This window comes from Streptomyces sp. NPDC030245, assembly GCF_055572995.1.
In genome coordinates this window covers 109,416-164,700 of sequence record NZ_JBVICF010000018.1, presented here as the reverse complement: position 1 = coordinate 164,700, position 55,285 = coordinate 109,416, and the positions used below count along the sequence as shown (strand labels likewise).

Below are 55,285 nucleotides of genomic sequence, written 5' to 3'. Positions count from 1 at the left end.
CACGTCACGTGATCCAGGTCACGGGCGGGCGGGTGCAGCTCGCGCGTGTGGGCGGGCGGAGACTTCGGCGCTACTCAGTGATACCGTGTAGCAGTACTCGGTACTACGCAGTACCGTTGAGGCCGAGGCCGAGGAGGACTCGCTTTGGACGACCTGACGGAGATGCTGAAGGGCACCCTCGAAGGATGCGTGCTCGAAATCATCGGCAGCGAGGAAACCTACGGGTACGCCATCACCCGCCGGCTGAACGAGCTCGGCTTCGCCGACGTCGTCGAAGGGACGGTTTACACCATCCTGCTGCGGCTGGAGAGGAACAAGCTCGTCCGGGTGACGAAACGACCTTCCGGGGTCGGTCCGCCGCGCAAGTTCTACGCACTCAACGACGCCGGCCGCGAGGAACTCGCGAAGTTCTGGAAGAAGTGGCAGTACGTGTCCACACGTATCAACAAGCTCAGGGAGGGCGGGAGATGAAGTTCTGGGAGACCGTCACAGGCAGCGATCTCACCAGGGACTGGAAGGCGTTCGAGGCCCGGGCCGCGGCCCTGCCGGACGACCACCGGGCCGCGTGGGAGCAGATCAAGGCCCACCTCTTTCCGCACGGTGACTTCAGCGGCCGCAACCTGATGCCGATTCTCGACGCCGCCCTCGGGCTGCTCGAAGAGGCAGCGGCGGACGGACAGAGCGTCCATGAGGTGCTCGGTGACGACATCCGAGGCTTCTGCACGGCGCTGGCCGGTGGCCAAGGAGCCCGCACGTATCGCGACCGTTGGCGCGAACAGTTGAACAGGAACGTCGCGCGGAAACTGAACCGGCTGGGAGGCTGACGTGAGCATCCAGGACATCATCGAGGGCAAGAAGCAGTGGCGGGCCCACGTGGCCCGGGTCAAGGCGCTCCCGCCGGACTACCGCATCGTCTACAAGGAGATGCAGAAGTACCTGTTCAAGGTCGGACCGGTCGACCTCCCCGACGGCCCCCTGCTGCCCGGCATCGTCGACTTCTTCGAGGAGGGCGCCGCCTCCGGGAAGGGGGTACTACAACTCATCGGCACCGATGTGGCCGCGTTCTGCGACGACCTGATCAAGGACTCGCGTACGTATGCGGACATCTATCAGGAGTCCATCACCAAGGCCTCCGGCACGACCGGCACCAGCGGGAAGTAACCAGCACGCACGGAGGTCCGCGAGGTCCGACGCCGATGCTGGACCGGGGCTCACAGGTGTGTTCCGGTGGGCAGAAAGTGTGTTTCGGCCTGGACGCGTGCCCGCAGGGCGGAGCCGAAGGTGCAGGTCGGCGCGAGGTGGTCGAGCAGCGCGAGGGCCTCTTCGCGCAGCGCTGCGAGCTGTGCGTGGTAGCGGCGCAATACGTCCGGGGCGTTCATCAAAGTACGCAGTCGCCTTCTGCTGGCTTCCGACGAGGGAGCTTCCCGCAGCAGAGCCAGGACTTGTCGCCGGCTCCGCTCGGGCAGGGAGTGGAGCAGGTCGACAAGCCGGTACGTGGGTGTCTGGTTGCGCAGGTCTTCCCCGGGGCCGTCGCGCAGATCGTCCTCGTCGTTGCGCAATTGCGCCAGCACGCCCAGGAGTTGACCGAAGCGGTGCCAGCGGGCGAGGTGCTCGTTGGCTCCGGCGGTCAGAGGTGCGGCGCCGATGGCGAGGCGGGCGGCCATGGAGCAGGCCATGGCGTAGATGGACCCGCTCTTGTCACGGTAGACGGCGAGAACGTCCCGAGGAGTGATCTCTTCGGGTCGGTTGAGGAGATCTCCCAACTGGCCGTTGGTGGCGGTTGTCCAGCCTTCGAGGTAGATCCTGGTCAGGTCACCACGAATGTGTTCGGGCGCGTCCACAGCGGCCAAGGCGCGCAGGGGCAGGGCGTATCCGCACTCCAGGGCGGCGGTCAGGGCTGCGCCGCGGGAGAGCCCGTACAGGCGGGGTCCGGCGTCGCCGTCGACGAAGTCGTCGAAGGTGTTGGCGGCACGCCACCACAGGGCGTGGGTGGCGGCGACCGGGACGGCCGGGGCCAGGTCGCCGGTCATGGCCGCGTGCACCAGGAACGGCAGGGAGGTTTCCTGGTGCTCCGCCCTGCCGTGGGTGATGAGTCGGCCGAGGGAGGCCTTCAGGTGTGACTGCTGGGGAGGGTAGGCGTTCAGGAGGTCGGCGAGGTATTCGCGTACGTACGGGAAGGTGCGGGCCAGGGCTGCTTCCGCGGGGGCGGGCGAGGCGGCGGGCGATACCGGTGGAGGCGGCACAGGTGTCTCCATGGGGGGTGGTGGAGGAGCCTCAGGGCTCCTGACAGCAGTTGGCTGCTGCATTCGTGGGCGTGACCCCGATACTTCGGGTCGGTGCGAAGCTGCCCTCTGAGCCCACGGACACGCCCTCATTCACCCGCATGCTCCACATTCGGGCACCCGGTCCGCCGTCCGCCGGTTCGTCAGCGGCCGCAACCGCGACCGGCCGTCACCGTGACACGGCGACCACCCAGTTCCGGTCCGGGCCCTCGCCCACATCCGCCGCGGAGGCGCCGAGTCGGAGCGATCTGATCACCTCGTCCTCGGTGCTGCCGTCGATCGGGCTGACGTCGAGGAGCAGCCTGCACGGGCCTCAGCCCAGACCCTCCAGCGCCTCCGCGATGCGGGTGAGCCAGCGGTCGACGGGGCCCGTAGTGAGTACTCCGCTGCCCGCGCCGGCCAGCTGACCGGCGGCGGGCAGCAGGCGCGACCGGGCCCTCGCGAGTGCGGTCCGGTCGCCCGAGCGCAGGGCCGCCTCCGCCTCCACGCAGCACAGCGCCTCGTACAGCAGGTCCGGTGGCGGTTCGGGAAGGGCGCGCAGTGCCGCGCGGGCCTGAGCGCGGTGGCCGCTCTCCGCGAGGGCGAGCGCCTCGGCCCAGGGGCGGTGGGGTCCCCAGTCGGCGGTCAGGTCGACGTGGGGCGGCAGCGCGTGTGCCAGGCGCAGGGATACGAGGGCCAGCGGGAGGAGCCCGGTGCGCATGCCCGGCATGCCCGCGCCGTCGAGGCTCGCGGCCGCGGTGCGGACGGCGGACTCGGCTCCGGGCACGTCGCCCGAGGCGGCGAGGCGCAAGGCGTCGTACCACTGGGTGAAGATGCCCACCAGTGGCAGTTCGTGACGTTGTGAAAGTCCGGTCGCGGCCGCGGCGTGCGTGTCGGCGGACGGGAAGTCGCCGAGTGCGGCGTGTGCCTGCATGCGGATGAGGTGTCCGAGCACCTCGAAGGTGAACAGGCCGTGGCGAGCGGACAGTTCGACGAGCTCGGCACCGATCGCGTCGCGCCGCGGGGCGAGGCCGGCGCGGGTGAAGGACTGCATGAAGGTGCCGTTGAGGGCGAAGGCGAGGAGCGCCGGGTCGTCGAGCCGGCGTGCGAGCCGCTCCGCCTCGCGCGCGGCGTCGGGTCCGTGCGGTGTCCTGGCGCCGCGCGTCTCCACCGCGACGGTGGCGAGCAGGCGGCACCGCGTCGCCTCCGGCGCGTCCTCCGGCAGCCGCGCGAGGGTGCGTTCGGCGGCCTCGACGATTTGCCGGGCGAGCTCCGGGTCGTCGCCGCGCGTCCAGATCGCCGGTACGTCGAAGGCGCCGATCACGCGCGCCGTCAGCTCCGGGTCGCCGTACTCCTCGGCCGCTTCGACCGCCGCCATGCGGTGCTTCCTGGCGGCCTCCAGGCCTCCGGCGCCGGTCACGGCGAGGCTTCGGATGAGGCCGACCGTCGACTCCAGACGGGCGCGGGCTCCGGCTTCGACGGTGCGGTCGTACGATGCGGCCGCCTCGCTCCAGAGCCGGGATGCCGTCGCCGAGAAACCGGGCATATCGGATGGTACGGGCCTATCCAATGAACCGGATGAGTCAGCGAGGTCCAGGCCTCTGTCCTGAGTGAGGATGTCCGCCTCCAGGCGGCGCAGGCCCGGGCTCGGATCGAGTCCCAGCTCCTCCGCCAGCGTGGCGCGTGCCCTCCGCAGTGTCGCGAGGGCGTCGCCCTGGCGGCCCGTGCGGTAGAGCGCGAGGGCCAGCAGCTGCCAGGCGTCCTCGCGCCACGGGTGGCGGGCCACGTGTGCGTCGAGGTCAGGCACGGCCTCGGCGGCCCGGCCGAGGCCGAGCGCCGCCTCGGCACGTCGCTCGACGGCCAGTGCGCGCAGCTCGGCGAGGCGCGAGCGTTCCGTGCGCGCCCACTCCTCCTCGGTGAACTCCGCGTAGGCCGGGCCCCGCCACAGCGCCAACGCCTCGTCGAGGCGGCGCAGCGCGTCCTGCGGCGGCAGCTGTCGGGCCTCCGCCACGGCCGCCTCGAAGCGCCAGGCGTCCACGGTGTCCGGCTCGGCCCGCAGCGCGTAGCCGGGGCCCTCGGTCACGAGCAGCCGGGCGGGGGCTCTGCGCGGGCGGTCGGGTTCCAGGGCCTTGCGCAGGGCGCCGACGAACGTCCGTACCGTTCCCAGGGCACGTTCCGGCGGGTCCTCCCACAGGTCGTCGATGAGGCGTGTCACGGGCACGACATGGCGGCGGGCGACGATCAGGCGGGCCAGGACGGCTCGCTGGCGCGGCCCGCGCAGGGCGAGCGGCCCGGCCGCGTCCCAGGCGCCCACAGGGCCGAGCACTCCGAACACGACCCGCGCCGCCCCCGGCCCGCTTCCGGCCCCCGTCTCCGTCTCCGCCCCCGTCATGCCCGACACGTGCGGACCACCGCGCTCTCTCCGTACAGATCTTTTGCCAGGCATGTGCCGGCACGTGCTGATCACTTGCTGATTCAGCGGCGGCAAGCTGAAGACGTCCGCCGCCCGGCGGGCCCGAACCATCCTCACGGCGGCACACCGCCCGCCGCCCCATTTTCCCCTCCCGGAGAGCACACCATGACACCGACCATCCCCGGCTTCGATCATCATCACGTCACCGTCGCGGACGGCGTACGCCTCCATGTCGCCGTCGGCGGCTCCGGCAGTCCCCTCGTGCTGCTGCACGGGTTCCCGCAGACGCACCTCATGTGGCGGCACGTCGCGGCCGACCTCGCGGGGAGGCACACCGTGATCTGTCCGGACCTGCGGGGGTACGGCGCCAGCGACAAGCCGGCCGACCTCGACGGGTCCACGTACGCCAAGCGGACGATGGCGGCCGACGTCGTCGCGCTCGCCCGTGCCCTCGGCCACGACCGGTTCGCCCTGGCCGGGCACGACCGCGGCGCCCTGGTCGCCGTGCGCACCGCGCTCGACCACCCGGAAGCGGTCACGCACCTCATGTCCCTCGACGTGCTGCCGACCCTCGACATGTGGGACGTGATGCACGGCACGACCGCCGCCGTGGGCTTCCACCTGTATTTGATGGCGCAGCCGCCCGGTCTGCCCGAGCAGTTGATCGGGGCCGCCCCGGACGCGTTCTTCGGCCACTTCCTCGACCTCTGGACACGCGACGCGGCGGCGATCCCCGCCGACGTACGCGCCGCCTACCTCAAGGCGTCCCGTGAAGCCGTGCCGTCCATCGTCGCCGACTACCGCGCGTCCGCCCACATCGACATGGAGCACGACCGGGCGGACCGGGACGCGGGCAACCGTCTCACCATGCCGGTGTCCGTGCTCCAGCAGGACTGGGGGTCGGCGCTCGGCTTCGACGCGGCCGCCCTGTGGCGCGCCTGGGCGCCCGACCTCGACCACCGGACGGTGTCCTGCGGCCACTTCATGGCGGAGGAGGATCCGGCGCTGGTCAGCGGCGCCCTGCGTGATCTGCTCACCCGGTGAGTGCTACTCAGGCTTCCGGGGGCGTCGGGTCGGCTCGGGCAGCATCCCGGCCAGTCCTTATCGAGGTGCCGTCAGGAACGGGCTCGTGCACGGCACTCCTGCTCGTAGCAGACCCACAGTTCATACATGTGCGAGCCGGCCACGTCGATCGTTCGACACTGGTAGGCCGTCCAGTCGTTGGGCACACCTTTGGATCCCCGCAAGACGCAATCGCGGTAGCGGAGGAAAGTGCTCTTGTAATTCCATTGCGACCGAAGACCCGGGGCGTCGGCTGTCTGCCTCGTGGTATCGGCCGCCGCAGCGACCTGTGTGGTGGTCACCGCCGCGCCGACGAGGGAGAGGGAAAGGAGGGCCACTGCGAGAGTGCGACGGAGCATCGGGACCTCAAGAGTTCTGGGCTTGCACGGCAGCGATAGGAGCGAGTACGTAGCGTAGCCGTTCAGGCGCAGCCAGTTATGAATGCCCGCCTGTGCAGCCCGCCACATGCGTTTCTGCGCGGGTGTCAGGCGCCTGTCCGCTGCGGGGGGGGAGCCAAGGCACCGCGCCCCCTCCGCGAACTTGCACACCCCTCGGAGATACGCATGTTGGTACGCGCCCTTTCCCTAGGTGAGGTGGCACGTGCTCTCCACTGCACGGTGAATGAGCCCATCGACTGGGTCGATCCCGACCAGTACCGCGCCGGCCTCAAGGCGCGCCAGTACCGACCGGAGTGGACCTGGGTCGCCGAGGACGGCGGCGAGGTCCTCGCCCGCGGGGTGTGGTGGGGTGAGGGCGACGGCGCCCATCCGCTGGCCCTCGACTGCCTGTACGTACACGGGTCGGCCGAGGACCGTGCGGCGCTCGGCGCGCGCCTCATCGCCGCGGCGCACGAGCGGTTCCGCGCGGACGGCATGACCGAGGTGCCCGAGTTCCATCTGTTCTCGCGCAAGGACACCACCGCACGGGACGCAACCACCGCACTGGCGTGGCGCGTCGAGGCCGCGGCACGGGCCGGCCTCACCGACATCCTGCGCAGGCTTCGCTACGAATGGACGCCCGATGTGGCACTGCCCGTCCGAACCGGCAAGCTGACCTTCCGGCCCGAAACGGACGACGAGGTGTTGCTCGGCCTCTTCCGTCGGCTCGCCGTCGGGAGCCTCGACACCACGACCCGGCGCACCCTCGCCCGGTACGGCGCGGATGCGACGGCGCGGGCCGAGCTGGCGGGCTACCGGGCGATGCCGGGCGACCGTGCCTGGTGGCGGCTCGCCCACACCCGGGACGGCGAGCTCGCGGGCCTCGTCGTCCCGAGCCGCAACGACGCGAACTTCGTCGTCGGCTACCTCGGCGTGGTGCCCGAGCTGCGCGGCCGAGGCCTCGTGGACGACCTGCTCGCGGAGACGACGCACATCCTGGCCGAGGCCGGGGCCCAGCGGATCGTGGCCGACACGGATGTGACGAACCGGCCGATGGCCGCCGCCTTCGACCGCGCCGGTTACCGCAACTTCGCCTCGCGCACGGTGCTCGCCGCACCCCCTCGGCACTGAACGCCCCCCGCCGCACGGCTCCTGCATGTCCTCCGCGACGTCGGGGTCATCGCTCACGAGGTGCATCGGCGACCCTGCACCGCTTCGAAGAGGTGCCCCCGTTGGCCGCGTCCGGCCGCATCACGATCTCCGACGAGCTTGTCGCACCGCTGCGGGAGGAGCACCCGGTTCCGCGCCGACACCGCGGACGAGCCGGCGAAGGTGGTCCTCCGGGCCACGCTGCCTGACCGTCCGGCCGTCGGCCGTGGAGGCGCCGGCCACGTACCGCCCGGGGCTGATCCAGCTGCCACCGCACGACACCGGTAATTTCGCCGATGTCCGCACGCCGGTCCCAGGGCCACCGTGAGACCCCCGACGAACACGGCGGTCTCACCGGGAGCCGGGGCGCACCTCGCCGCTCCCGCAGGGCTCCGCCACGAACGAGAGGACCCCTCCGTGCAGCTGCACGTCTTCTCCCGCCCTGTCGCACGTGCCTGTCTGGCCGCGGCGCTCGCCACCGCCGGTCTCCTCGGCACCGGCCTCGCGCCCGGCGCCCAGGCCGCCGCCGAGAACCCGTACGAACGCGGCCCCGCACCGACCGTCTCCAGCATCGAGGCCACCCGCGGCCCCTACGCCGTCTCGCAGACCGATGTCTCCTCGCTCGCGGTGACCGGCTTCGGCGGCGGCACCGTCTACTACCCGACGTCCACCGCCGACGGCACGTTCGGCGCGGTCGTCATCTCGCCGGGCTTCACCGCCTACCAGTCGAGCATCGCCTGGCTCGGACCGCGGCTCGCCTCTCAGGGCTTCGTGGTGTTCACGATCGACACCCTCACCACCCTCGACCAGCCCGACAGCCGCGGGCGCCAACTCCTCGCCGCCCTCGACTACCTGACGAAGTCCAGCTCGGTGCGCGGCCGGGTCGACGCCTCCCGCCTCGGCGTGATGGGCCACTCGATGGGCGGCGGCGGCAGCCTGGAGGCGGCCAAGAGTCGTACGTCGCTGAAGGCGGCGATTCCGCTGACCGGCTGGAACACCGACAAGACGTGGCCCGAGCTGCGCACCCCGACGCTGGTCGTCGGCGCGGACGGCGACAGCGTGGCACCGGTCTCCAGCCACTCCGAACCGTTCTACGAGTCGTTGCCGGGGTCACTCGACAAGGCGTACCTGGAGCTCAACAACGCCACCCACTTCACGCCGAACTCGTCCAACACGACGATCGCGAAGTACAGCATCTCCTGGCTGAAGCGGTTCATCGACAACGACACCCGCTACGAGCAGTTCCTCTGCCCGCTGCCGCGGCCGAGCCTCACGATCGAGGAGTATCGGGGCAACTGCCCGCACGGCGGGTGAAGCTGACTGCCCGTCGCGTGCATAGAGCCGTCCGTCGCCCCGAGAACCGGTGCGGCGGGCGGCTCGTGCGTCTCCCCGACAACGCGATCCTCCGCGATTGTGCTCGTGCACACCCGGACGCGGGTGTCGCTGGGGGCCGGCCCAGCGCGGCGGACGCGGGGCTTCCGGCGGGTGTTACGCGGAAGTAACGTGCGGGCGTGACTCTCTCCCCGCTCATGACCCCCGAGCTCCACGGCCGCGGCGCGGCGATCGCTGCCGTGCAGTCGCTGGTGGAAGGCGTACGGGACGGTCGAGGCGGCGTGCTCATCCTGAGTGCGCCGCCCGGGCTCGGCCGGACGGCACTGGTGGAGTACGCACGGGCGATCTGCGGCCCGATGCCGGCGGTGCAGGCGACCGAACCGGCGGCCGCATCGGCGGCATCCGGCGCGTGGCAGGGGCTGGTGCCGGTGGCGGACGGGCCGGAGAGGCCGCGGCTGGTCTGCGTCGATGACGTGCACAGGTGGGGTCCTGCATCCCGGGCGGCCCTCTGTACTGAGCTGCGCCGCCCGACCACCGCGGCACCCGTGGCCGTACTACTCACTCGCACTGAACTCCCCGCTGTGGCATGCGAGTTCGCCGGGATGCCGACCCTGCGTCTGCGGCCGCTCGACGACAGCGCGGCCGCCGCTCTGCTCGACCGGCTCGCCCAGGGCCCCACCGATCCCGTCGCCGGCGCGTGGCTGATCCGCGAGGCCGTGGGCAACCCACGGCTGCTCACCGCACTCGCCGCGGCCCTCACCCCCGACCAGCTGGCCGGGCGCACCCCGCTGCCCGATCCGCTGCCCGGCGGGGAGGACCTCCTCGCCGACTACGCCGCCGCGGTCCGCGTCGACGAGCTGCCGGGCAGCGCCCGCGCCCTGCTGCTGCTCGCTGCGGCGGCCGGTGAGCACGAGCCCGACGGGGCGGGCGCGGACCTCTCCCTGGTGCTGCGGGCCGGCGGTACCGTTGCCGGGCTCGCCGCCGCCGAAGCCGCCGGAGCCGTGGTCGGAACGGGCGGCCGGATCCACTTCACCCACCCGCTGTTACGCCGGGCCGTCCTGCGCCGGGCGCCCCTCGCGCGCCGAAGAGCCGCCCACGTCCGCCTCGCCGAGTTCTGCCGCGACCGCTTCTCCCACCTGGTCCAACTCGCCTGCGCGGCCGAGGACCACGACGCGCGGCTCGCCGGCTCCCTCACCGCGGAGGCGACCGCCGTCCGGCCGCACGCCCAGCGGTCCGCCGCCCTTGCCCGCGCCGCGGCACTCACCGCCGACGCCGAGTCCCGCACCGACCGGCTCGCCGACGCCGCGGAAGCGGCCCGGCTGGCGGGGGATCCCGTACGGGCCCGTGCCCTGCTGGCCCGCGCCGGCGCCGTCCCCGCACACGGTGGCGTCCACCGCGTGCACGGGCTGCTCGCCCTCGCCGACGGCCCTGCCGACGACGCCAGGGAGTCCCTGCTCACCGCCGCCGTACTGCTCCCGCCCGAGCAGGCCAGGCACGCGCTGATCGGCGCGGCCGACGCGGCCTGGGCGATGGGCGATGCCGCCGCCTACCGGGAGGCCATGACGCGTCTGCCGTCCTGCGCCGACGATCCGGCCCTGGAGGCGTACCGCGAAGGGATGTGCGCGGTCCTCTCGGGCCGCATGGCAGAGGGTCACGCCGCGCTGCGCCGCTGCCTGGACGGGCTGCCCGGCCCCGGCGAACCGGCCGGACTGCTGCGCGCCGCTGTCGCCGCCCTGGTGGTCGGCGAGGTCGAGACCGCCTGCGAGGCCGGGGCCAGGGCCCTCGCGGCCGTACGGGCCTACGGCCCCGAAGTCCTTCTGCCTCGCGCTTTGGAACGGCTGGCCTACGGAGAACTCCGCGCGGGCCGCCACACCCGCGCCCGCGCACACGCCCTCGAAGGCCTCAGAGCGGCGCAGCGCCTCATGCAGCCCAATGCCGCGGTCTCCCTGCACGCCGTCCTCGCGCTCGCCGCGTCCGTGGAGGGTGACGCCGAGGCGTGCGCCGAGCACGCGGCCGCCGCCGTGGCGGGCGCGGGACCGCACGGACTCGCCCAGGCCGCCACCCTCGCCGCCTGGGCCGTCGCCCGCTCGGATCTCGCCGCGGGACGCCCGGCCGACGCGGCGGCACGGCTCGCACCACTGGTCGCCCCCGGGCCGCGCCGCGGCCACTTCGCCGTCAGGACGCTCGCCGTCCCCTGCTTCGTGGAAGCGGCCGTCCAGGCCGGCCGGACGGCGGAGGCCCGGCAGGCCACGGAAGAGTTCGCGCGCTGGACCGAGGCCACGGCAGACCCGCTCGCGCCCGCTCAACTCGCCCGCTGCCAAGCACTCTTGGCGCCACCTCACCAGGCGGCCGCCGCGTACGAGCGCGCGCTCGCGCATCACGATCGCATACCGGGCGAGTTCGAACGCGGCCTCACGCAGCTGCTGTACGGCCAGTGGCTGCGCCGCAGGCGGCGTACCCGCGAGGCGCGCGGTCCGCTCCGTGACGCGCTGGTCGCCTTCGAGCGGTGCGGGGCACGGGCCTGGGCCGACCGCAGCCGCGGTGAACTGCGCGCGGCGGGCGAGGCGGTGGCGTCCGGAGCAGGGGTGAGGATGGGGGTGGGGGTCGCTGTGGCGATGACGGGAGAGCCGGGGCCGGCGGGGCCGCTGGACGCGCTGACTCCGCAGCAGCAGCGCATCGCGCGGCATGTGGCGGAGGGCGCCACCAACCGGGAGGTCGCGGTACGCCTCTCGGTGAGCCCCCGCACCGTCGACCACCACCTGCGCAATGTGTTCGCCGCGCTGGGTGTACGTTCCCGTGTCGAGCTGTCGCGGCTGCTCGCGGAGAGCGGGGCGGCGCCGACCTCGTAGCCCGTAACTGGATAGGTCTACGGTTGCGGCTGCAACTACTGCACGGAGTGTGCGGATACTCGCGCCGGGCGGGAACGTCGGAGTCGGGCGCGGCCGGTTGCCCGGTACCAGGAAGCGGCCACTACGGCGGCGAGCGCCGCTTCGGTCAAGTCGCCGCCGTAGTACATGACTTGCGCACCGGTATGCAGATCGGCCGCGGCGAATGAGGTGCCGGGCGGCGCCGTCGCATACAGGGTCTTGGCCAGTACGGCATGCGCGGCGCCGGCGGCCAGCAGGGTCGCCCCTCGCGCGGCGAGGCTCCAACGGTGGCGGACGGGGTCGAGTTGGCAGACGGCGAAGGCGAACAGCAGCCCGGCCGCGAGGACATGCGCGTGCACGACGGCGTGCAGCCACGGTTCGTGCCGCATGGCAGCGAACAGCTCCGTGCGGTACAGGAGCCACAGCCCTCCGATGTCGAGCAGGGCCGCAAGCGGCGGGCAGAGCAGCCAGGCGACGGGACGGGAGCGGGCCAGGGTCAGCAGCCCCCTGCGGGCCTTGCCGGGTGCCAGCGTGCGCAGGGTGAGGGTGAGGGGGCGGGCCAGGACGAGCAGTACGGGGGCGGCCATGCCGACGATCAGGTGCTGGACCATGTGGGCGGTGAACGGTCCGCCGGGCAGCGGGCCCACCGCCGCCCAGGCCGCACCGCACCCGCCGACGGAGAACGAGACGTCCCGCCACCACGGCCAGCCGTCCCCGCGCCGCCGCAACCGGCCCGCGGCCAGCAGGTACACCACGGCCGCCGACAGTGCGGCCGCCACCGTCACCAGTTCGGCGGGGCCGGGGCCGGGGTGGGGTCCCGTGGCCGGGCCCGGGTGGGCGTGCGCGAGGATCACGACGCCGCGTCCGCCCTGCCGGTGCCACCACCGCTCCCCCGGGCGCGGGTGCCGCGGGTCGCGCGGAGCGCGAGGACCACTCCGATCAGCAGCAGTACGAGACCCGCCAGGTTCCACGCCCAGTCGTACGGGGTGACGTCCACGCCGTAGCGGACCTGGTGCAGGCGCAGCAACTTGTGGTCCACGATCCCGTCGTACAACTGGAAGATCCCGAGGCCGAGGAAGAACCCGGCACGGGCGTGGGCCGGGGCCAGGGCGCGGCGGCGGCGCAGATCGGCGTACAGGAAGAAGCCGGCGACCAGACCCAGCAGCTCACCGGTGTGCAGCAGCCCGTCCGACATCAGGCCCATGCCCGTGGTCGAGCGGTCGTAGAAGTGGTGCCAGTGCAGGATCTGGTGGAAGACGATCTCGTCCACCGCGGCCATCGCCGCCACGCCGAGCACTGCGCACACCACCATCGACCTGCGCGTCTCGGGCCTCGTCCCGGGGGCGGCCGGGTGCGGTTGGGCCGATGCGTTCATGGCTCTGCCTTTCTGCTCTGCCGGGGTCGTTCTCGCTGCCCTGTTCGCCTCTGCCCTGCTCGGCTCGGCCTGGCTCCGGGATCTGGCTGCTGCTGACCGGTACGCCTACCCCTGCCGTGTCTCCCCCGCCCGTGGGTCCCGGCATCCGGGTGAGGCGCCCAGCGACCGGGTGGAGTCCGCCTCGATCCGGTGGGTCAGGGCGTCGGCATCGGGTACCCGGAACGGCATGATCAAGCGTGCGTTGTGGCAAGGACTCGTCGCGGGAACCGTCGGGGGTGTCGTGATGACGCTCGGCGAGAAGGCCGAGCAGGCCATCACGGGGCGGGCCGACTCGCACGTGCCCGCGCGGACCCTGCAACGTCTGACGGGTCTGCCGGAACGCCCCGGCCGACAACCCCTCCGGGTGAACTGGGCCATGCACTTCGGCCAGGCCGCCCTCCTCGGTGTGCTGCGGTCGGTCATGGCCCAGTCCGGGCTGCGCGGACCGGCGGCTTCGGCTCAGTTCGCCGTCGTACGTCTCACGAACGACCAGATCCTGGAGAACGCCACCGGCGTCGGCGCCCCGCCACCCACCTGGCCCCGCAAGGAACTCGTCGTCGACCTCCTCCACAAGGCCGTCTACGCCTTCGCCACCGGCGCCGTCGCAGACGCCCTGGCCGCCCGAGAGGGCCCCGGCCCCGGCCAACGCCACGCCTCCCTCCGTCCGGGCCGCCACGCCGACGTGGGCCCCCTCCCCCGCGACGAGGCGTACGGCCGCTGACACAGGCCATCTCCTGCGCGTGCTGCACCAGGGAGCGGTGGCCGGTATCGACCCGTGCCGTGGTGTTCACCGTTCCGTCGTGTGGCGGGTGGCCGGGGGTCATGTCTGTGCCAGGACCATCGGGCGTGATCGAGAGCCCCGTTCCGCAGCCGCAGGAGCCGATGCCGCGCGGTGTCGCCGTCTGGCATTCGACGGCTGCCCGCCAATGGCTGAAAGCCCGGCCCGCCGCGTGGTCCCATCCCCTGCCCGCCGTCCTGGCCCTGGTCTGCGCGCTCGTCGCGGCGACGGGGTTCCCGCGCATGGACGCCTACCTCTGCGGTCGGCTCGATTCGTGTGAACCCCCATGGTGGGTCACCGCGCACCTCGCTCTCGTCGGTGTGGTCGTCTTCCGTTGGCTGTGGCGTCTGCCGTATCTGGCGGCCTCCGCGCTCCCGCTGATCGTCCTCGGTGTCGTCGTGCAGCCGCAGATACCCGGGGCGGCCCGCATCGCCGTCGCTCTGGCGGCCGGGTACGCGTTCGCGGGCTGTCTGCACCGCTGTCGGGTCGCCCGCAGACAGCGCACCCTTGCCCTCGACGCGGCCGGTCCCGTGCGGCTGTCGTTGCCGAAGAGCGTCGACACCACCGGTCGCGGCGGATCGGACCTCGGCTGCGGTGCCCCGGTCCTCGGGTTCGGCGTGTTCGCTCTCGCGCTGTCGGCCCTGGGAAGCGGTTGGCTGATGAGTGCGGAGGACTGGCGGTTCCCCGCGGTCTTCGCTCTGGTGGTGGGGTTGAACTGGGGCGGGGCGGGACTGGTCGGGTGGCACGGGATCGCGAGCTTGCGCAGGTCGCCGGTGCCCGCGCTGCGGGTGCTCCTGCGGGCCGGTGGCGGTTCCGACGACCGGCGTACGGAGGTCTTCGCGGCGGACGACACCGCGGGCGGAACGCCGGTCTTCTCCTGCCGTACCACTCTTCCCAGGGACGGTGCGTTGCACGAGGCGGTGCTGTACGGACCTCCGCACGCCGGTGGTGAGCTGGTCCTGCTGGCGGGCGGGAGATTCGGGCACACCATGAAACCGGTACGGCCCCAGTACCGCGCCGAGCCGGCGGCCGAGACCTGGCAGACCGGTGCGGCACCGATCCGATGGCGGGCCGGGCCCGGGGTGCGTGCGATCCTGCTGGGATACCTGGCGGTACTCACCTTCGTAGCCGTCGGCCTGCACTTCTACGAGGCCGACTCCCAGTACGTCCACGCCCTCGTACTGCTCGTCGCGGTGTCGGCGATGCACGTTGTCACCCTGCTCAACTGGCAGGTCGTGGCCGACTGTCACGGTCTCCGGGTCAGTGGCACTTTCACGGTCCACCATGTGCCGTGGGAGAAGTTCCGCGGCATCAGCGCGGAAGAACGCGGATTCCGCATCCGCTACGCCACCGACCGTGACGTCGACGTCTACGGTGTGCTGCCCGCGCGTTGGTTGGCCGAACTGCTGCCCCGGCGCCCGCGGGCGCGTGCCGCGGTGGACGGAATCCGCGCGATGGCAGCCGACCCCGCGCTCCGTCCGACCGAGGCCGCCCCCGCGCGCGGACCGTACGCACGGGCGGCCGGACCGGCAAGCGTCGCCTACTGCTTGGCGCTGATGCTCACCCTGCTGCTCTCCCCCTGACCTCACGGGCCCCGCAGTGACGTCCGACGGCCGGTGACGGTCGGCCGGTGGCGGTTATCGCGGCTGCTGTTCCGCGATGACCGCCCAGTCGTCCGCCCCTCGCCCATCGGCGATGGCCTCGTCGAAAACAGCACGCAGCAGTTGACCGATCGGAAGCGGAACGCCTTGGCCGGCCGCTGCGTCGAGGGCGAGGTGGAGGTCCTTGCGGCCCAGGACCGTGGTGAAGCCGGCCGGCTGGTAGCGCCGTTCGGCGATCGCCGACCCATAGCCGGAGTAGACGGCTCCGGGAAAGAGCGTCGAGGTCAGCAGCTCGACCAGCTGCCCGGAGTCGACACCGGCGCCTTCCGCGACACTGACGGCCTCGCCCAGCGACTGGATCGCGCAGGCGATCAGGTAGTTCCCGAGGATCTTCACGATGTTGGCCTGCTCGGGACGGTCGCCGAGCCGCCAGGTCCGCGAGCCGATCACGTCGAAGAACGGCTGCACGCGGTCGAGCAGCGCAGGCTCACCGGCCGCGAGGACGTTGAGCGCTCCGGCCTCGGCGACCGGCACACGGCCGAAGACCGGTGCCGCGACATAGCCGACACCGTGCTCGGCGTGCGCTGCGGCCGCCCGGCGAGCCAGGTCGGTACTCACCGTGGCGAGGTTGACGTGCACCGTCCCGTCCGGGGTCCGGGCGAGGACACCGGAGTCGATGAACGTCCCGGCGACGGCCCGGTCGTCGGACAGGACCGAGAAGACCACCGGCGCTTGCATGGCTTCTTCGACCGAGGCGGCACGGCGGGCACCCGCCGCGACGAGTTCGTCCGCGGGCCCGTCGGAGCGGTTCCACACCACGACGTCGTGGCCGGCCTTCACCAGGTTGCGCGCGATGGGCTTCCCCATGGCCCCCAGACCGATGACCGCGATACCGCTCACGCCAAGCACCCCTTCGATTGAACCGTCTGAAGCAGATCAAGCATGCCACCGGGTACGTGGGAGTGGGTGGCCGTCTCACGCTTCACCCCTCATGGGGCCCTTCGGCCCAAAAGTGGGTCGCCCGTTCGAAGGCGAGGAGTGTTTCTCCAGGTAGAGGCCCCGGCCGTCGGGGACGCTTGCGGTGCCGCTGCCCTCGCGGGGGCGCCCCAGTCACCCGGAGGTGGCCGTTCGTGATCCTGATCATTGTCGTCGCAGTCCTGGCATTGCTGGCGGGCCTGGCCGCCAACCGCTATCTGCGTCCCCGGCTGGTGACCGAGGACGACGACGCCGGCATGTGTGTCAAGGACCTGGTCGGCCCGCTGCTGACCCTGACGGTGCTGCTGCTCGCCTTCGTCCTGGTCACCGCCAACGGCTCTTACGGAAAGGCCGAGGTCGCCGCACGCGGTGAAGCCCGAGCCGTCGACCAGCTCGTGGAGTCCGCCGAGTACGCGCCCGAAGCACAGCGGGCCAAGATCCAGGCGGACGCCGTCTGTTACGCCCGCGCCGTACGTGAGCGGGAGTGGCCCGCCATGGCCGACGGGAAGGGCTCGCCGGCCCCCAGCGTCTGGTCCACCGACCTGCGCCGCGTCTTCCGCGAGGTCGAGGGCAAACCGGTCTTCGGCATGCTGGTCGGCGCCGACACCAAGCGCTCCGACGAGCGTGAGGAGCGCCTGACCCAGGCCACCGCGAGCATCCCCAGCGCGATTCTGTGGTTCCTGCTCGCGACCCTCGTGATCACCGTGATGGCCCTGGGCACGTGCATTCCCCGCCGCGACAACCGCGGTCAGATCATCACCCTCACGGTCATCACCGCGCTCCTGACCGCCACCTTGTGCATCATCCGGGACGTCGACCGCCCCTTCGGCGGCATCATCGACGTCGAACCCAACGCCATCGCGGAAGTGCAACGCCAGGCCACCCGCGACTTCCTCGCCCACCACACCCCCGCCGACCTGCCGTGCGACAACCAGGGCGACCGCCGCGACACCTGAACCCCGACTGGGACGAGCGCCCGCGATCCAGACGGGAGGCTGACTTACGGGCACTTGAGCGCCGACGGCGGGGGCATCCGAGGAAGGGTAAGAGCATCACGCACGTGGCTGACGTGGTGCTTGAGCCGTTTCTGGGAGGCCGGATGTTCGAAGGGTTCGAGACCGCGCAGTTCGATGTCGGTGACGCTTCCGTCTTCGTCCGCTTCGGTGGACAGGGGCCGGCCGTGGTGCTGCTGCACGGGCACCCCCGTACGTCGGCCACCTGGCACCAGGTCGCTCCGCTGCTCGTACAAGCCGGTCACACGGTGGTCTGCCCGGACCTGAGGGGTTACGGACGTTCCAAGGGGCCACGCTTCACGGCGGATCACGTCGGCTATTCCAAGCGGGCGGTCGCCGAGGACGTAGTGGCCGTGATGCGCCGCCTCGGACATCGTCGGTTCTCAGTCGTCGGTCACGACCGTGGCGGCAGCGTCGCTCTGCGTCTCGTACTGGACCATCCCGAAGCCGTCTCCCGGGTGGTGTTCGCGGACTGTCTGCCGCTGACGGAACATCTCTCCCGCGTCAACGCCGAGTTCGCCACCCAGTGGTGGCACTGGTTCTTCTTCGCACAACCGGACATCCCCGAGCGCGTCATCACCGCCGACCCCGACAGTTGGTACCGCGGTGACCCCGCGGTCATGGGAGAGGAGAACCACGCCGAGTGGCGGCAGGCCACACGCAATCCCGACGTGGTGCGAGGCATGCTCGAGGACTATCGGGCCGGCCTCACGGTCGACCGGCGGCACGAGGAGGCCGACCGTGCCGCCGGCACCCGCATCGCCTGTCCCGCGCTGGTCCTCTGGTCCCTCAAGGACGACTTGGAGGAGCTGTACGGAGATCCTCGTACGATCTGGCGCCGGTGGGCCGACGACGTGCGCGGACACGGCATCGACTCCGGGCACCACGTCGCCGAGGAGGCCCCCGCCGCATTGGCCTCCGCGCTCACCGACTTCCTCTCGGCAGGCTCGGACCGCGAGTGACCGCGAGTGGCCACGAGTGACCGCGGCTCATGGAGCACACCGCGAAAAGCGAGCCTGCCGGTACCTCAAGCCGCCGTGGCGACGCCGATGCCGATGGCGATGAAGAGCCAGCCGGTCGTCAGCTCCCAGCGGTGGCGGATCTTCGGGCTGGTGAGGAACGGCCGCAGCCGCGCGGCGACGGCGACCAGGGCGAACCAGTAGGCGACACCGATGACGATGTCCAGGGTGCCGAGGAAGAAGATCTGCCGCGAGGTCGAGCCGCCGTCGTCGACGAACTGGGGCAGGATGCTCAGGAAGAACAGTGCGGCCTTGGGGTTGAGCACGTTGGTCAGGAAGCCCTGGGTGAAGCCGGACCGCCACCGGGTGTCAACCGGCCGCCCCTTCGCAGGAGTTCGCGGGGCGGTACCGTCCTCCAAAGCATCGGCCGCAACCCGCCCCGCGGCCCGCGCGCGGGCGGCCCGCCGCGCGGCCAGCACGGCCCGGATGCCCAGGTATACGAGGTAGGCCGCGCCCAGCAGCCTGATGGCGTCGTAGACCACCGGAGAGCGGGCGGCGATGAGGGACAGGCCGACCGCGGCGGCGAGCATGTGCACGCACAGCCCGGCCTGGGCTCCCAGCGCCGCCGCCCGCCCCTTGGCGGGATGCTCGGTGGCCGACCTCACCACCACGAGGAAGTCAGGGCCCGGCACCACATACGCCACCATGACGACACCGAGGAAGCCGACGAGGTCGACCGACATACGATTCCCCTTCCGCTGGACCCGCTGCCGGTTCTTCGCCGGTTCCATGGCCGGTACCCGTAATGGTCTGGAACAGGCAGCGCCGGGCGCGGCGACGACTTCGCTCAGCGGTCCTGCGCGAGCGCGTACAGCTCGCCCAGCAGGCTCCCCTCCGTCGCGACGAGCTCGTCGAAGGTGCCTTGTTCGCGGATGGCACCCCGGTCGAGGACGATCACGCGGTCGGCCATCCGTACGTTGTCCAGTCGGTGCGTGACCACCACGGTGATCCGGCCGGGGGCCGTGGCCCGCAGTTCCCGGAAGATCGTGTGCTCGCCGCGGGCGTCCATCTCACTGGTCGGCTCGTCCAGGACGAGCACGGCGGGTTCGCGGTACATCGCCCTCGCACACGCGAGCCGTTGCCACTGACCGCCGGAGAGCTCGTGGCCGCCCCACACCGAGCGGGCGAGGAGCGTGTCGAGTCCATCGGGCAGTTCACGCAGGGCACCGGTCATGCCGACCCGTTCCGCCACGTCCCAGATCCGGTCGTCGCCGTGTTCGCGGGGCTGGCCCAGGGTGATGTTCTCGCGGGCGGCGAGCGGCCAGTGCCCGTTCTGCTGCGGCACCAGGCCCACGTGCCGCCAGACCGATTCGGCGTCGGCGGTGGCCAGATCGGTGTCGTCCCACAGCACCCTGCCGTCGGTGGGCACGGTCAGCCCGGTGAGCATGCGGATCAGCGTCGACTTGCCCGCGCCATTCTCCCCGACCAGTGCGACGACCTCGCCGCGCCGCAGGGTGAGGGTGATCGGCCGTACGGCCGCGGTGTCCTTGCTCGGGTAGCGGTACGAGGCGCCTTCCAGGCGGATCCGTTCCGGAGGCCCGGCCTGCGCGGTGCCGCGGGTCGTGGCCATGGCGCGGACCTCGTCGATGAACTCGTAGTAGTCGGAGAGGTAGAGGCCGTGGTGGAACATCACCGTGCTGTATCTGATGATCGAGTTCAGGGCGCGTCCGGCGGTCTGGGAGGCGACGACGGCGGTTCCCGCGATCGCCGTCGACATGGCTCCGGCGAGGACGAGCGCGGCCAGCGACGCCCACATGCCGAGGGTGAACAGGCCGCCGAGGGACGCGGCCAGCAGGGTGATCAGCAGGTAGGGGCGGGCGCCCGCGAGCTCGCGGCCTTCCACGCGGTCGCACATGGACCGGTACCAGAAGTGCAGATAGCCGCGCATCGTGTTGGCCCGCAGCTCGTCGGCGAGCTCGGCCGTGGTGAGCCACCAGCGCATCATGCCGCGCACGTTGCGGGCGGAGACCGTCCGGTCGTGGACCCGGTAGTCGACCCGCGCGGCGATCACTCCGCCCAGGCCCCGGGGGACGACGGACAGCAGCAGCACTCCGAGGAGCAGCGGATGCAGGGAGGTGAGGACCGTCGCCGCGGACACCAGTTGGACGAGTCCGTTGGTGAGGGTCTTGGCGTCGTCGGCCAGGTCGACGGCGCGCAGCGCGCCGATCTCCGCCGCCTTGCTCCGTTCGCCGAAGCCCTCCGCGTCGTAGGCGGCGAGTTCGGCGCGCATGTACAGGTCGACCAGGGTGAGGTCCGCGGCCGAGGCGATCTTCGGGTTCAGGCGCCGGGTCGCCCAGTCCGCGAGGATCCACATCGCCGCGCCGGTGGCCATCGCCACGACGGCGACGGCGAGAGCGGGCCACGCGCGCGTGAGGCCCTCGCGGGGGTCGGGGACCATCAGCTGCGGCAGGGCCCTGGCCACGGCGGCGAGCATCACTCCCGTGCCGACGCCGGACAGGAGCTGGCACCCGACGACCGTCACCGTCATGCGGCGGTCGACCGTCCAGGCGAGCCGGGCCGTCTGCGCCAGTGCCGCGGGGATGCGGCGGGCCATGTCCCACAGGGTGGCGTCGTCCATCGCGCCCCGGTGCTTGCGTCCGTTGTAGTCGAGCTCCGGCGGCGCGGACGGCCGCGGGACTTCGCCGCGGGCCGCGGGGACGGTCACGGACCCGTGTGGTGTCATCCCCTCGTGCGGTGTCGTCCCCTCGTGTGGTGTCGTCATGCGGACACCACCGCCGGGAGCCGGTCGTACGGGAGCCGGTCGTACTGGTGCGTCATGCTCCCCACCCCGATGACGGCCGTGATGCCGAGGCGAACAGGGCGCGACGGACGTCGACCGGCCGCCGGAAAGCGGTGGCCTCGACGGCCTGAGCGGGAGGATTTTCGAACACGGGAGGCAGGGCGGTCAGCATGCGGACGGGATTCACGGATTCTCCTCGGTGGTGGGAAACGGACCGAACACCGCTACAACGTCGCTGATCACAGGGCCGATACGGGCGGCCTCGGGCGACTGGTCGAGCGGGAGTTCGAGGCCGGGCAGGTGGAGCGCGTACGCAAGGGCAGGTGCTTGGGCCACCCGTCCGTTCGATTCACTCTTCCGGGTACGGCGGCGTGGTCCCGGCCCCCGGCGGCGGGGGGCAGCGTTAAGTCACACCAGTGCCATGGCGCGACGCGGGGCCCAACGGTGGGGATGATGGAGGCCCGTCCATCGACCTCGGAACGGTACAGAGATGAACAGCTCCAAGACGCCCACGAGCGAGCACGTAGCCAGCAGCTCGGTGTTCGGCGCGCCCTGCTGGGTCAACCTGACCACGCGCGACCTGCGGTCCGCGGAGCGGTTCTACCACGCCGTCCTTGGCTGGGACTGGCGCACCGGCAAGCTGGGTGACGAGTACCGGTTCGCCCATGTGGGCGAGCTGCCGGTGGCCGGGGTGTCCGTGGTGGAGGCCATGGGGCAGACGGCCGTCGCATGGACGCCCTTCTTCGCCGCGTCCAACGCGAACGAGACCGTCGCCCGCAGCCAGGAGCGCGGCGGGACGACCGCCGTGGGGCCCATCTCGTTCCCTCCGGGGCGGGCGGCGCTGCTGGCCGACCGCGACGGAGCGGTCTTCGGCGTCTGGGAGGGCGAGCTGGTCGCCAACTGGGAGGAGTGGCGCCGGGCGGCGCCGGTCTTCGTGGAGCTCCACACCCGGAACGCCTTCGACGCGGCCATCTTCTACGCGGAGGTCCTCGGCTGGGCGTCCACGGTCGCGGGCTGCTGCGAAGTGGACTACGAGGACGAGAAGGTGGTGCTGCGCAGCCAGGGCGACGTCGTGGCCCGCATCCATTCGGGCGCGGTGGAGGCCGCGCCCGATCCCTCGATCCGGCCGCGCTGGCAGATCCACTTCACGGTCGCCGACGTGGCGGCGTGCGCCCGTGCCGCGGAGGCCAACGGCGGCAGTGTCGTCCAGGGGGAGACGGGCCCGGACGAGGCCATCCTGTGCGATCCCGACGGGGCACGCTTCGTGGTGCGCGCACATCAGTAGTCAGAGTGACTCGCATCAGTGGTCACAGTGAGACGACCGCGCAGGCCGCCAGGAGCGTCGCGGCGGCGAGGCTGCCCCAGAGGGCGGCGGCCGGGTAAGCCCCCTTCGGGTGCGTCTGGAGTCCGTCGCTAGGCTCCGGTCCCATGACCAGTGATCTGGGGTTCACCTGCGCGTGCTGCGGGGCCCACCACCCTGAGCTGCCCATGAACTATACGGCTGAGGCCCCCGCCGTATGGGATCCAGCCTTCGCCGACGCCGACGACTGCTTGCTCTCTACGGACCAGTGCGTGGTCCGCGGGCAGCACTACTTCGTCAAGGGCCTGATCGAGATACCGGTCATCGACAGTGGGGAGGTGTTCTCCTGGGGTGTCTGGGTCTCGCTCAGCCGAGAGAGCTTCTCCCGGGCCTCGGATCTGTGGGACAGGCCCGGCCGAGAGGCCGAGAAGCCGTACTTCGGCTGGCTCACCACCGATCTTCCGGTGTACCCGACGACGACCCTCAACCTGAAGACGCACGTCCATACCCGCCCGGTCGGCGAGCGCCCCTTCATCGAGCTGGAGCCCACCGACCACCCCCTCGCCATCGAGCAGCACACGGGAATCAGCCAGGAGCGCGTGCGGGAGATCGCGTCGGCCGTGTACCACGCCGGAGATGGACTGAGTGATACGCGACCCTCGTGAAGATGCCGAGTTGCTGGCCCTGGTTCGGCGGTATGTCACGCCCGAGCGGCGTTATCAGAAGCTCGGCGGCAGCTTGCTGCGGATGAGAAGTCCTGAGTACGAGCGATTCATGCGAGATCTCCGTGAGGACGCGGGGCTCATCACCCCGGATGAGATCACGACGCTTCTTGAGGGCGGTTGGAGAGAACGGAGAACCGCGGCTTGGCTCGTGGCTGTCTCCCGCCGGACCGAGTTCCGTGAGCGCCTCGGGGAACTTCTGCTGGCCAGCGAGGTCTGCTGCGTCGGACTGGCCTACAGCGTGGCCCTGGCCAGTTTCGGAACGGCGCGCGACGCTGATCTGCTCGCCGCCTACTTGGATCGCTACCTGCGCCGCCCTGATCTCGCATACGACCAGCCCGTCGTCATGGGCGCTCTTCAGTTCATCAATCTGAACCTTGGAAATGGTCAAGCCGACCGCTTCCGAGAACCGGGCGGCCTGTGGCAGCAGTGGCTCCGGGATGCACCGCACGTGAAGGACGAAGTGGACCCCACGCCCTCCTTCTTGAGCCTCATTCGTCGGCTTTGCGCATTCATCGACGAATGCGCAGAGGCGCTATGACCGCCCCGGCTCCCCCACTCGCTCGCTCACAGCAGGTGCTGGTTCGGGGATTTGGCGGCGTCCGCGTACTCGGAGAGTTCGATGACGGTGATGCCCGCGGACTCCAGGCCCTCGGAGTTGAGCGAAAGCGTGTCAGGTGTGAGCGTGTCGGGCTTTCGCCAGCCGACGACCACCCGACGGATGCCCGCCTCGCGGATCAACTGGGTGCAGGAACGCGGCCCGGAGGTGCGCTCGGTGCACGGTTCGAGGGAGCTGTAGAGGGTTGCCCCGGACAGCCGGGGGTCGTTCGGGGCGAGTTGGGCGAGAGCGCCTTCCTCGGCGTGGTCGTCCGTGTCGCGCAGGCGGGAGTGGGCACGGGCGAGCTCGGTGCCGTCGTCGGCGACGATGACCGCGCCGGCGGAGAACGCCGTGGTCGAGGGCGGGCTCTGCGTGGCGAGTTGGCAGGCCACGGCGAGCCAGGCCCGGTCGGCGGTGGTCGGCTCGGTGCCGGGTCCCGGCTGTCCGCAGACTTCGGGAGACTTGGAGGATTGGGGAGGTTCGGGATAGTTCGGGGGTTCGCGGGGTTCGCGGGGTTTGCGGGGTTCGGTCACAGGGTGCTCGTCTCCTTGGGTGCGTACCGCTAGGGGTACCACGTCACCGGAGTCCGGAACCTGTCTCCGGGCCTCGGGCCGCACACCCGGAGACGAGTTCCCGGAGACGAGTTCCCGATGACGGGCTCCCGCAAATGGCGCCTCAGGGCCGTCGCGTGTGGCGTGCCGTGCCGTCCGGATCCGGGTCCACCCGCTGGATGCGGGCGCGCTCCACGACCCTCGGTCCCACCTCCGCGGCCTTGCGGATCAGCGCGGGCCCGTCCCAGTCCGTGGGCCAGCCGCGCCACAGCCGCAGCTTGCCGTCCACGACGACCGCGGTGATCTGGTCGCGGTCGGCCAGCCGGACCAGTTCCCACGACAGGTCGTAGGACGGGGTGAGTTCGGGCACTTGGAGGTCGACGAGCAGGAAGTCGGCGGCTTTGCCGACGGAGATCTCGCCCGTCACCTTGCCGAGTCCGACGGCGTCGGCGCTCAGGGTCGTGGCGTGGGTGAGCCATGTGCGGCCCGCACCGCACGAGGAGTCGCCGGTCTGCAAGCCATGGCTCAGGCGCTGGGCGCTCTCCGCGGCGTCGATGAGCCGGAAGCCGCTGCCGCGGGTCCCGTCGGTGCCGGTGCCGAAGCGGATGCCCATGGCCCGCCACATCAAGGCGTGCGCGACGCCGTTTCCCTTCCAGGCGCTGGCGACCGGGTTGTAGCTGACCGCGGCGCCGGTGTCGGCGAGCATGCGCATCTCGTCGGGGGTGAGCAGGGTGGCGTGGGCGCCGAGGATGTGCGCGTTGAGTGCGCCGATGTGGTGCAGGTGGGCCACCGGGCGGCGGCCCACGCTCTTGAGGGAGCGTTCGACGGAGGCCAGGTGTTCGTTTACGTGGATCTGGAGGACCGCGTCGGCGTCCGCGCACAGGTCGGCGGTCCTCTTCAGGACCTCCGTGGTCGCGTCCTCGGGGACGGGTATCGCCAGTGAGGGGTGGATCAATCGGGAGCTCTGGAAGCGCTCCAGGTGTTCCTTGCCGCCCTTTCCGCCGGAGACGACTTTCGACAGCACGCAGCGCAGCCCGGCCTCCTCGGCGGCCTCTGCGATGACGCCCACGTCGACGGGCGCGCGGGTGCCGGCGTCGGCGGCGGTGGTGAATCCGCCGCGCAGCGCCTCCAACGCCGCTAGTTTCGCCGAGAGGTGGGCGGTCTCCTCGTCCAGGGCGCGTTCCAGCGGCTCCCAGACCGTCTTGAAGATCTCCGACGGCTGCCCGAACGCCTGGGCCTTGCCGAAGCTCTGCGTCAGGTGGTGGTGGGCGTCCACGAAGCCCGGCATGAGCAGGTGGCCCTTCAGCCGCACGGTACGGGCGTCCCGGTGCGCGTCGGTGAGCTTGCGGACCGGTCCGACGGCCTTGAAGGTGCCGTCCTGGACCAGCACCGCGCGGTCTCTGACCGGCCCTTCCGGCAGCAGGACCACGTCCGGTACGAGCAGCAGGCGCTTGCCGCGGAAGTCCCGCGGGCCGAAGGTGCCGTCACCGTCGCGTCCGACGGCGGACGCCGGTCCCGCCCCGGCGGCGCCGAGCAGACCGCCGGTCCCCACCAGCCCGGCCCCGACGACGAAGCCGCGACGTCCCACGCCGCGTGTCGCACCGCCCTCACGGTCCCCCTCCGGCCGCCCGTCACCCGACGCCCCGTCCTGCCACGCCTGTTGCACCACCGCACACTCCTTCGTGTCCCCACAGGAAAGCCCCGACCGCGCGCGGGCAGCCGGGGGCGCCGACCCTAAGCGAGTCCACAGGACGGAACAAGAGTTTCGACACATGGAACCGGAGGGCGGGGTTCGGTCGGACCGGGCAGCGGCTCGTCTCGTCGGCGCCGACGCGGCAGCGGGGTGGCGCAACGGGTCCGCGCTCCCCGCCGCGCCGCACGTCACAGGCGTCGCCGCAGGTCAGGGCAGGTGGCGTAACTTCCCGGAAACGTCGGCGGCCTAGGTTTCGCGGGTACCGCCCGGGCGTCGAGGCGTACGAGCCAGGTTCTCGGCGTATGAGCCAGGCGCTCGGCGTACGCCCCTCCAGCCCCGGCCCCGAACGTGCAGCGGAGGTCCCGTGAACGCCTCTCCCCCACAGTCCGCCGAGCCCCGACCGGCGCCGGAGAGCCCACGGCGGAGCCGGGCGGACCGGGCCCGGCAGGTCGCCGAAGTGCTGCGCCGTCAGATCGCATCCGGGGCCTTCGCCTCGGGCGTGCTGCCGGACGAGCGGATCCTGATCGCCGACTTCGCGGTGTCGCGCAACACCGTCCGCGAGGCGCTGGGTGTGCTCCGCGACGAAGGCGTCGTCGAGCGGCGTCAGGGCGTGGGGACGGTGATCGTGCGGCGGCCCTACGAGCACACGTTGGAGCGGCTGACCGGCCTGGCCGAGACGCTGGGCACGCACGGCGAGGTGACCAACCAGGTGCGGGTCGCGGGCCTGGTGCGCCCGCCCGGCGAGGTGGCACGCAAGCTGCACGTCCCCGAGGGCGGGCAGGTGGTCCACATCGAACGGCTGCGGCTGCTGGACGGCGCGCCGCTCTCCCTCGACCTGACCTACCTGGCCGCGGACATCGGGGAGCCGCTGCTCACCGCCGACCTGGCGGGCCGGGACCTGTTCGGACTCATCGAGGAGTCCACCGGCGGCCGGCTCGGCTCGGCGAGCGTCACCGTGCACGCGGTGGGCGGTGACCCACACACGTGCGCGTTGCTGGACATCCCGGCGGGCTCGGCGCTGTTCACCGTGGAACGGCTGACCAGGATGCCGGACGGGCGCCCGGTGGACCTGGAGTTCCTGCGCATCCGCGGCGACCGGCTGGCGTTCCGCGCCGAACTGGTACGCGCCGAACTCGTCCGCGCCGCACCGGAACCGCACACCGGCCCTGCCCCGTCACCGGCAGGAGGCGGACGGTGAGCCCCGACCCCGAGACCACCGGCAGGACGGCCCCCGGTCCCCGGCACCCCTCGGACAAGGCGGCCTCCGCGACGGACATGGCGGCCTCCGCGACGGACGAGGCGGTCTCCGCGACGGACAACGCGGCCTACGCGACCGAGGCCCGCGCAGCTCAGGGCCCCGGCCCGCTGACCGTCGCCGCGCTGTGCCTGTGCGTCACCTTGGTGGTGGGCATGGTCTCCGCGGTCAACCTCGCCGTCCCCGCGCTCTCGCGCAGCGCCCTGCGCCCGTCGGCCGAGGCGGTGATGTGGGTGGTCGACGGCTATGTGGTGTTCTTCGCCTGCCTGCTCATTCCGGGCGGCGCGCTCGCCGACCGGCTCGGCCGGAAGCGGGTGCTGGCGGCGGGCATGGGTCTGTTCACCGCCGGGTGCGTCCTGTGCGCCGTGGCGCCGGGCATCGGCACGGTGATCGCGGGCCGGGTGGTCAGCGGCGTGGGCGCCGCCGCCGTGCTGCCGACGACGCTGGCCCTGATGGTGGGCGCCGCTCCCGCGCACCGCCGGCCGCGCCTGGTGGCGGTGTGGGCGTCGATGACGGGCCTGGCGGCCGTGCTCGGCAACGTCGGTGGCGGTGCGGCGCTGCAACTCGGTTCGTGGCGGGCGTTGTTCTGGTGCGTGGTGCCGTTGTCGCTGGTGTCGCTTGCCCTGGTGGTGGCGTTCGCACCGGCGCCGCCGCGGCACGACCGGCCGGTGTCGATGGTGTCCGCGGTCCTGCTGCCGGCGGGGTTCCTCGCCCTGCTGTGGGGCATCGTCTCCGGCCCGCAGGCCGGTTGGGGCAGTCCGCGGGTGCTGGGCGGCTTCGGTGCGGCGGTGGCGCTGCTGGCGGCCTGGACCGCCCGGGACCTGCGCCGGGTGCATCCGATGCTCGACCCACGGCTGTTCGCCGTGCCGGTGGTGCGGGCGGGGGCGGTCGGCATGGCGCTGGTGTTCTTCGGGATGTTCGGCCTGTTCTTCGTCAACGGGCAGTATTTGCAGTACGCCAAGGGTTACTCCCCGCTCGGGGCGGGGGTGCGGCTACTCCCGATGGCGGCTGCGCTGCTGCTCGCGCCCCGCTGCGCGGCGGCCCTGGAGCGGCGCGCCGGTCCACGGGTGACGCTCGGATCGGGTCTCGCCGTGCTGGCCGCCGGCCTGTGCACGGTCTCGCTGGTCGGCCCGAGCACCCCATATCCCGTGTACGCGCTCGGGGCGACGCTCACCGCGGCCGGATGCGGCCTGGCGACGCCACTGCTGTCGTACGGCATGATGTCCGCGCTGCCGGCGCACCGGGCCGGGGTCGGCTCGGGATTGCAGAGCCTGGCGCGGGAGTTGGGCAGCGCGCTGGGCGTCGCGGTCAGCGGCAGTGTGGTGACCGGGGTGTTCACCGCGGGCCTCCCGGCGCCGCTGCGCGGGCCCGGCGCGCCGACGACCGTCCCCGCCGCCGAACACCGCCTGGCCGCCGAGGGGTTGGCCTCATCCGACCTGCGGCACGCCGTCGTCGCGGACTTCACCACCTCCCTCGACACCGCGATGCGCGTGCTGGCCGCCGTGGTGGTGACGGTCGGGGCGCTGGTGATCGCCTGGTACCCGCGCCGCAGGCCCCGCGCGCCGGACGGGCGGGAAGGCCACAGGGCGTGCACGCCCCGGTGAGCGACGGCGCGTTCACACCCCGGTGGGCGACAGGGCGTTCACACCCCGGTGAGCCAGTCGGCGGCCGCCGGGGACTTCCCGCCGACCGCGTCCCGGTAGGCGTCGCGCAGCGCCTCGGTGACCGGTCCGTGACCCTGCGTCGTGGTGCGCCGATCGTCGACGGACTCGACGGGCACGATCCCGATGGCGGTCCCGGTCAGGAAGATCTCGTCGGCGGTGTACGCCTCGGCGTGCGCCAAGGGTCGTTCGACGGTGGGGATGCCTGCGTCGGCGGCCAGTTCGAGCACGGTGGAGCGGGTGATGCCGGGGAGTATGCCCTGCTCCACCGGAGGGGTGTGCAGTACGCCGGAGCTGACGAGGAAGACGTTGGCGGCGGAGCTCTCGGAGATGTGTCCGGAGGCGGTCAGCAGCAAGGCGTCGTCGTAACCGGCCCTGACCGCCGCGATTTTGGCGAGTGAGGAGTTGAGGTACGCGCCCGTGGCCTTCGCCAGCGGAGGGATGGTGTCCTGGTGGTTGCGCCGCCAACTACTCGTCATGAGGCGCCAGTTGTGGTTCGGCTGCTCCTGCCACGCCCAGGCGGCGATGGTCACGCGGACCGCGGACAGGTCGAGGGCGACGCCCATGCTGCCGTATCCGAGGTAGACGAGGGGGCGGACATAGCGTGGCCCGGGGCCGCCCGCGCTGATCAGCTCCGTGGTGGCGTCGATCAGTTCGTCGTCGGTGTACGGGATGTCCATCAGATAGACGCGGGCCGAGCGCCGGAGCCTGGCGAGGTGGTCGCGGAGTCGGAAGACCGCTCGGCCGTCCGCGGTCTCGTGCGCCCTGATGCCTTCGTAGACCGCCCATCCGTAGTGCAGGGACTGGGTCAGCACATGGACTCGTGCGTCGTCCCAGGGGACGAGTCGGCCGTCCATCCAGATGTATTCGGCCGGGGACAGTGCGGTCATGGTGTCCTCCTTCGGGCGCCAGGAGGCGCGGGGGCCGCGATGCGGTGCCGCTGTGCCAGCGCGTACAGCGCGCGTGCCGTGTCCGGGTCCAGGGGGATGCCGTCCCGGGCCGCGGTGGCCTCATGGTCGCGCTCCGGGTCTCCGGGGCAGAGCACCGGCTCGGAGCCCGCGGCCGGTGCCCCGCGCGTGGTGTGCACGAGGTCGCGCAGCCGCCCGTCGAAGGCGCTCCGCCCGCCGAAAGCGGCCGGATCCAGGCAGAGCAGGAAGTGCGCCACCTCGCGTCCTTTGCCGGGCGTCGCCTGCTCCATGTGGTCGAGCTCCCAGTCCAGCGGGGCATCGGCGAGGACCGCGGTCATCAGGGTCACCAGCATGCCCAGGCCCTGGCCCTTGTGTCCGGCGCCGAGCGGGGACAGGGCCGCCACCTCGGCGGCGTCCCGGGTGCCGCGGCCGTCCGCGTCCGTCGCCCAGCCGGGGTCGAGGGGCATGCCGCGGCGCCCCCGTTCCCGTATCTCTCCGAGACACACCTCGCTGGTGGCCATGTCGAGAGCGAACTCGGTGTCGCCCCGGCCCGCCGCGACGCTGACCGGATTGGTGCCGAACAGCGGGCCCCGCCCGTTGTAGGGGGCCACCCGCGACGATGCGGACGTCATGGCCCAGCCGACCATCCCGGCCCCGGCCATGGCGCGGCTGTAGACGGAGGCGGCCCCGAAGTGGTTGGAGTTGCGCACGACGACTGCCGCGACCCCGTGCTCGGCCGAGCGCCGCACCGCCTCCCGTACGCCCGCGGTCCCGGCGACGACCCCCAGTGCGGCGTCGGCGTCGATGAGCACTGTCGGGCCGGTCTCCCTGACCGTACGGATCTTCGGCGTGGGGTTGGCGATGCCCCGTCCGATGTCGTCGAGGTAGCGGGGCAGCAGCCGCAGTCCATGGGTGCTGATGCCGCGCATCGAGGTTTCCACGAGCGCGTCGGCGACGACGGCGCGGGACTCGGCGTCGAGGCCGTGTGCGGCCAGGGCGGCGACTACGATCCTGCGGGCGGTGCCGGCATCGATGCGGTACGTCAACGGTCCTCTCCTCACAGCACGTAGGGCAGGTCGCCGGTCACCTTGACGCTCGACCAGTCGAAGTCGACCTCGTCGATGACCTCCAGTTCGGTGAGGACCTGGTGCAGCCCGCTGTAGTCACGCAGCAGCGCGGTGCGTCCGGCGGCCTTGCAGTCCCGGAGCATGCGGGTGCCGTCCGCCACCCCGACGAGCCGCATGATCGCTTCCCAGGCCCGGTAGTCGTTGGCGGAGTACGCCTCCAGCGCCCGGCAGAGCGCGTGGACCAGGAACCGCTGCTGCTCGCGGCCCAGTTGGGGGTAGAGCACCTTGAGCAGTTCGCCGCTGATGGATCCGTGGCAGACCTCGTCGTGCCGGTGCAGCCGGGAGAGTTCCACGTTCATCGGCTGGACGCCCGACGCCTTGGCGACGAGTTCGAGATAGGCGCCGATGGAGAGTTCGGTGGTGATGGCGAACGCGAGCGTGTACAGACTGCGCTGCCAGCGCTCGGACGCCTGCCCGGTCAGCGCGCGGTGCGTCTCGGAGACGTACGGCAGCGGCAGTTCCCTCGCGCGGAAGTGGCTGCCGCGTTTGGCCCGGGTGACGTCGCTGGCCATCCGGTGCATGAGGATGTGGTACTGCTCGTCCACCATGGCCTGCATCAGCGAGACCTCCAGGGCCTCGCCCCACAGGCCGGGGAACTCGCCGCGCAGGATCAGTCCGAAGGCCGGATTGACCACATGGGTCTCGGAGTACTCGGTGTTCCGGTTGAGGGCGATCATCGCCCAGGTGAGGATGGCGTCCCGCTGCTCCGGGGGCAGGCCCAGGTAGACGGGGTGGTCGGCGAACGGGACGATGTCCTCGGGATAGTCCGGCAGGGCGAGGTCGAACAGGTCGAGCAGTTCGGGGTCTTCCCGCTTGACGGTGGCCCTGCGCCGCCAATTGGCCGCGAGCCGGTGGATCACCGGGTTGTCGACGGCGCCGAACAGGGCGCTGCCGAGCTCGTCTTCCTCGGGGTTGCTGATGAACCGCTCGTCCATCCTTCATGTTCCTCTCGTGCTCTCGTGGCATCGGAGGGCTCGCCCGGTCCCGGTGGTCGCGTACGCATGGACCGCTGGGCGAGCAGCACTCCGGCGAGGACCGTGGTGACTCCCGCGCACTGCACGGCCGACAGGGTCTCGCCGAGGAGGAGGAACGCCGCTCCCGCCCCGGCCACGACCTCCAGGGTCGCGAACAGGCTCGCTGTGGACGGCGCCAGGAACTGCTGGGCCGCGATTCCGCTGAGGTAGGCGACGAGCGTCGCCACCACGCCTGCCCAGACGACCACCGCCCAGACGGGGGCGGAGACCGATCCCTGGCTGACGGTGTCCGCCAGGGCCGCGTAGGGGAAGCCGGTCGGCGGGGACAGGACGTTCAGCGCGACGGCGCCGACGGCGATGCCCAGCGCGGCCACGGCGACCGGGTCGCGGTGCAGCAGTGCCCGGCCGGCGAGCAGGAAGCGTACGGACAGGGCCGCCGCCGTCCCCAGGGCGGCCAGGACGCCGATCAGGTCGAGCCGCAGCCGTGCCCACACCTCGCCGACCAGCAGCAGACCGGTCAGGACGACGGCCGTGCCCGCCCAGACCAGGCGCGGCTGTGCGATGCGCCGCACGCAGCGCGACCAGACGACGACGATCACCGGGGACAGGAATTGCAGCACGACGAAGACGCCGACCGGGATCCGCGCCACCGCGACGCCGCACAGCGTCTGGAGCGCGGCGAAGGAGAAGAGGCCGAGGACGGCGATGACGGCCCACTCCTGTCGGGTCGCAAGGAGCTGCCGTGGCCGGGTGACGGCCGCGTACGCCAGGAGCAGCACGGCCGCGATGGTCAGCCGGGCCTGGGCGATCTCGGCCGCCGAGAGTCCCGCCGACGCGAGGACCTTGGTGGCGGGGCCGACCGTCCCGAAGGCGCAGGCCGACAGCGCGGCGAGAGCGGCACCGGCGGCCGCGCCGGTCGTGCGCGCCGCGTTCAGCACGGTCGCCCCTGTACGGCGGCGGCCTGCGGGAAGAAGAGCCGGTCGGGCCCGCCGAACGGGACCAGTTCGGACCACCACTGGGCGGCCGGGTCCCACCGTGCGTGGAACGGCCGGCCCACCAGGTCCGGTATCCGGGCCTGCAAATAGCGCAGCGCGAAAGCCCGCCCGCCCGGCAGGTCGGTCACTCCGTCCACGGTCACCTTTCCCTCGGTGGTCGACATGACCGGGCCGCGGGCGGTGCGGCCGAGGCCGGACATGCGCCGCACGGCGTCGCGGTGGATGTCGTACGCGCGCTGGAGCGGCAGCCCGAAGTAGCGTCGCGCGCCGGTGTCCCGCTCCACGAACAGGTAGTACGGGTGGATCCCGAGCAGGAGCTGCGCGCGCCACGCGTCCGCCCACACCGCCGGGTCGTCATTGACGTGGCGTACGACGGGCGCCTGGGAGCGCAGTTGGGCGCCCACTCCGTGCAGCGCGGCGACGGCGTGCCGGGTCAGGTCGGGCTCCAGCTCGCGCGGGTGCGACACATGCACCATGATCGCGAGCTGGCGGCCGGCCCGCACCACGCGTTCGAGCAGGCGGAGCAGGCTGTCGGCGTCCGGCCCCGTCACCAGGCGGGCGGGGTGGAAGGAGAGCGCCTTGGTGCCGATGCGGACGGTGGTGATGTGCTCCAGGCCGGGGCCGAGGACGGCGTCGATGTACGGTTTCAGGAGCTCGGTGCGCATGACGAGCGGGTCGCCGCCGGTGAACAGGACATCGCTGATCTCGGGGTGCTCCCGCAGATACGCGATGACCTTCCGCGGGTCGTCGTCCGCGATGCGCAGCTCCGGCCGGCCGACGAACTGCGCCCAGCGGAAGCAGTAGGCGCAGTACGCGTGGCAGGTCTGCCCGTGGCGGGGGAAGACCAGGGCGGTCTGCGCGTATTTGTGCTGCACTCCGCTGACCGGGATGTTGCGGGTGAGCTGCTCGCCGGGGTGCGGGTTGAGGCGGCGGCGGATGGCGGCGACGGTGTCCCGCAGCGCGGCGGGGTCGCCCAGCGCGCGCTCGACGGCGCGGAAGTCGCGCGGGTCGAGCATGTCGCGGTGGGGGAAGACCAGCCGGTACAGCGGATCGTCGGGGACGTTCTCCCAGTCGATCAGTGAGTCGATGACATGGGCGCTGACCTTGAACGGCAGCACGTGCCCGACCACTTCCACGTCATGGGCCGGCCGGGCGTCCTTGCACCTGTCGCGGACGAGCATGGCCAGCCTGCGTCCCGACACCGTCCGTGTCGCGGAGACGGCCTGTTCGGCGATGGTCATCTGAGGGTCGGGCCCTTCTGCTGGGAGGCGCGCTCAGGCGGCGATCCAGTACCTGGTGAGGTGGCGGCCGGCGTCCTCGTACTGTGAACGGGCGTGCAGCATCCGCTGGTTGTCCCAGATGAGCAGCGAGCCGTCGGGGATGAGGATCTGGGTGCGGTACCGGTCGAACAGCTCGCTGACCCGGTGGGCCAGATCGGCCCCGGCCTGCCCGAGCGGAAGTTGTTCCGGCGGCGGTGCCGAGTCGAGGGAGGCGTCGTAGTCCGCGGCCGTCAACAGGTTGTAGCTGAACCGCAGTACGGGGCGGCCGTGTTCATCGTCGTAGAGCATCGGGGCGAGCACGGGAGCGCCCTCGCTCCCCGGGCCGGGAAAGACGAGGCGCGGCCCGGTCAGCAGCGCGTGCTCGGCGGGGCCGAGCAGCTTCTCCAGGACCCCGAGGTCGAGCAGGTCGGTGTGGCCGCCCCCGCAGCGGGCCTGCCGGTGGCAGTAGAGGGCCAGATAGCGCGGACTCGGGTCCAGGCCCGGTGCCTCGGTGTGGGCGCGGATGGTGTTGCGGCTCTGGGAGTAGGCGCGGCCGTCGTTGCCCGGACGGTAGACGACTTCGTGTTCCACGGTGCCGGTGTACTGGGGGATGAAGCGGCCGATGTCCTGGAGCAGCTCGATGGCGTCCCGCTGGCCTCCGGGCCGGGCGACGACGGCGTAGCCGTCGGCGTCGAGTGCGGCTCGTACGCCCGACGCGGTTGCGGATCGTACGCTGGCCTCACATGGCACAGGCATGCGCGCCCCCCTATACGCTGCTCTGCTGCTCTGCTGCTCTGCTGCTCTTCCGCTGTGCTCCAAGCAGCCTCGCAAGGGGCACCGTGGGCGTATTGAAGAAAACCGACCTCGCCCGCAGGGTGGCTCAATCGGGCAGTACGAGGCTGGTCGGCTGCCCCTCGGCCCGGTCCACGTCCGGGGGCCCTGTGCGGCCGGTGGCGCGGGCGCGCAGGAAGCGCGACATGGTCCACCCCGTCATGGACTTGAACTCCCGGCTCAGGTGGGACTGGTCGGAGTAGCCGGAGAGGGAGGCGGCGCTGGCGCCGGGCAGACCGCCGGTCACCAGCCGGAGGGCGCCGCGCAGCCGCAGGATGCGGGAGGCCGTTTTGGGGAGCAGCCCGATCTGATGCTCGAAGCATCGCTCCAAGTGCCGCTCGCTCCAGCCGCATTCGTGGGCGAGCAGATGGACGGGCACGCCTCCGGACGTCTCGGAGAGCCGGTTCCATGCCCACAGCACGCGCGCGGAGACGGGTGGGGCGTCTTCGAGCCAGTGGGTCAGCACCTCGTCGAGGAGTGCGAAGCGCCCGGCCCAGTCGGGGCAGCTCTCCAGCCGCTCGTCGAGCGCGTGGAACCGGGTTCCGAGCAGGTCGGCGGGCTCGGTCAGCGCGTTGGCGAGCTGGTCCATCGGGGTGCCGAAGAAGGTGTACGCCGCCCAGGGGGCGAAGACGACCTCCACGCCGCGCAGCCTCCCGTCGTGCTCGCCGAGCCGGGCACGCGACTGCGGACCCGACACCAGGGAGGTGAACGAGCCCGCCCCGGCGAGCTCCTCCCCCACGGCGTCGTGCACGCGCAGCTTCTGCCCGAAGAGGATGACCAACGTCGCCATGCAGTCGGGGAGTTCGAGCCGCCGCCGGGGCGCGGTCAGGTCGAAACCGAATCCGCGGTAGCGCATGACGAGCGAGCGCAACCGGGCGGCGGGCAGGGCGGTTGCCACCTCCCAGGTTCCGGCCGGATCGAACTCGTGCCTCACCACGTCGCCATTGTGGGCGGGCGGGTCCCCGGCTCCGGCCATTGGTTCACGCCAGAATCCACGCGTGCCCCGCGGGGTGAGGGCCCGATGGCACGAGACCCCCCTCACCCGAGCCGGTCGATCACCTCGACGACGGGCCGCGCCCCGTCCTCCTCGGCGATACCTTCGGCGAGGAGGCGGGCACGGGCGCGCAGAGCCGGGTCATGGACGGCGACGGTGATCGCGTCCGACAGACGCTGTGCGGTCAGGCGCTGGTAGCGCAGCGGGCGTGGGGACACGCCGAGGCGGTGGAGACGGGCGGCCCAGAAGTGCTGGTCCAGCTGCACGGGGACGGGTACGGCGGGGACGCCCGCGCGCAGCCCTGCGGCCGTGGTGCCGGCGCCGGCGTGGTGGACGACGGCGGCGGTCCGGGGGAACAGCCAGGCGTGCGGTACTTCCCTCACCGTGATCAGGTCGTCGTTCTCGGCGTGCAGACCGCTCCAGCCCGCTTGCAGGACACCGCGCACCTTCGCCCGGCGCAGCGCCTCGCCGACAAGGGCGCTCAGCCTCTCCGCGTCCTCGGCGACGAAGCTGCCGAAGCCGACGAAGACCGGAGGCGGGCCGGAGGAGAGGAAGTCCAGGAGCCGCGGCTCGGGCTGCCAGCCGGGGAGGGTCTCGGGCCACCAGTACCCGCAAACCTGGTGCCCTTCGGGCCAGTCCCCCGGCCGGGGGACGACCCGTGGGCTGAAGCCGTGCAGGACGCCGCGCCCGCGGGGCAGGCCCAGGGGTCCGGCGAACCGGTGCGGCGGCAGCCCCAGTTCGCGCCGCAGCTCCCCGACGGCCGGAGCGAACATGCGGTCGGTGGCCGTCAACAGGGCGTGGGCGCTCAGGCGGTTCCCGTACGAGCCGAACGAGCGGGCTCCGACGACCGGCGCCGCGAAGGCCGCGGTGGGCTGGACCGGTTGCAGATAGACCCCGAGGCTCGGCAGCCGCAGCGCCTCGCCGAGCGTCGCGCACATCGGGTCGGTGACCGTGGAGCTCAGCAGTACGTCGGCGCCCTGCTCCACGGCGTCGCGCACGCCCGCCGCAAGCGCCGGCATGAACGCCTTCGCCATCCGCATCAGCCGCGCGAGAGCCACGGGCGCGCTGACCGCCCTGGCCAGCCCCTGCCCGCCCGCGGAGGCCAACTCGGCCCGCGGGTCCACGGGCAGCGCCCGGAACCCGAGCCCATGAGCGGCCACCGCAGCCCGGAACCGCTCATGAGAGGCAACCGCCACGTCGTGCCCCGCGCCATGCAGCCGCACACCCAGCCCGATGAAGGGAGCGACGTCACCCCAGCTACCCGCTGTCACGATCAGTACGCGCATGGCGACACTATGTCAGCCCGGATGGATCCGAGGGCTCGGCGTCCGGTCCACGTCCGGGCTACGTTCACGGGATGATGCAGCAGCAACCGGAAAACGTTCCCGCACCCCTCGACGGCCCGGCGGTCGATGTCTCCCACGCCCACGAACTGCTCCTCGGTTACCTGGACTGGTACCGCGAAACCTTGCTGCGCAAGCTCACCGGGCTCTCCGAAGCCCAGCTCCGCACCCCGGTCGAACCGCTCGGCTGGTCACCGCTCGGCCTGGTCCAGCACCTGGGCTGGGTCGAACGCCGATGGCTGCGCTGGGGGTTCGGCGCCGAGGACATCGCCGCCCATCCACCCGGCGGAGACACCGCGGAATGGACGGTCGCCGCCGACGTCTCCACCTCCCAGGTCATGACCGCCTACGAGGCGGAAGTCACCGCCGCCGACTCCCTCGCGAGAAACGCCGCGTTGCACGACAAGGCCCGCCTCGGCGGCCGTTTCAAAACCCCCGCCCAAGCCCCCTCACTCGGACGGATCCTCTTCCACCTGCTCCAGGAATACGCCCGCCACATCGGCCACCTCGACATCGCACGCGAACTCATTGACGGCGAGGTCGGTGAGTGATGCACTCAAGCCACTCAAGCCATCTGATGCAGATAGGGACCACTTTCAGTGACATTACGCGCCGGCAGCTTGGCCTCCAACTTCCAGCGTGTGGCACGGGCGACAGGCCGGACTTACGCCCCACTGCCCATTGCCACCCTGCGCGGCTGGGAAGAAATGGTGAGACTCTGCGCCGAGGGCTACGACTTCGACGTCTGCGAGTACCTCAACGACCTGTCCATTCGCGAACTGCTGCAACAGGTCATCGACGACCCAGTGGTGCAATCGCTGCCCGAGTACTCGTGGTTCTCCGCCGAACTCTCCCGTATCGATGAAGGCTTCCGGGCACTTCTGGCGCACGGCCCGGTTATTCGACCCGACGAGAGCCACTGGTGGCGGCGCTCGCTTCCGGACCGAGGGCAGCAGGAGTTCGTCGACGATGTACGGGAGCGGTACGGTGTCGTTGACGTAGTCGAAACGGACCTCTGACAGGAGCCCGTTCTGGTGCGGGTCGGTCAGGGTGCCGCCCTTCTCCGTCCGCCGCAGCGCGTAGACCTTCTTGTGGTCCGTTCGGCCAGCTTTGGATGACCGGGACCGCGAAGCCGTCGGAGTCCTTGGTTAGGGCCGGCGTCCTGGGGTCCTTCTTGCTCGAACATGTCACCGCCCCGAGGTCGGGCGGTCGAGCAGGGCGCCCCGAAAGCGTGACGCTGCCGCGAACGCATTCCCCGGGGGCCGGGCCAGGCAACAGACTCACCCTTCACGACCCCCGTCTGCATCCGGAGACATCCTGTGCCATCGCCCTGCGACCCCCAGCACGCACCCGTCGGCGAGGTGGGCGTGGCGCTCATGATGATCGACTCCCGCCTCAAGGGCATCCACGACGGCAAGACCGAGACCGACGCCCAACAGCAGTTGCTGATCCGCCAGTTCGCCCAGTCACTGGGTCCCGACGGGGCCAACGACGTGCTGGACGGCACGTGCACGCTCATCTACATGTACATGAGCTGGCTGCGGAAGGTGCACGAGCAGCACGAGAAGGACGTCATCGAGTACGTGGTGCCCAACCTCGTGGCCACGATGCGCATGATGCCCAAGAGCTGCCCCACGGAAGTCATCCCCATCATGGCCGGTCTGGTCACCGCCGCGGGTCTCGGCCTGAGCCCCAACCTGTGGCGCGGACAGTACGGGGACTGGACCGACGAGGAGATGACTCCCCTGGAAGCCACCGCCTTCCTCCTCGCGGAGCACATCAACCGCATCGCCGACGACCCGGACTTCGCCACCCGCATGATCACCGAGGCGCTCACCGGCGCGGAGGAGGGCTGACGCCCGTACGTACTGCTCACGGACGCGCCCGTCCGGCTCCTCCCACTCCTCAGACGGCCGCGTCGGCGAGCAGTTTGAGGGCGAGCGCTTCCGTTTCGGCGTCGGCCTTCTCAGGGCTGCCGGTGTCGTACGGCGGGTCGGGGTCGTACTCGACCGCGAGTTGCATCGCCCGTGCCACCTCGACGTCGGAGAGGCGGGCGGCGAGGTGCAGCCCCATGTCGATTCCGGCGGAGACCCCCGCGGCCGTGATGATCTTCCCGGCCTCGACGAAGCGGCCTGGCGTGAACGTGGCGCCGACCTCCGCCAAGTACGGTCTGGACGCCCAGAACGTCGTCGCGGGCAGGCCGCGCAGCAGCCCGGCCGCTCCCAGGATCAGCGAGCCCGTGCACACGGACGTCGTCCAGACCGACCTGCGGTGGATACGGCGGATCCACTCGTGGACCGCGGTGTCGGCCATCATGGCCGTGGTCCCCCGCTGACCGCCTCCCGGGATCACCAGGACGTCCGCGTGGCGTACGTCCCGCATGGCGCGCTCCGCCACGAGGCTCAGCTCCCCCGTGTCCGTACGGACCGGGCCCGTCTCATGGCCGACCATGGTCACCCGTACGCCCGGAACACGGCACAGCACTTCGTACGGTCCGACGGCGTCCAGTGCCGTGAACCCGTCGTACAGCAGCACCGCCACGTGCAGTCGCCCGGCCCCGGGCGCCGCCTGTGCCGAGCCGCCCGTACCGACGGCGAGGGCGGCCCCCGCCCCCACCGCTCCCGAGACCGCGCCGCGCAGCACCCCGCGCCGACTCGGCTCCCGCCGGACACCATCCCTGACCATCGTCACCAACGCCCTTCGCTGTGACAGCAGTTGTCGGACCAGTAGTCGTGCACGGTGGCGCCGGAGTTCCCCTTGGTGTCGGATTACCTCCGGAGTCATCGACGAAATGGGCCACGGCGAACGAGAGTTGGCGCATCACAGTCACTCAGACACTCAGGAAGGGACCATCCATGCCGTACTTTGAGGGCTCCGACGGGACCAGCCTCTTCTACACCGACTGGGGGCAGGGCAAGCCGGTGGTGTTCGTGGCGGGGGCCTGGCTGAGCAGCAGTTCATGGGAGTTCCAGATGCTGCCGCTCACCGAGCAGGGCCTGCGCTGCGTCGCGTACGACCGGCGGGGGCACGGCCGCTCGGACTGGGTCGGCCACGGCTTCGACTACGACACCCTCGCCGATGATCTCGCCGCTCTCCTCGACCGCCTCGACCTGCGCGATGTGACCCTGGTGGCGCACTCGATGGGCGGCGGAGAGGTGATCCGCCACCTCTCCCGGCACGGCTACGACCGGGTGAGCCGGGTGGCGTTGCTCGGGAGCACCGCGCCGCTGATGCTGGCGACGCCGGACAACCCGGACGGGCTCGGCCAGGAGGTCTTCGACGCCATGGAGGCCGAGCGGACCAAGGACCGGCCGAGGTGGATGGCGCAGAACACGCAGGCGTTCTTCGCCACGCACCTGGGCAACGCCGTCTCCGCCGAGCTCATGGAGTGGACGGTCCAGCGGTGCCTCGACTGCTCGGCCAAGGCCGCGGTCGAGGTCGTGAGGACGGCGTGCGGTACTGACGTACGCGAGGAAGTCGCCGCGCTGCGGGTGCCGACGCTGATCCTGCACGGCGACGCCGACGTCTCCGCCCCCGTCGCCCTGTGCGGGCGGCGCCTGGCGAAGCTGGTGCCGGACAACGTCTACAAGGAGTACCCCTTCGCCGGGCACGGCTTCTTCATCACCCATGCCGACGCGGTCAACCGGGATCTGCTCGACTTCATCGGCGGCGTCTGAGATTTCCAGACTTCCGGCGTGGATCGCCGATGAGTTCTCGCGACGCGAACGGTCTTCCTTCCCGAAACCCTGACCAAGACCGGGACCGCAAGCAACGAGGAGATCTTCATGGCCGGCACAGAGACCCGCAAAGAGACCCGCACGCTCACCGCGGACGGCGCGACACTGACGTACGACATCCACGGCGGCGTGACCGGCGTCGCGCCCGGCGACGACATCCTGTTCCTTGTGGGCTCCCCGATGGGCGCCTCCGGGTTCGCCACCCTCGCGTCGCACTTCACGGACCGGACCGTCGTCACCTACGACCCCCGGGGGACGGGCCGCAGCCCGCGCACCGACGGTGCGGCGGAGACCTCGGTCGAGGAGCACGCCGGTGACCTGCGGCAGGTGATCGAAGCGCTCGGCGCGGGACCGGTCGACGTGTTCGCGAGCAGCGGCGGCGCCGTCAACGCCCTCGCGCTGGTGGAGCGGCACGGGGAGCTCGTGCGCACCCTCGTCGCCCACGAGCCGCCGACCGCGCAGGTCGTCCCCGACCGGGAGGTGATGCTCGCGGTGTGTGCGGACATCCACGCCACCTATCTGCGCGACGGCATGGGTCCGGCAATGGCGAAGTTCATCGCGGTGACGAGCCGGAAGGGGCCGTTCCCGGCGACCTGGGCGGACGAGCCGGCGCCCTCGCCCGCCGACTTCGGGCTGCCGGCCGAGGACGACGGCTCGCGCGACGACCCGCTCGTGGGGCAGAACATCCGGGGGTGCACGAGCTACCGGCCCGACTTCGCCGCGCTGCGCGCCGCACCCACCCGCGTCGTTCTCGCGGCCGGTCGGGAGTCCGAGGGCGAGTTCGCCGCGCGCGCGGCGGCCGCTGTCGCCGAGGCGCTCGGCACCGAACTCACCGTGTTCCCCAGTCATCACGGCGGCTTCCTGGGCGGCGAATTCGGTCAGCACGGTGCCCCCGAACCCTTCGCGAAGACGCTGCGCCACACGCTCGACACTCACCGCTGAGCTCTACACCCACCGCTGAGCTCGGCACCCACCGTTGAGCCAGCAACCTGCCGCTGAGCCGGAAACCTGCCGCTTCCGCTCGACCGGCGGACCGAACCGCGCTAACATACAACCAAATGGTTGTACATGAAATGGGCGACCGGGCCGTGGACCAGCTGTTCCACGCCCTGGCCGACTCCACACGACGCGACATCCTGCGCCGGTGCGTCCGGACCGGGACGTCGGTGTCGCAGCTGGCGGAGGCGTACCCGATGAGCTTCGCCGCCGTGCAGAAACACGTCGCGGTCCTGGAGCGGGCCGGGCTCGTGACCAAGGAGCGCCGCGGCCGCGAGCAGCTCGTCCGCACCGACGCCGACGGTCTGCGGCAGGCCCGGCAGGTGATCGACCTGCTGGAGACGGCGTGGCGCGGGCGCGTGGACCGGATGTCCCTGCTGCTCACCGAGGAGCCCGCCCCGGCCCCTGCCCCGGCCGCTGAAGAAGACAACCCCTCAAGGAGAGCCGAACCATGACCGTCACCAGCATCGACAAGGATTTCGAGAGCCTCACGCTCACGCTCGTCGCCGACTTCACCGCCCCGGTCAAGCAGGTGTGGCAGCTGTGGGCCGACCCGCGGCAGCTGGAGCGCTGGTGGGGGCCGCCGAGCTACCCGGCCACCTTCGAGGAGCACGATCTGACCCCCGGCGGCGACGTCACGTACTTCATGACGAGCCCCGAGGGCGAGAAGCACCGTGGATGGTGGCGGATCACCTCGATCGAAGCGCCGACGTCCCTCGACTTCACCGACGGGTTCGCCGACCAGGACGGGAAGCCGGCCGCGGACCTGCCGGTCTCGACGGTACGGATGCGGCTGACCGAGCACGCCGGTGGCACCCGCATGGAGCTGCGCTCGGCCTTCGACTCGCGTGAGCAGATGGACCAGCTCCTGAACATGGGCATGGTGGACGGTCTGACCGAGGCCGTCGGCCAGATGGACGCCCTGCTCGCCGGCTGACGCGGCGCCGGGCGGGGAGCCCTCTTCCCGCCCGGCCCCTCCCCCGCGCGCACCGCCGTCGTGCAACACCGGCCGGACCGGCGGGCCCGCACCCCGGCAGGCGCGTGCGGGTCACCTAGACTCGCGCAATGGCCAAGTACTTCGACGTGCATCCCGACAACCCCCAGCGGCGCAGCATCAGCAGCGTGGTGGACGGGATCCGCTCCGGCGCGCTCGTCGCGTATCCGACGGACTCCTGCTACGCGCTGGGCTGCCGGCTCGGCAGCCGCGACGGCATGGACCGCATCCGGTCGATCCGTCAGCTCGACGACCGCCACCACTTCACCCTGATGTGCGAGAGCTTCGCGCAGCTGGGGCAGTTCGTTCACCTCGACAACGACGTGTTCCGCGCCATCAAGGCCGCCACTCCGGGCAGTTACACCTTCATCCTGCCCGCCACCAAAGAGGTGCCGCGGCAGATGATGCACCCGAAGAAGAAGACCGTCGGTGTCCGCATCCCCGACCACATCGTCACCCAGGCCCTGCTCGCCGAGCTCGGTGAGCCGCTGCTCTCCAGCACGCTCCTCCTGCCCGACCAGGCGGAGCCGCTGACGCAGGGCTGGGACATCAAGGAGCGCCTCGACCACCTCGTGGACGCGGTCGTGGACTCCGGCGACTGCGGCACGGAGCCCACCACGGTCATCGACTTCTCCGACGGCGAGGCGGAGATCGTCCGGCGGGGAGCGGGTGACGTCACACGCTTCGAGTAGGCCGCGTTTTCGAGTAGGCCGCGGTCAGGTCTCCGGTGTGCAGCATCCGTCCCGGCGCATCAGACGGCCGACCTTCAGCCAGTACGCCTCGTCCTGCCGCTGCCGCTGCCGCTGCCTTTCGAAGGCGGACGTCAGCTCCTCGGTCGTGTACGGGGTGCCGCCCCGGAGCACCGACACCGTGCGCACCATCGTGTCGAAGTCCGTGAACGGGTCGCCGTCCACCACGGTCACGTCGGCGACCTTCCCGGCCTCGATGGTGCCCAGGTCCCGCTCCAGGCCGAACACCCGGGCCGGCAGCACGGTCGCGGTGCGCAGCGCCTGTGCCGGGGACAGGCCGCCCAAGTGCAGGGCGCGCAGCCCCAGATGCAGTGCGAGGCCGACCGGGACGAGGGGCTGATCGGTGCCGAGGGCGACGAGGCCACCGGCGGCGAGGATGCGCCGGTAGATGTCGGTCTCTCTGCGCAGGGTGGCCAGTTGTGCCTCGCTCGGCGGTTCGGCCGCGCCGGTCCTGACCGCCGCGACGTCCCACGGCGGCATCACCGCGGTGACGCGCGGGTCGTCCGCGAGGCCGGGGTCCGCTCCGAGCAGGGGCGCCGACGTGAACGGCGTGGCGATCAGGGAGAAGGCCGCGCCACGTGCGCTGTAGATCTCGACGACGTCGTCACAGGCGCGGCCGGTCGCCGTCACGGCGTGCCCGAACTCCGCGCGCTGCGTGGCCTGAAGATGGGTCGTCAGGTCCTGGCCGAGCTGGATGCCGGGCGAGAGCAGATGGCCTCCCGTGCGCACGCCGAGCCGTTCGTGCGCGAAGCGCGCCGCCTCCCGCATCACCCAGCCCGGAGCCCGCACATAGGTCTTGACGAAGTCCCAGTCGAGCGCCTCCCCGCGCTCCAGGGAGCGTCTCAGGGCGGCCCTGCTCCGGTGGGCGCGGCCCATGCTGTACGCGACGCGGGCGCCGTCCAGGAGTTCCCCCGTCGTGAGGAGGCGGGGGCCCGCCAGTTCGCCCGCGTACACCGCCTCGCGGACGCGGGCCTGTTCGTAGGCGAAGCCGCCCAGCGACACCGCCGTGGTGATCCCGTACGTCAGTTGGCCCGCCGTCTGGCGTCCGCCGTACGTCGTCTGCCACGGGTGGGTGTGGGTGTCCCACAGCCCGGGGACGACCGTGTGGCGTGACGCGTCGACGTGGCGGGCCGCGGCGGTGCGGGCGGCGGGCCGGTGCGGCCGCACGGCGGCGATCCGGCCGCCGCGTACGACGATGTCGACGTTCTCCCGCACCTCGTCGCCGGTGCCGTCCCACAGCCGGCCCGCGTGCACGACGACGTCGGCGGGCGCGGGCCTGCGCCCGTCCAGCGGGGCCCGGACCGTGCGGGGTCGGCCTCCGTCGACGCCGATCAGGCGCAGCCGGCCGCTCGACAGATAGAGGAGCGACTTCGAGTCGCCCGACCATGTGGGGTGGTCCGCGGGTTCGGCGGAGAGCACGCGCGGTGCGCCGCGTGGCGTGCCGTCGGGCGCGACGGGCAGCAGGTTCAGCGCCGATTCGACGATCACGGCGAGCCAGCGGCCGTCCGGGGACCAGACGGGCCCGGAGTCGTACCGGTCGGAGACCGAGGCGTGCGGGGCCACGGCGTACAGCCGGTCCGCTCCGGTGGTGGCGTCGACGATCCGGACGAGGTTGTAGCCCTCGCGGAAGCGGTGGTTGATGCGGTTCCGGTCGCACAGCGCGAGGTGGCGGCCGTCCGGTGACCAACTCGGGCGGCCGGGCAGGCCCCCGCCGCCCAGTGGCGTGACCAGCGCGCGTTCGGCGCCCGACGCCAGGTCGCGGACCATGAGACGGCCGGTCATGTCCAGGCAGGCGAGCCGCTTCCCGTCGGGTGAGAGCGCCGGGTGGACCCGGCCGCCGGTCGCCAGTGCGGTCTCCGCGCCGGTGGCCAGGTCGTGGCGGTACACGCCGAGCAGCCCGTCGCGGTCGTCGGCGTAGAGCAGGGACTTTCCGTCCCGCGCCCAGGCCGGGCCGAGCAGGTAGCCGGTGGGCGCCGCCCTGTGCAGTCTGCGGGGCGGGTGGCCGCCCGAAGTGTGCGTCAGCCAGAGTGTGTTGAGGGCGGCGAAGGCGATTCGGTGCCCGTCGGGCGAGAGTGCGGGCAGGTGGATGCCGCGGGTCGGCCGCGCGCGCCCGAGCCCCAGGTCGTACTCCTTGATCCGGTACCGCGGGCGGTGCACCGGCAGGGTGGCGTCGAAGGGGATCGCTTCCGGCTCGCCGGGTCTGTCGGGGCGTACGAGCGTGAAGCGGCCGTCGACGGTGAGGAGGAGCTGCCCCTTCGCCGTCCAGCGCGGCGGCACGGGAGCGATGTCGCCGTCGAGCGCGACGGGCCGGCCGTCGACGACGAGGGTGCAGGAGGCGCGGGGCGCGGCCGTGGTCCGCAGGTAGGCGAGCCGGCGTCCGTCGGGGGCCAGGGCGGGCGTGATGACCTGCGCGGTCGCGGTCTCGGTGTGGACCACGGTGACGGGGTCCGCTCCCTGGGCGGGGACGGCCGCGACGGTGCGGGCGTCGAGCCTGGTGCCCTGCTCCGTGGTGACGACCGCGCCTCGGACGAACAGGAGCCGCCCGCCGTCCGGCGACCAGGTCGGGTCGAAGTCCTCCCACGGCGCGTCCTGCAAGGGCCCGTCCTGTCCGGGCCGCCCGGTCACGCGCGTCAGTTCACCGCTCGCGAGGTCCAGGACGTGGATGCGGTACGAGCCGCCGCGCACCGGGTCGCCGCCCCGCTCGGACGCGAAGGCGATGCGCGATCCGTCGGGCGACCAGGCGGGCCCCCGGTCGTCCCAGGGGCCGTCGGTGCGCTGCCGCAGACCTGACCCGTCGACGCGCATCGTCCAGATGTGGAACCCGCCGTCCTGGTAGGCGCAGAACGCGACCGACGTGCCGTCCGGGGCGTACACCGGCCGGTTCGGCTCAAGATCCGGCGGTGTCAGCGGCACCGCCTCACCGCCGGTGCGGGGCAGGGACCAGAGCGTGGCCTGCGCCTCGACGACCAGCCGGTCCGCGGCCGGCGAGAGGGTCGCCGCTCCGTTCGTGACGCGGGTGAACGAGAGGGGAACCGTGGTGCGCGGCCGGGCCGGGGCGGGCGCGGTCCCCAGCGCGGCGACCGCCCCGGAGACCCCCGCGGCAACGAACAGCTGACGTCGGGACAGAGGCAACGCGGTGTTGTGCCGGTCACAGTCCATGACACAGCACACTCGCCCATCACGGCCGCCGTGGGCAACACCGCACGACGACAACACGCCGGTGTCCCAAGCCTGTTCTACGTATGTACTACGTCTGTTCTACGGCACTGCCCTACGTCGGGAACTCGCCGAGCCAGCTGCGGTCGAGGAGGTGCCTGGGCAGGAACGGCGACTTCTCGTCCACGGGGAAGCCCGCGTCGTACGCCACACACGCCATCGCGAGAGGGCCGAGTGCCACGCGGCTGTACGGCGCGTCGCCGTCCGCGGCCCGGTCGTCCGCCCAGTAGCGCCCGTGGTGGGCGAGGGCTTCGGTGAGGGCCTCCGAGAAGGCGGCGTGGTCGCCCGCGATCAGGCGGTGCAGAAGTGCGGCCGGCTGGTAGTCGATCATGTTGAGGAAGTCGCCCGGGGTGCGGGTCGCGACATGGGGGTGGGAGGTCTCCATGGTGGCGATCAGATGCTGGACGACGTCGTCCATGGGGCGCCTGAGCCAGAAGGCCCGCAGTGTTTCGATCCAGTGGAAGACGTACGCGTCGAGGGGCGCGGCCCGGCGCAGGTCGTCCAGCGGCACGCCGCAGAGCAGGGTCAGTCTGTCCTGTTCCCGGCAGACGACGGCGAGGTAGAAGGCGTCGAGCCATGCGCGGGCGTCCGCGGCCGGTCCGGGCCCGGTGGCGGGCAGCCGCAGCACGTGGTCGGCGATGCGGCACTCCACCGTCCCCTGGTGGGAGGTGGCCGTGCTGAACAGCGCCGAGCCGGTCTGCATGGCCCACACCCAGGCCTCCCAGGTCTCCAGGCTCGCGCCGTCCGGGTCGGCCGCGAAGCGTGCGTCGCTCAGCTGCTTCGTGACCGTGAAGGCGCGGGCGGGGCCTGCGGGGCTCTGCGCCAGCCGGGCGATGTGCTCGACGGCGGCGGCGCGGTCGAGTCCGGCCGGGCCGGTGCCTGGTGCGGTTTCGGCTGCGCCTCGGGTTTCGGGGGCGGGGGCAGCGGGCGGCGGAGATCCGGCGTGCAGCTTCCTCATCACCTCCATCAGCTCGGGCGGCGGCACCACGGAGAAGGAGCGGGTCTCGTGGTCGATGGCGGTGAGGGAGGTCAGCCGCCCCTGGTGCCACCAGTACAGCCGGGGCGACAGCGCGCCCGGCCCGTCCTCGTGGGCGCCGAGCGCGTATGCGCCCAGGTCGTTGACCGCGTCCACCACCGTGCCGTCCTCGATCGGGTGGAACGCGAGCAGGTTCCTGCTGGGCACGGCGACGAGCGCGCCGGCCTCCGGCAGGTCCCTGCCGGTGGTCGCGCGGGCCAGCTCGGGGAGCACGAGCACTTTGCTCGCCACGAAGTGGGAGTCCCCGTGGACCGATTGCAGCCGCGCGCCCTGCGGTCCCGTCACCTCCACGTGCTCCACCGGTTCACGGATCAGGTTCTGCCGGGCCGCCGCCCAGAGCCGCTCCCACCCCACGCGCGCCACGTCGTGGTCGTCGAGGATGCGGACGGAGGTGGGGGCGTCGAGGGCGACCGCCAGGAGCAGGCCCTCGGCCACCGGCCGCGCGTAACGGAAGCCGTTCGCCTGCTCGCCGGAGAAGGCGTCGTCGGGCAGGAGGCGGAGGACGGCCCCGTCGAGCAGTTCCTGCGCGCCCTCGCCGCCCCGGGACGCGTCGGCCAGGGCGGTGAAGTGCTGTTCGACCAGGCGGGGCCAGTGTTCCTCGGCCACGGTGCGGCACTTGTGCGCCAGGTTCGGGAGCGGGCTGCGGTGCCCGTCGCCCCACACCACGGCGTCACCCGCCATCCGCGGGCGTATGCCGCGGTGCGTCAGGAAGTGATGGGCTGTCAGGCTCCGCAGATATTCGGCCTGCGGAGAGGTCAGCATCGGCAAGTGGGGATCGGGCGCGTGGCGTTCGTTCACCCGGTGACTCTACGAAGGGGGCGTCGGCCGTGGCCCACGAGGGGTGCGGAAGTGGTGAGCGGCGACCGCACGACATGGCGGCGGCAGCGGTGGCGCGAGTCATACCAGGAGCTGACCTCACCGCCCGCCGCGTACCTCCAGAGTCTGCCCGCGCGTACGACCGCGGACCGACGCGCCCCCAACACCCGCCGATCTAGCCTCCCTTGCCATGAGGAGAACCCGAACCACCTTGTATCGACGCACCCTTGTCACCACTCTCGCCCTCGCCCTCGCCGTTCCTCTCGCAGGTGGAGCGACCGCCTTCGCCGACGGACGCGGCAGCGGGGACGGCACCGGTGGCGCCGGTGCCACCTCGGTGAGCGACACCGCGACGGCACCGCTGCGCCTGCCGCGCCCCACAGGCCCCTTCGCGGTCGGACGCGACATCCTGCACCTCGTCGACAAGAGCCACCCCGACCCCTGGGTGCCCTCGGCGGGCGCGCGGGAGCTGATGGTGTCCGTGTACTACCCCGGACGGCACGGCGCCGGCCGGCCCACCTCCTACACATCGGAGGAAGAGGCCCGGCTGATGCTGGAGTGGTGGAAGCTGGACAAGCAGGTGTCCCCCGCCGCGTACAGCGCCACCCGCACCTTCGCGCGCGCCGGAGCACGGCCCGCACCGGGACGGTTCCCGCTGATCGTGCTCTCCCCCGGCTTCAGCGCTCCCCGCTCCACCCTGACCCACCTCGCCGAGGACCTGGCCAGCCGTGGTTTCGTCGTGGCCACCGTCGACCACGCCTACGAGTCCACCGGCACGGCCTTCCCCGGCGGGCGCGTCCTCACCTGCGAGGCCTGCCCCACCGCCGAGAAGCCCGGCGGGGGCAAGGCCGTCACGGAAGGGCGGGCCAAGGACCTCTCGTACGTCATCGACCGGCTGACCGGGCGCAAGGCCGCCTGGCGGCACGCCCGCATGATCGACCCCGGGCGGATCGGCGCGGGCGGGCACTCCATCGGCGGGGCCGCCGCGCTCGCCACCATGACGAGCGACCGCCGGGTGCGGGCGGGCATGAACATGGACGGCAGCTTCCACACCGGGCCCGCCGGGATCGACGGCCGCCCCTTCCTCATGCTGGGCACCGAGGAGCAGCACACGCCGGGGGTCGAGGACGGCAAGAACTGGGACAAGACGTGGCAGGGCCTGGACGGCTGGAAGCGCTGGCTCACCGTCGCGGGTTCCGGCCACTTCACTTTCACCGACGCGCCCGTCCTGATGGAGCAGGCCGGCGTGGTGGACCCCAAGGTGCCGCTCTCCGGCGAGCGCTCCGAGCGGATCACCCGGGCGTACATAGGGGCGTTCTACGAGCAGCAGCTGCGCGGCACTCCGCAGCCGCTCCTCGACGGGCCGACGCCGGAGAACCCCGAGGTCACCTTCCAGCGACGCTGACCTCCCCGGCACCGAGGGCTGAGGCGTGCCGGAGCCGGTGACCCAGCCCACTTGCGGGGGCCGGTGGCTGTGAGGCCACTCATAGGGGGCACGTCACATGCTAAAGGCGGTAGTAGCCGCCCGGGGGCGTCCAGCGGGGCCGTATGGTCCCCGCGGGCGCCCCGGGCCGGGGCCTCTTCGTAAGCGGGTAGTACGTCACATGATTGCGCGCCTCCCCGAGCGTCGCTAACTCTGGTCAGGTCTTCGGGACGCCCCGACCACCCGGCACAGTCGCCCGCTCCGGTCCGGCGCCCCTCACATCCCCATCCAGGAGTTCACTCCCGCATGTCGATGACCCGTGCCGCCCGCACCCGCAAGTTCTCCATCGCCGGCCTCGCCACCGCCGGTGCCGCCGCCGCGGCCCTCACGCTCGTCCCCTCCCCCGCCCAGGCCGCCGAGCCGGCCCAGGCGCCCGCCTCCGCGCCGCAGGCCGCGGGCGACAAGAAGTACCCCGACAACCTCGACGGCTGGATCCGCGAGTCGCTGGACATCATGAAGTCCAAGGGCATCCCCGGTACCTACGAGGGCCTGCACCGCAACATCATGCGCGAGTCCTCCGGCAACCCGAACGCGCAGAACGGCTGGGACGTCAACGCCCAGAACGGCACCCCCTCCAAGGGCCTGCTCCAGGTGATCCAGCCCACCTTCGAGGCGTACCACGTCGCGGGCACGCCGAACAACCTGACCGACCCGGTCGCCAACATCACCGCGGCCGCCAACTACGCCGCCGACAAGTACGGCTCCATCGACAACGTCGACTCCGCCTACTGAGCCACCGGCCCGGCACAGCACGTACTCGGTTCGCGAAGGAAGGCAGCGCATGCCGCACGAGAGCGGGAACGACGACCCGGCGCACACGGCCGGCGGCCCCTCGGCGCCCGGACACGGGCCCGCACGGGTACGCGGCTCGCGGCGCCGGCCCCGGAAGAAGGCCCTGCGGTACCTCGCGTGGGGCGCCCTGGGCGCGGTCCTGATCGGCGGCGGGGGCGTGGCCTACGCCTGGCAGCACCTCAACGGCAACATCCAGGGCACCGACGTGGACGCCGCCCTCGGCAAGGACAGGCCCGCCGGGCAGCGCGACGGGTCGATGAACATCCTCCTGCTCGGATCCGACTCTCGCGTCGGCACCCACGGCCGGTACGGCAGCGGTGTGAGCGGTGCACGGGCCGACACGGCGATGGTCCTGCACGTCGACAAGACCCACAAGAAGGCCTCGGTCGTCAGCATTCCGCGCGACACCATGGTCGAGCGGCCGCGGTGCGCGCAGTCCCACGGCGGCGGCGCGGCAGGCGCCCAGCAGGCCATGTTCAACTCGTCCTACCAGGTCGGCGGCCCCGCCTGCACGGTGAAGACGGTCGAGAAGATGTCGGGCCTGCGCATGAACCACTACCTCGAAGTCGACTTCAAGGGTTTCCAGAAGCTCATCGACGAGCTCGGCGGGGTCGACATCACCACCCGCAAGGCCATCGAGGACCACAACAGCGGTCTCTCGCTGACCGCCGGCAAGCACACGTTGAAGGGCGAGGAGGCGCTGGCGCTGGTCCGCACCCGGCACGGCGTGGGCGACGGCAGCGACCTCGGCCGCATCCAGCTCCAGCAGGCGTTCGTCAAGGCCCTGATCCACCGCGCCGAGACCGTCGACCCGCTCGGCGACCCCGCCAAGTCCTACGACCTGGCGGACACCGCGACCAGGACCATCAGCGCCGACTCCGACCTGGCCTCCGCGGCCAAGCTGCTCGGTCTGGCCAAGGAGCTGAAGGGCATCAGCCCGGACCGCACCGACATGGTCACCATGCCGGTCGCCTATGACGCCCGGGACGCGGGCCGGGTGCTGCCGCTGGACAAGGCGTCGCACCAGGTCTGGGACGCGCTGCGCCAGGACCGGCCCATCCCGCACTCCGCGACGCGCGAGTCGGTGGCCGACAGGACGGACTCACCGGTGTCGGCCGGCTCCTGACCCGGGGCGCCGAGGCGTCCGGCCTGGCATCGTGTCCCTGCCCACGAAATCTCGACCGAGTGGTTTCTGTTATCGCCGTGGGCGCGGGGCGTCTCCTGTGTGTCGGAGGAGTCAGCCCCCCACACAGAGAGTGGACACAGCGTGAGCAGCGAACGCCAAGTCGCGATGATCAGGGCAGCGCAGGACGGGAACCAGCAGGCGCAGGACGCGCTGGTGGCGGAGTATCTGCCGCTGGTCTACAACATCGTCGGGCGGGCCATGAACGGCCACGCGGACGTGGACGACGTGGTGCAGGAGACCATGCTCCGGGTCCTCGGCGGCCTGGACGGGCTGCGCGGTCCGGAGAACTTCCGCAGCTGGCTGGTGGCCATCACCATGAACCAGATACGCGGGCACTGGCGCGAGCGCGCGTCGGGCGCGATACCCGCCGGCGGCGGCCTCGCGGACGCGTACGACGTGGTGGACCCGGGCGCGGACTTCGTGGATCTGACCATCACCCGCCTCGGACTCTCCGGGCAGCGGCGGGAGACCGCCGAGGCCACCCGCTGGCTGGACGAGGACGACCGGGCCCTGCTGTCGCTGTGGTGGCTGGAGTCCGCGGGCGAGCTCACCCGGGCCGAGGTCGCCGCGGCGCTGGAGCTGTCGCCGCAGCACACCGCGGTACGGGTGCAGCGCATGAAGGCCCAGCTGGAGACGGCCCGCGTCGTCGTCCGCGCCCTGTCGGCCCACCCGCCCTGCGGTGGGCTGCGGCAGATCACCGCCGGCTGGGACGGGGTGCCGTCGGCGCTGTGGCGCAAGCGGCTGGCCCGCCACGCCCGCGACTGCGCCGCCTGCGCGGGCCACTGGTCGAACCTGGTGCCCGCGGAGGGCCTGCTGGTGGGGCTCGGTCTCGTGCCGGTGGGCGCGGCGCTCGCGGGCCCGATGGTGGCACCGGACCTCGTCGAGGTCGGCTCGGCCTCCCCCATGTCGGCCCACGGCGCGGGGGCCCCGCTCGCCGCCCGGACGCGGGCCCGCCGTGACCGCGCCAGACGCCGCCGTCGTACGACCGGTGTGGCCGCAGCGGTCGTCGCGCTCGGCATCGGCGGCGCCGCGGTGCACCTCCTCACCGGACCGGAGACGGACGAGAACGCACCGGCCACCGCCGCCGCTCCCGCCTCGCCCACCCCGTCCTCCGCCGCGAAGAGCGCCTCGCCCTCGGCCTCCCCCACGCGCTCGGCGTCCCCCAGCGCCAAGCCGTTCCCGAGCAGGACGAAGAAGAAAAAGAAGGCCGAGCCCTCCCCGACCCGCACCTCGGCCAAGCCCAAGCCCAAGCCGAAGCCCGAGGCGCCGGACCCCGCGCCGCCGAAGCCGAGCGGCACCGCCGAGCAGGTCGTCGCGCTCGTGAACACCGAGCGGGCCAAGGCGGGCTGCGGCCCCGTCCGGTCCAACGGCAAGCTCGCCACGGCCGCGGCCAAGCACTCGTCCGACATGGCGGCCCGCGACTACTTCGACCACCAGAGCCCGGACGGCACGGACCCCGGCGACCGCATCAGCGCGGCCGGCTACCGCTGGAGCACGTACGGCGAGAACATCGCCCGCGGACAGCAGACCCCGGCGTCGGTGATGGACTCGTGGATGAAGAGCCCCGGCCACCGCGCCAACATCCTCAACTGCGACTTCAAGGAGTTGGGCGTGGGCATCCACAACGCGGCCGGCGGCCCGTGGTGGACGCAGGCGTTCGGCACGGCCCGCTGACGCCGAGCGCTCAGCCGACCTGCTGGGTGTGGAACTGCTCGAGCCGCCGTTGCGCGAGTTGCAGGGTGCCGCGCTGGCGGCCGGGCACCCTGCGGCGCAGGGCGACCAGGCCGGGGCCAAGGGCGCGGACGGCCTCGGGGTCCCGCACGCGGTCCCAGAGGTGGTGGGCGCGGTCCGCCGCCGCCTCCACCTCCGGGGAGTCCGCGGACTGCCCCGCCGCGAGGCGGGCCGACGCCACCGCGAGCCAGGTCTCGCAGCTGCGGGCCGGGTCCCCGGCGAACCGCGCCAGGTCCGCCCGGACCTCCATCCAGTGGATGGTCTCCTTCGAGCCCGGTCCGTGCATGCGCAGCGCGCTCTGTTCCCAGGACGCCGCCAGGGCCGCCGCCTCGCCGTGCCGGCCCGCCTCGACGGCCGCGGTGATCGCCGCGTGCGGGTCCATGGAGGCGTCGGCGGGCGCCGGGGGCCGCGGCTCGGACGAGGCGGGGGGCTGCGTGCCCGGGTCGTGGACCGGCAGCAGGTCCGGGGCGCCCTCGCCGAGGCTCAGGGCGGCCTGCTGGTGGAGCTGGTGCGGCGGCGGGCGGTGGCCGCTGCGCAGGATGGTCGCGAGGGCCTTCATGTACGCGGGGGCGGCGGGCGTGCGGCGTCTGGCGGGCGGCGCGACGCGGCCGTAGAACGCGACGCCGGGCCCCGCGTCGAGAGGCCGCTCGGTGAGGGCCTGCCAGCTCTCCGGGTCGGTGTGCAGGTCGGCGAGGACCGTGGTGCTGCCCACCGGGCGCATCCGCAGCTCCTGGGCGATCCAGTGCCAGGGGAACCCGGTGTAGCGCACCGTCGCCGCGGTGGTCCTGGCGAGCGCGAGGTGCAACTGCCGCTGGCGCCGGTCGAGATGGACCTGTCCGATGAGGTAGACCGTCAGCGGTCCCGGCGCCATGGCGGCCGCCCGCAGCCGGGTCAGTACCGTCTGCGGGTCCAGCGGGTCCGCCAGTTCCACGATGCTCGCGGTCGGCGTGCCCGCGAGGGTCTCCGGGGGCACCGCCGCGAGGACGGGAAGTACGGAGGCCGCGTCCACCAGGCGCCCCTTGCCCACCGGGGCAGCCGCCACGAGCAGCACGGTTCCGGGCATGGGCCCCTCCCTCTCGATCATCACGTCAGCACCGTATCCGCATCTCCCGCCCGCCGCGCCCATCGGGCTTCACCTGCTGCACCAGGAGGGGTGCGGTTCGGGCGGTCGCTCCCAATTGCGGGCGATGCACGCGGAGTCGGACGATCGGGGCGCATGTCGACGCGTCGCCCCTCACCCCGGCCGCACCCGGACTGACCGGCCACGGGACAAAGGAGCTGGAGCGTGCTGCCGCGGAGCAGGGGTTCGCGCAGGGGCTCGGCGGTGCGAACGCCAC

At 72.1% G+C, this 55,285-nt stretch carries 51 protein-coding genes and 1 pseudogene; 28 read left to right on the top strand and 24 right to left on the bottom strand.

The window, feature by feature from the left end; genetic code table 11:
• Positions 1-144 precede the first annotated feature (144 nt).
• The 3 genes from ACZ4Z4_RS36715 to ACZ4Z4_RS36705 are packed head-to-tail and all read left to right on the top strand — an operon-like array spanning position 145 to position 1,161.
• Positions 145-471 (top strand): PadR family transcriptional regulator, encoded by a 327-nt coding sequence (locus ACZ4Z4_RS36715; protein WP_468337647.1) that lies wholly within the window; start codon positions 145-147, stop codon positions 469-471.
• Positions 468-824 (top strand): DUF1048 domain-containing protein, encoded by a 357-nt coding sequence (locus ACZ4Z4_RS36710; RefSeq protein ID WP_468337644.1) that lies wholly within the window; start codon positions 468-470, stop codon positions 822-824. Before ACZ4Z4_RS36715 ends, ACZ4Z4_RS36710 begins: the two co-directional genes overlap by 4 nt.
• 1 nt (position 825) lies before the next feature.
• Positions 826-1,161, top strand: a complete 336-nt coding sequence (locus tag ACZ4Z4_RS36705) for a DUF1048 domain-containing protein (RefSeq protein ID WP_468337641.1) — start codon at positions 826-828, stop codon at positions 1,159-1,161.
• Positions 1,162-1,211: 50 nt separating this feature from the next.
• Here the strand turns inward: ACZ4Z4_RS36705 and ACZ4Z4_RS36700 are convergent, their stop codons facing one another.
• The 3 genes and pseudogenes from ACZ4Z4_RS36700 to ACZ4Z4_RS36690 all read right to left on the bottom strand — a co-directional run bounded on the left by ACZ4Z4_RS36700 (position 1,212) and on the right by ACZ4Z4_RS36690 (position 4,653).
• The gene (locus tag ACZ4Z4_RS36700; protein ID WP_468337638.1) at positions 1,212-2,243 is read right to left on the bottom strand and encodes a polyprenyl synthetase family protein; all 1,032 of its coding nucleotides are present in this window, start codon (positions 2,241-2,243) and stop codon (positions 1,212-1,214) included.
• 208 nt (positions 2,244-2,451) lie between these two features.
• Positions 2,452-2,586, bottom strand: a pseudogene (locus ACZ4Z4_RS36695) (VOC family protein); the annotation flags it as partial.
• A 9-nt stretch (positions 2,587-2,595) separates the two neighbouring features.
• On the bottom strand, positions 2,596-4,653 hold the full coding sequence (locus ACZ4Z4_RS36690) for an AfsR/SARP family transcriptional regulator (RefSeq protein ID WP_468337738.1): 2,058 nt from the start codon (positions 4,651-4,653) through the stop codon (positions 2,596-2,598).
• Between the two features lie 186 nt (positions 4,654-4,839).
• On the opposite strand from ACZ4Z4_RS36690, the gene ACZ4Z4_RS36685 reads away from it, so the two are divergent.
• From ACZ4Z4_RS36685 to ACZ4Z4_RS36670, 4 genes are all read left to right on the top strand, one after another.
• Positions 4,840-5,718: an alpha/beta fold hydrolase gene (locus tag ACZ4Z4_RS36685; RefSeq protein ID WP_468337636.1), complete on the top strand. Its 879-nt coding sequence runs from the start codon at positions 4,840-4,842 to the stop codon at positions 5,716-5,718.
• A 611-nt stretch (positions 5,719-6,329) separates the two neighbouring features.
• Positions 6,330-7,244: a GNAT family N-acetyltransferase gene (locus ACZ4Z4_RS36680; protein ID WP_468337633.1), complete on the top strand. Its 915-nt coding sequence runs from the start codon at positions 6,330-6,332 to the stop codon at positions 7,242-7,244.
• Between the two features lie 435 nt (positions 7,245-7,679).
• Positions 7,680-8,576, top strand: coding sequence for a bis(hydroxyethyl) terephthalate hydrolase (bdeA, locus tag ACZ4Z4_RS36675; RefSeq protein ID WP_468337630.1), 897 nt, complete (start codon positions 7,680-7,682; stop codon positions 8,574-8,576).
• A gap of 215 nt (positions 8,577-8,791) precedes the next feature.
• Positions 8,792-11,443: a helix-turn-helix transcriptional regulator gene (locus ACZ4Z4_RS36670; protein WP_468337735.1), complete on the top strand. Its 2,652-nt coding sequence runs from the start codon at positions 8,792-8,794 to the stop codon at positions 11,441-11,443.
• 35 nt (positions 11,444-11,478) lie between these two features.
• Here ACZ4Z4_RS36670 and ACZ4Z4_RS36665 read toward each other — a convergent pair whose 3' ends face one another.
• Both ACZ4Z4_RS36665 and ACZ4Z4_RS36660 read right to left on the bottom strand, forming a co-directional pair.
• A complete protein-coding gene (locus ACZ4Z4_RS36665) occupies positions 11,479-12,315 on the bottom strand; it encodes a cytochrome c oxidase assembly protein (RefSeq protein WP_468337627.1) in 837 nt (278 codons plus the stop codon).
• Complete coding sequence (locus ACZ4Z4_RS36660; RefSeq protein WP_468337624.1) at positions 12,312-12,836, bottom strand: DUF2243 domain-containing protein; 525 nt, start codon at positions 12,834-12,836, stop codon at positions 12,312-12,314. Before ACZ4Z4_RS36660 ends, ACZ4Z4_RS36665 begins: the two co-directional genes overlap by 4 nt.
• A 226-nt stretch (positions 12,837-13,062) precedes the next feature.
• Here ACZ4Z4_RS36660 and ACZ4Z4_RS36655 point away from each other — a divergent pair, with 226 nt between their 5' ends.
• Entirely contained in the window at positions 13,063-13,596 is a 534-nt protein-coding gene (locus tag ACZ4Z4_RS36655; protein ID WP_468337621.1) for a hypothetical protein, read from the top strand.
• Between the two features lie 125 nt (positions 13,597-13,721).
• On the top strand, positions 13,722-15,236 hold the full coding sequence (locus ACZ4Z4_RS36650; RefSeq protein WP_468337618.1) for a hypothetical protein: 1,515 nt from the start codon (positions 13,722-13,724) through the stop codon (positions 15,234-15,236).
• A gap of 54 nt (positions 15,237-15,290) precedes the next feature.
• Here ACZ4Z4_RS36650 and ACZ4Z4_RS36645 read toward each other — a convergent pair whose 3' ends face one another.
• A complete protein-coding gene (locus tag ACZ4Z4_RS36645) occupies positions 15,291-16,154 on the bottom strand; it encodes an NAD(P)-dependent oxidoreductase (protein WP_468337615.1) in 864 nt (287 codons plus the stop codon).
• Between the two features lie 230 nt (positions 16,155-16,384).
• Here ACZ4Z4_RS36645 and ACZ4Z4_RS36640 point away from each other — a divergent pair, with 230 nt between their 5' ends.
• Positions 16,385-17,185: a bestrophin-like domain gene (locus tag ACZ4Z4_RS36640; protein ID WP_468337612.1), complete on the top strand. Its 801-nt coding sequence runs from the start codon at positions 16,385-16,387 to the stop codon at positions 17,183-17,185.
• A gap of 143 nt (positions 17,186-17,328) precedes the next feature.
• Complete coding sequence (locus ACZ4Z4_RS36635; protein WP_468337732.1) at positions 17,329-18,204, top strand: alpha/beta fold hydrolase; 876 nt, start codon at positions 17,329-17,331, stop codon at positions 18,202-18,204.
• Between the two features lie 65 nt (positions 18,205-18,269).
• On the opposite strand, the gene ACZ4Z4_RS36630 is transcribed toward ACZ4Z4_RS36635, so the two are convergent.
• The 3 genes from ACZ4Z4_RS36630 to ACZ4Z4_RS36620 form a co-directional block, all read right to left on the bottom strand.
• Positions 18,270-18,944: a LysE family translocator gene (locus tag ACZ4Z4_RS36630; protein WP_468337610.1), complete on the bottom strand. Its 675-nt coding sequence runs from the start codon at positions 18,942-18,944 to the stop codon at positions 18,270-18,272.
• A 104-nt stretch (positions 18,945-19,048) separates the two neighbouring features.
• Positions 19,049-20,983: an ATP-binding cassette domain-containing protein gene (locus tag ACZ4Z4_RS36625; protein ID WP_468337607.1), complete on the bottom strand. Its 1,935-nt coding sequence runs from the start codon at positions 20,981-20,983 to the stop codon at positions 19,049-19,051.
• A 201-nt stretch (positions 20,984-21,184) separates the two neighbouring features.
• Positions 21,185-21,337: a hypothetical protein gene (locus ACZ4Z4_RS36620; protein WP_468337604.1), complete on the bottom strand. Its 153-nt coding sequence runs from the start codon at positions 21,335-21,337 to the stop codon at positions 21,185-21,187.
• Between the two features lie 154 nt (positions 21,338-21,491).
• On the opposite strand from ACZ4Z4_RS36620, the gene ACZ4Z4_RS36615 reads away from it, so the two are divergent.
• A complete protein-coding gene (locus tag ACZ4Z4_RS36615; RefSeq protein ID WP_468337601.1) occupies positions 21,492-22,286 on the top strand; it encodes a VOC family protein in 795 nt (264 codons plus the stop codon).
• Between the two features lie 22 nt (positions 22,287-22,308).
• Here the strand turns inward: ACZ4Z4_RS36615 and ACZ4Z4_RS36610 are convergent, their stop codons facing one another.
• A complete protein-coding gene (locus tag ACZ4Z4_RS36610) occupies positions 22,309-22,431 on the bottom strand; it encodes a hypothetical protein (RefSeq protein ID WP_468337598.1) in 123 nt (40 codons plus the stop codon).
• Positions 22,432-22,489: 58 nt separating this feature from the next.
• Here ACZ4Z4_RS36610 and ACZ4Z4_RS36605 point away from each other — a divergent pair, with 58 nt between their 5' ends.
• A complete protein-coding gene (locus ACZ4Z4_RS36605) occupies positions 22,490-22,966 on the top strand; it encodes a DUF2199 domain-containing protein (protein WP_468337595.1) in 477 nt (158 codons plus the stop codon).
• Complete coding sequence (locus ACZ4Z4_RS36600; RefSeq protein WP_468337592.1) at positions 22,947-23,564, top strand: DUF6000 family protein; 618 nt, start codon at positions 22,947-22,949, stop codon at positions 23,562-23,564. Before ACZ4Z4_RS36605 ends, ACZ4Z4_RS36600 begins: the two co-directional genes overlap by 20 nt.
• A 26-nt stretch (positions 23,565-23,590) precedes the next feature.
• Here the strand turns inward: ACZ4Z4_RS36600 and ACZ4Z4_RS36595 are convergent, their stop codons facing one another.
• The gene (locus ACZ4Z4_RS36595; RefSeq protein ID WP_468337589.1) at positions 23,591-24,154 is read right to left on the bottom strand and encodes a cytidine/deoxycytidylate deaminase family protein; all 564 of its coding nucleotides are present in this window, start codon (positions 24,152-24,154) and stop codon (positions 23,591-23,593) included.
• Between the two features lie 142 nt (positions 24,155-24,296).
• Positions 24,297-25,841, bottom strand: a complete 1,545-nt coding sequence (locus tag ACZ4Z4_RS36590; protein WP_468337586.1) for an amidohydrolase family protein — start codon at positions 25,839-25,841, stop codon at positions 24,297-24,299.
• Positions 25,842-26,229: 388 nt separating this feature from the next.
• Here ACZ4Z4_RS36590 and ACZ4Z4_RS36585 point away from each other — a divergent pair, with 388 nt between their 5' ends.
• Both ACZ4Z4_RS36585 and ACZ4Z4_RS36580 read left to right on the top strand, forming a co-directional pair.
• On the top strand, positions 26,230-27,063 hold the full coding sequence (locus ACZ4Z4_RS36585) for a GntR family transcriptional regulator (RefSeq protein WP_468337583.1): 834 nt from the start codon (positions 26,230-26,232) through the stop codon (positions 27,061-27,063).
• Positions 27,060-28,724: an MFS transporter gene (locus tag ACZ4Z4_RS36580; protein WP_468337580.1), complete on the top strand. Its 1,665-nt coding sequence runs from the start codon at positions 27,060-27,062 to the stop codon at positions 28,722-28,724. Before ACZ4Z4_RS36585 ends, ACZ4Z4_RS36580 begins: the two co-directional genes overlap by 4 nt.
• A gap of 38 nt (positions 28,725-28,762) precedes the next feature.
• Here ACZ4Z4_RS36580 and ACZ4Z4_RS36575 read toward each other — a convergent pair whose 3' ends face one another.
• The 8 genes from ACZ4Z4_RS36575 to ACZ4Z4_RS36540 form a co-directional block, all read right to left on the bottom strand.
• A complete protein-coding gene (locus ACZ4Z4_RS36575) occupies positions 28,763-29,671 on the bottom strand; it encodes a branched-chain amino acid transaminase (RefSeq protein ID WP_468337577.1) in 909 nt (302 codons plus the stop codon).
• Entirely contained in the window at positions 29,668-30,735 is a 1,068-nt protein-coding gene (locus ACZ4Z4_RS36570) for an Ldh family oxidoreductase (protein ID WP_468337574.1), read from the bottom strand. Before ACZ4Z4_RS36570 ends, ACZ4Z4_RS36575 begins: the two co-directional genes overlap by 4 nt.
• Before the next feature lie 11 nt (positions 30,736-30,746).
• On the bottom strand, positions 30,747-31,751 hold the full coding sequence (locus tag ACZ4Z4_RS36565; RefSeq protein ID WP_468337571.1) for a diiron oxygenase: 1,005 nt from the start codon (positions 31,749-31,751) through the stop codon (positions 30,747-30,749).
• Positions 31,673-32,728, bottom strand: a complete 1,056-nt coding sequence (locus tag ACZ4Z4_RS36560) for an EamA family transporter (RefSeq protein WP_468337568.1) — start codon at positions 32,726-32,728, stop codon at positions 31,673-31,675. The genes ACZ4Z4_RS36565 and ACZ4Z4_RS36560 overlap by 79 nt, the downstream gene beginning before the upstream one ends.
• Positions 32,722-34,026, bottom strand: a complete 1,305-nt coding sequence (locus ACZ4Z4_RS36555; protein WP_468337565.1) for a KamA family radical SAM protein — start codon at positions 34,024-34,026, stop codon at positions 32,722-32,724. The genes ACZ4Z4_RS36560 and ACZ4Z4_RS36555 overlap by 7 nt, the downstream gene beginning before the upstream one ends.
• A gap of 33 nt (positions 34,027-34,059) precedes the next feature.
• Positions 34,060-34,800 carry a TauD/TfdA family dioxygenase gene (locus tag ACZ4Z4_RS36550; RefSeq protein ID WP_468337562.1) on the bottom strand — a complete coding sequence of 247 codons (741 nt, stop codon included), beginning with the start codon at positions 34,798-34,800 and terminating at the stop codon, positions 34,060-34,062.
• A gap of 124 nt (positions 34,801-34,924) precedes the next feature.
• Positions 34,925-35,812, bottom strand: a complete 888-nt coding sequence (locus ACZ4Z4_RS36545; RefSeq protein ID WP_468337559.1) for a helix-turn-helix domain-containing protein — start codon at positions 35,810-35,812, stop codon at positions 34,925-34,927.
• A gap of 101 nt (positions 35,813-35,913) precedes the next feature.
• Positions 35,914-37,155 (bottom strand): glycosyltransferase, encoded by a 1,242-nt coding sequence (locus ACZ4Z4_RS36540; RefSeq protein WP_468337556.1) that lies wholly within the window; start codon positions 37,153-37,155, stop codon positions 35,914-35,916.
• Positions 37,156-37,226: 71 nt separating this feature from the next.
• On the opposite strand from ACZ4Z4_RS36540, the gene ACZ4Z4_RS36535 reads away from it, so the two are divergent.
• The 3 genes from ACZ4Z4_RS36535 to ACZ4Z4_RS36525 all read left to right on the top strand — a co-directional run bounded on the left by ACZ4Z4_RS36535 (position 37,227) and on the right by ACZ4Z4_RS36525 (position 39,068).
• A complete protein-coding gene (locus ACZ4Z4_RS36535; RefSeq protein WP_468337552.1) occupies positions 37,227-37,763 on the top strand; it encodes a DinB family protein in 537 nt (178 codons plus the stop codon).
• 69 nt (positions 37,764-37,832) lie between these two features.
• A complete protein-coding gene (locus tag ACZ4Z4_RS36530; RefSeq protein ID WP_468337548.1) occupies positions 37,833-38,231 on the top strand; it encodes a hypothetical protein in 399 nt (132 codons plus the stop codon).
• 300 nt (positions 38,232-38,531) lie between these two features.
• Complete coding sequence (locus ACZ4Z4_RS36525; RefSeq protein ID WP_468337545.1) at positions 38,532-39,068, top strand: hypothetical protein; 537 nt, start codon at positions 38,532-38,534, stop codon at positions 39,066-39,068.
• Positions 39,069-39,117: 49 nt separating this feature from the next.
• Here ACZ4Z4_RS36525 and ACZ4Z4_RS36520 read toward each other — a convergent pair whose 3' ends face one another.
• On the bottom strand, positions 39,118-39,897 hold the full coding sequence (locus ACZ4Z4_RS36520; RefSeq protein ID WP_468337542.1) for a DJ-1/PfpI family protein: 780 nt from the start codon (positions 39,895-39,897) through the stop codon (positions 39,118-39,120).
• A 170-nt stretch (positions 39,898-40,067) separates the two neighbouring features.
• Here ACZ4Z4_RS36520 and ACZ4Z4_RS36515 point away from each other — a divergent pair, with 170 nt between their 5' ends.
• The 5 genes from ACZ4Z4_RS36515 to ACZ4Z4_RS36495 all read left to right on the top strand — a co-directional run bounded on the left by ACZ4Z4_RS36515 (position 40,068) and on the right by ACZ4Z4_RS36495 (position 43,631).
• Positions 40,068-40,889: an alpha/beta fold hydrolase gene (locus ACZ4Z4_RS36515; RefSeq protein ID WP_468337539.1), complete on the top strand. Its 822-nt coding sequence runs from the start codon at positions 40,068-40,070 to the stop codon at positions 40,887-40,889.
• Between the two features lie 108 nt (positions 40,890-40,997).
• Positions 40,998-41,891, top strand: a complete 894-nt coding sequence (locus ACZ4Z4_RS36510; RefSeq protein WP_468337537.1) for an alpha/beta fold hydrolase — start codon at positions 40,998-41,000, stop codon at positions 41,889-41,891.
• 116 nt (positions 41,892-42,007) lie between these two features.
• A complete protein-coding gene (locus ACZ4Z4_RS36505) occupies positions 42,008-42,400 on the top strand; it encodes an ArsR/SmtB family transcription factor (RefSeq protein ID WP_468337535.1) in 393 nt (130 codons plus the stop codon).
• Entirely contained in the window at positions 42,397-42,882 is a 486-nt protein-coding gene (locus ACZ4Z4_RS36500) for an SRPBCC family protein (protein ID WP_468337532.1), read from the top strand. The genes ACZ4Z4_RS36505 and ACZ4Z4_RS36500 overlap by 4 nt, the downstream gene beginning before the upstream one ends.
• A gap of 128 nt (positions 42,883-43,010) precedes the next feature.
• Positions 43,011-43,631 (top strand): L-threonylcarbamoyladenylate synthase, encoded by a 621-nt coding sequence (locus tag ACZ4Z4_RS36495; RefSeq protein ID WP_468337529.1) that lies wholly within the window; start codon positions 43,011-43,013, stop codon positions 43,629-43,631.
• 24 nt (positions 43,632-43,655) lie between these two features.
• On the opposite strand, the gene ACZ4Z4_RS36490 is transcribed toward ACZ4Z4_RS36495, so the two are convergent.
• On the bottom strand, positions 43,656-46,847 hold the full coding sequence (locus tag ACZ4Z4_RS36490) for an amidohydrolase family protein (protein WP_468337526.1): 3,192 nt from the start codon (positions 46,845-46,847) through the stop codon (positions 43,656-43,658).
• Between the two features lie 112 nt (positions 46,848-46,959).
• Positions 46,960-48,738, bottom strand: a complete 1,779-nt coding sequence (locus ACZ4Z4_RS36485) for an Imm49 family immunity protein (RefSeq protein WP_468337523.1) — start codon at positions 48,736-48,738, stop codon at positions 46,960-46,962.
• A 208-nt stretch (positions 48,739-48,946) separates the two neighbouring features.
• Between ACZ4Z4_RS36485 and ACZ4Z4_RS36480 the strand changes: the two genes are divergently transcribed.
• The 4 genes from ACZ4Z4_RS36480 (at position 48,947) to ACZ4Z4_RS36465 (ending at position 53,891) form a co-directional block, all read left to right on the top strand.
• On the top strand, positions 48,947-50,161 hold the full coding sequence (locus tag ACZ4Z4_RS36480) for an alpha/beta hydrolase family protein (protein ID WP_468337520.1): 1,215 nt from the start codon (positions 48,947-48,949) through the stop codon (positions 50,159-50,161).
• A 324-nt stretch (positions 50,162-50,485) separates the two neighbouring features.
• Positions 50,486-50,971 carry a transglycosylase SLT domain-containing protein gene (locus tag ACZ4Z4_RS36475; protein ID WP_468337517.1) on the top strand — a complete coding sequence of 162 codons (486 nt, stop codon included), beginning with the start codon at positions 50,486-50,488 and terminating at the stop codon, positions 50,969-50,971.
• Between the two features lie 49 nt (positions 50,972-51,020).
• The gene (locus ACZ4Z4_RS36470) at positions 51,021-52,157 is read left to right on the top strand and encodes an LCP family protein (protein WP_468337514.1); all 1,137 of its coding nucleotides are present in this window, start codon (positions 51,021-51,023) and stop codon (positions 52,155-52,157) included.
• A 141-nt stretch (positions 52,158-52,298) separates the two neighbouring features.
• Positions 52,299-53,891, top strand: coding sequence for a sigma-70 family RNA polymerase sigma factor (locus tag ACZ4Z4_RS36465; protein WP_468337511.1), 1,593 nt, complete (start codon positions 52,299-52,301; stop codon positions 53,889-53,891).
• A 10-nt stretch (positions 53,892-53,901) separates the two neighbouring features.
• Here the strand turns inward: ACZ4Z4_RS36465 and ACZ4Z4_RS36460 are convergent, their stop codons facing one another.
• Complete coding sequence (locus ACZ4Z4_RS36460) at positions 53,902-55,011, bottom strand: hypothetical protein (protein WP_468337508.1); 1,110 nt, start codon at positions 55,009-55,011, stop codon at positions 53,902-53,904.
• Positions 55,012-55,285 lie beyond the last annotated feature (274 nt).

What these genes read in the sequence shown, in the direction of transcription:
- ACZ4Z4_RS36710 (WP_468337644.1), top strand. Translation starts at nt 468, where the DNA reads ATGAAGTTCTGGGAGACCGTCACAGGCAGCGATCTCACCAGGGACTGG.
- ACZ4Z4_RS36690 (WP_468337738.1), bottom strand. Translation starts at nt 4,653, where the DNA reads ATGACGGGGGCGGAGACGGAGACGGGGGCCGGAAGCGGGCCGGGGGCG.
- ACZ4Z4_RS36685 (WP_468337636.1), top strand. Translation starts at nt 4,840, where the DNA reads ATGACACCGACCATCCCCGGCTTCGATCATCATCACGTCACCGTCGCG.
- ACZ4Z4_RS36670 (WP_468337735.1), top strand. Translation starts at nt 8,792, where the DNA reads ATGACCCCCGAGCTCCACGGCCGCGGCGCGGCGATCGCTGCCGTGCAG.
- ACZ4Z4_RS36660 (WP_468337624.1), bottom strand. Translation starts at nt 12,836, where the DNA reads ATGAACGCATCGGCCCAACCGCACCCGGCCGCCCCCGGGACGAGGCCC.
- ACZ4Z4_RS36655 (WP_468337621.1), top strand. Translation starts at nt 13,063, where the DNA reads ATGATCAAGCGTGCGTTGTGGCAAGGACTCGTCGCGGGAACCGTCGGG.
- ACZ4Z4_RS36635 (WP_468337732.1), top strand. Translation starts at nt 17,329, where the DNA reads ATGTTCGAAGGGTTCGAGACCGCGCAGTTCGATGTCGGTGACGCTTCC.
- ACZ4Z4_RS36630 (WP_468337610.1), bottom strand. Translation starts at nt 18,944, where the DNA reads ATGTCGGTCGACCTCGTCGGCTTCCTCGGTGTCGTCATGGTGGCGTAT.
- ACZ4Z4_RS36625 (WP_468337607.1), bottom strand. Translation starts at nt 20,983, where the DNA reads ATGACGACACCACACGAGGGGACGACACCGCACGAGGGGATGACACCA.
- ACZ4Z4_RS36615 (WP_468337601.1), top strand. Translation starts at nt 21,492, where the DNA reads ATGAACAGCTCCAAGACGCCCACGAGCGAGCACGTAGCCAGCAGCTCG.
- ACZ4Z4_RS36610 (WP_468337598.1), bottom strand. Translation starts at nt 22,431, where the DNA reads ATGGGACCGGAGCCTAGCGACGGACTCCAGACGCACCCGAAGGGGGCT.
- ACZ4Z4_RS36605 (WP_468337595.1), top strand. Translation starts at nt 22,490, where the DNA reads ATGAACTATACGGCTGAGGCCCCCGCCGTATGGGATCCAGCCTTCGCC.
- ACZ4Z4_RS36575 (WP_468337577.1), bottom strand. Translation starts at nt 29,671, where the DNA reads ATGACCGCACTGTCCCCGGCCGAATACATCTGGATGGACGGCCGACTC.
- ACZ4Z4_RS36565 (WP_468337571.1), bottom strand. Translation starts at nt 31,751, where the DNA reads ATGGACGAGCGGTTCATCAGCAACCCCGAGGAAGACGAGCTCGGCAGC.
- ACZ4Z4_RS36555 (WP_468337565.1), bottom strand. Translation starts at nt 34,026, where the DNA reads ATGACCATCGCCGAACAGGCCGTCTCCGCGACACGGACGGTGTCGGGA.
- ACZ4Z4_RS36550 (WP_468337562.1), bottom strand. Translation starts at nt 34,800, where the DNA reads ATGCCTGTGCCATGTGAGGCCAGCGTACGATCCGCAACCGCGTCGGGC.
- ACZ4Z4_RS36540 (WP_468337556.1), bottom strand. Translation starts at nt 37,155, where the DNA reads ATGCGCGTACTGATCGTGACAGCGGGTAGCTGGGGTGACGTCGCTCCC.
- ACZ4Z4_RS36535 (WP_468337552.1), top strand. Translation starts at nt 37,227, where the DNA reads ATGATGCAGCAGCAACCGGAAAACGTTCCCGCACCCCTCGACGGCCCG.
- ACZ4Z4_RS36520 (WP_468337542.1), bottom strand. Translation starts at nt 39,897, where the DNA reads ATGGTCAGGGATGGTGTCCGGCGGGAGCCGAGTCGGCGCGGGGTGCTG.
- ACZ4Z4_RS36515 (WP_468337539.1), top strand. Translation starts at nt 40,068, where the DNA reads ATGCCGTACTTTGAGGGCTCCGACGGGACCAGCCTCTTCTACACCGAC.
- ACZ4Z4_RS36510 (WP_468337537.1), top strand. Translation starts at nt 40,998, where the DNA reads ATGGCCGGCACAGAGACCCGCAAAGAGACCCGCACGCTCACCGCGGAC.
- ACZ4Z4_RS36505 (WP_468337535.1), top strand. Translation starts at nt 42,008, where the DNA reads ATGGTTGTACATGAAATGGGCGACCGGGCCGTGGACCAGCTGTTCCAC.
- ACZ4Z4_RS36500 (WP_468337532.1), top strand. Translation starts at nt 42,397, where the DNA reads ATGACCGTCACCAGCATCGACAAGGATTTCGAGAGCCTCACGCTCACG.
- ACZ4Z4_RS36495 (WP_468337529.1), top strand. Translation starts at nt 43,011, where the DNA reads ATGGCCAAGTACTTCGACGTGCATCCCGACAACCCCCAGCGGCGCAGC.
- ACZ4Z4_RS36490 (WP_468337526.1), bottom strand. Translation starts at nt 46,847, where the DNA reads ATGGACTGTGACCGGCACAACACCGCGTTGCCTCTGTCCCGACGTCAG.
- ACZ4Z4_RS36480 (WP_468337520.1), top strand. Translation starts at nt 48,947, where the DNA reads ATGAGGAGAACCCGAACCACCTTGTATCGACGCACCCTTGTCACCACT.
- ACZ4Z4_RS36475 (WP_468337517.1), top strand. Translation starts at nt 50,486, where the DNA reads ATGTCGATGACCCGTGCCGCCCGCACCCGCAAGTTCTCCATCGCCGGC.
- ACZ4Z4_RS36470 (WP_468337514.1), top strand. Translation starts at nt 51,021, where the DNA reads ATGCCGCACGAGAGCGGGAACGACGACCCGGCGCACACGGCCGGCGGC.
- ACZ4Z4_RS36460 (WP_468337508.1), bottom strand. Translation starts at nt 55,011, where the DNA reads ATGCCCGGAACCGTGCTGCTCGTGGCGGCTGCCCCGGTGGGCAAGGGG.